Below are 57,671 nucleotides of genomic sequence, written 5' to 3'. Positions count from 1 at the left end.
CGTGATGTGGGCGGGCCGCAGAGGAGCCGCGAGCCACTAGCACAGCGTTCTGCCTGCTGTCCTGAGCGCAATGGTCCGTGCCTTTTAACGGGCAAAAAGAAGCCCCAACAGGTGGGGCAGAAAAAGAAGTCAGGCAGCGAAGGAGGGTGGAAAGCTGCCTGCCTGATCACTGTATCGACACGGTTTGCCAGAGCTTGAGCCGCATTGAGTCAATTACCTGGAAAAAACTCAAACTGCTCCGTGTCCTGGATAGGGCAAGGGCTCATTGCTCCATAAACTGCGCAGGTCGAATGGCAGGCGTCCGGCAAACTCGGCCACGACTTCAGCCGGTATCCTCTTGCACATCACTTCAAGGGACGCCTTGACGCCGCGCTCGACCGAAATGTCGAGGTTGCGAAAAACGGTTTCCTCAATGCGGCCCAAAAACTCGCTACGGCTTGTAGCCGGACTAGGTGCTGCCGGGCGCCAGTTCTCGAACATGGCCCCCTTCAATGGAATGGGTAGACACTTGGCCAGACGCGCGACCTGATCAGGATCAAGCTGCCGACGGACCGCTTGCAGCGTGCATTGCAAAGAGGTCATGGCAAGACGCCGGTTTCGAGTTCCCATGCGCTCATCGACGTCCGCGATCCACTGCAAGGCCTGCTTTACGGACTGGTCCAGCTCTTCAACGTTGATGTGCATCTTACGCTTCCCCTTCCCGAGTGCCGGGCACACCGGTGTCTTCCGGCCAAAGGCTACGCAGCGGCATGGGGAACAGGCTGGCGACCTTGGCGACTTCGTTGGGGTCTATACGCTCATACAGGACACGTAGCACCGACTTGGCCGCTCTGTGCGGATCCAGATCAATTGAGGGCGATACAAGGCTGCTGATCTTTTTCAGGAAGGCGTCCTGGGTTTCTTCCTGAGTGGGTGTGCCCGCCGGATGGAAGTTCTCATAAAAAATGCCGCGAATCATGAGGGGCAACTGGGCAGCCAGGTGAGCCGCGTTATCGATTCCGATACGGTCTCGTACCGAAAGCAGTACGGCGCGCAAGGCATGATAAGCCGTCTGTCGATCAGGAGCTCCCAGGTGCGTGGCGATATCGTCAAGCCACAGGTTCGTTTGCTGAATGGTTCGGTCCAACACCTCGACATTGGATGACATAGAGGTCCTCCTCGTGATTGCAGGATGAATTCGGTTGACCGTGCGTCTGTAACAATGTCGCAACGAAGCGGAGCCCCTGCCGATGACTGGTTTGGACGCCAGTGCGTTGGTCGCATGGCTGGAACATCCCCCTGCCGAGCCCTGTCTCTGATATAGGCATGACCGCACCCTACCGCCCATGGATAAAGGGCCTCACTGCATTCGCGAGGTAACAACCATGAGCGCACCGGCCAGAGAACGACTGCAACGCTTCCTGCGTCGATCATCCACCTCGGATCAATACACGATCGACATGCTCAGGCGCTATGCAGAACCGCTTCCGGACCTGGAAAGCCCTGATTTTGGCCCTCTCTTCGATCGCTACGCCGATGCACGGGTGGTGTTGATCGGCGAAGCCAGTCACGGCACATCCGATTTTTATCAGACCCGCGCCGCCATCACCCGCCACCTGATCGAGCACCATGGGTTTTCGATCGTGGCCGTCGAGGCGGACTGGCCGGACGCCGGCTACATAGATCGCTACGTGCGCGGGCGAACAGACGATGACTGGAAGGCAACGGGCTTCAAGCGCTTCCCCACCTGGATGTGGCGTAATACGGACGTAGAAGCCTTTACACAATGGCTACGCGGCTATAACGAGCAACGAGCCCCTGAGGACCGGGTAGAGTTTCGGGGTCTGGATGTCTACAGCCTGCGCAACTCCATCGCCGAGGTGCTGGATTACCTGGGCAAAACCGACCCGGAACTAGCGAAGCAGGCCCGGGAGCGCTATAGCTGTCTTTCCCGTTGGCAGGACGAGCCGGCTATCTATGGTCATCTGGTAGAGCGCGCCGGAAAGGACTCCTGCGAAGACGCAGTCGTCAACCAGCTGCACAACCTGCTCTCCACCCGGCTTGAAGAGCTTGCGCAGGATGAAGAAGACTTGTTCAACGCCAAGCAGAACGCTCGAGTGGTCCGGGCGGCAGAGCAATACTACCGGGCGATGTACCGCGGTTCGGTCGCCTCCTGGAACCTACGTGATCGACATATGTTCGATACCCTGCAAACCCTTCTGGAGCACCGTGGCCCGGAGGCAAAAGCCATTGTCTGGGCACACAACTCCCATGTGGGCAATGCCGATGCGACTGCCATGGGCTGGCGCGGTGAATTCAATATTGGTCAGCTGTGCCGCAGCGCCTACGAGCGGGAGGCCGTCCTGATTGGTATGGGCACTGACCGGGGAACCGTCGCGGCAGCAGACGACTGGGATGGCGAGATGTATATCAAGCAGGTTCGTCCTTCCCGTCACGACAGCTGGGAACATCGCTTCCTGAAGGCGGGTGTACCGGTGTCTCTTACTGATTGGCGGGACTTCCGGCGAGAGGATCTGCGTGAGGCCTTGGGTGAGCTAAATCTCAACCGCGCCATCGGCGTCATCTACCGACCTGAAACCGAGCGCATGAGCCACTACTTCGAAACGGTACTGGCCGATCAGTTCGATGCCTTCGTCTGGATTGAGGAAACCCAGGCCGTTACGCCGTTGGGCGATTCGGAAGCGGCAGGTTCGGCAGACGAGACCTACCCGTTCGGCCTGTAACATTCTTTGGCCAGGCGCGACGGCATTCTGCGCTTGGCCAACCTCATGCCGCTCAGCTGCGACGGGCAGCTGTTGCATTCACATAGGTGGCATAGAGTGACTGCCCACCAGTAATGAACAGGCGGTTGCCCTTAGGCCCACCAAATTCCACATTGGACACTGTTTCTGGCAGATGCAGGGTAGCCAGTGGCTGACCTTCAGGCGAAAAGACGCGAACACTGTTGTTAGCCGTATCTCCAGCCCAGCTGCACCAGAGATTGCCATCACTATCGCAGCGGAATCCATCGATTACACCGTTCTTTGCATCGATCAGGACACGCCCCCCATCGAGCTTGCCGCCCTCGCCCACGTTAAACGCCCGCAGATGGCAGGGCTTGCCCGGATCACCGCCGCCGGCCGTATCACTGACATACAGGCGCTTGCCATCGGGTGAGAACGCGATACCGTTCGGACGCTGGAAATCTCCTACGGCCACCTGGGCCTCGCCACTTTGTGGATCGATGCGATAGACATTGGTCGGCAGCTCAAAGTCTGCCTTATGGCCTTCGTATGCCCCCAGGATTCCATAGCCCGGATCGGTAAACCAGACGGCGCCATCAGCCGCAACGACCACATCATTCGGCGCGTTGAGCTTTTTGCCCTGGAACGCGTCCAGCAGTACCGTGATTGTGCCGTCATGCTCCAGGCGAGTTACCCGACGACTGTCGTGCTCACAGCTGATCAGCCGCCCTTCTCGGTCACGCGTATGGCCATTGGCATTATTGGACTGGGCGCTATACACCGTGACGCGACCGTCATCCTCATTCCAGCGCAGGATTCGCCCGGTAGGAATGTCACTGAAGAGAAGACAGTGCCAATCCGCCATCCATACGGGGCCTTCCGTCCAGCGACCGCCGCTCCAGAGGCGCTCTACCATCGCATTGCCCAGCCGCCCGGTAAATGCCTTGTCATGAATCTCCCAGGCAGGATCAGGCATGACGGTAGCCGGTGTCCCGTTCCAGTCACGGGTGAGGCCAAACGGATCGCCGGAGGGGGTATTGGTAGCTGCCAGCGCACTGCCAGCCGCCAGCGCTGCGGCCGAGGTGAGTGAAACAGTAAGAAATTCGCGACGCGCGAAAGCCATTCTGCATTCCTTATTGTGATTGTTAGAGGAAGTCGTCAAACGCCCACCCTAGAGAGGACGAAGCAAATAGTCTGACTAAAGAACTGTAGAACAGCGCGATATAAATGCCATCCTTTCAACAGCATTTCGCCAACCATCCCTCATTACAACTCAAGTTTCCCGCCTTCCAGTCGATGTATGACGAAGGGTGAGTAATGGGCGTAACTCAGCTAAACGATGCCCTACGCCCACTAAATACGTTTGATTACTCATGCTAGAGCGATGGTGTTCAGACCTCGCTCACCTTTATTTCAGGGACACACCATGGCCTGGTTTGCCAATGCAAGACTTGCAACAAAGTTGCTAATTGCCTTTCTTTTATGCGCACTGATCACCTTGGCGGTCGGCCTGTTGGGCAAACAGAGCATCGACTCGCTCTCCGATGATCTGGACAACGCGATCCACAACGATCTGGCCTCGGTACTGGCGGTCAATACGCTCTTCCGAAACGTCATTGCCCATAACCGCGATCTCTACAAAGTGCTGGCACTCAAGGCCACGAATGCGGAGCCCGCCGAAGTTCAAATAGCCCTGGACTCGCTGAAAGAAAACGGCGGGACGGTTGATAAAGCATTCGTGGATTATCGAGCGACCCCTCTGGATGGCGAGGAAAAGGCCGAAGGCGACAAATTTGCCGACGATTGGCCCGCCTATACTGCCAGCGTGGACAAAGTCATCTCGGCACTGAGTCGGGGGGAGCTTGAGACCGCTGTGAAGATAACCAACAGCGAGACCTATCCGGCTTATCGCAAGGCTGTTGGCGAGCTGAAGAACATTCTGGCCATCAACATCAAGCAGAGCGAAGAAAGTGCCGCCGATGCTATGCATACGCAGAAAAGCGCCAACCTGACGCTGCTCACGGGCATTATCATCGCCTTCTTCCTGGCCATTGGTCTGGGTCTTCTGATCACTCGCATGATTACTCGCCCGCTGCACTCGGCGGTGGATAGCGCCAAGCGCATTGCCCAAGGAGATCTGACCCAGCATATTCAGGCTCATACCCAGGATGAGACCGGTCAGCTACTGGTGGCACTGTCCAACATGCAGGGCAGCCTCAAGGACACCCTGCAGGAAATTGCCCATGCCTCCCATCAGCTGGCATCGGCAGCCGAAGAGCTCAGTGCAGTAACCGAGGAAAGTACCCAGGGACTGACTCGCCAGAATGACGAAATCCAGCAGGCCGCCACGGCAGTCAACGAGATGACCGCCGCGGTGGAAGAAGTGGCACGTAACGCCGTTTCGACGTCCGAAGTTTCCCAGGCCACCAGCCAGGACGCCATGACCGGCCGCAATCAGGTACAGGAAGCCGTAACGGCCATCAATGTCATGACATCGGAAATCACCGCCTCCACTGACAAGGTTGGCACATTGGCTGGTCAGGTGCGCGATATCGCTAAGGTGCTGGACGTGATCCGTGCCATCGCCGAGCAGACCAACCTATTGGCACTGAACGCCGCGATCGAGGCGGCCCGTGCCGGTGAGCAGGGTCGTGGTTTCGCCGTGGTAGCCGATGAAGTGCGTGCGCTGGCCCATCGCACACAGGCCTCCACCGGAGAGATTGAAAGCATGATCAGTACGGTACGCGCCGGGGCGGATCAGGCAGTAGAAGCCATGGTGAAGAGCCAGTCGCTGGCCACTAACACCCAAAGCCTGGCGATTGCTGCTGGCGATGCGCTGACCCGGATCACCGAAGGTGTATCGCAGATCAACGAGCGCAACCTGGTAATTGCCAGTGCGTCCGAAGAGCAGGCCCAGGTCGCCCGGGAGGTCGACCGTAATCTGGTCAACATCCAGGACCTGTCGGCCCAGACTGCCGCAGGGGCTAACCAGACCAGTGCCTCAAGCCAGGAACTGTCCCGCTTGGCGACCTCATTCAACACCATGGTGGCACGCTTCAAGCTGTAACGCGGTAATACTGGAAAGCCCGCTTCGGCGGGCTTTTTCATGCGCGGTACTTTTTAGCAGGCAAACAAAAACCCCGCCTAAGCGGGGTTTTCTGACCGGACTCAATGTCCTTATCGAGTTTGCCATCCTGGCTCGGTCATCATCCTTGACCTTCGTATGAGCGCGTCCTGCGCTGCTGTCCGATATGTGTAGATTACGCACAGGCCCGGCAGCGTCATAGCGCCAACTGTGGTAATGCTGTGTAAGCCTTTTGCTATATCGCTGTAGGACATGGCAACGGCTTTCGAGATATTCCCTGGCGATCGGTGGTCTGCTGTAAGGTATCCCTTGACGCTTCAGGAGTCCCCTTATGGCCATGAACACTACCTATGCTGCGCAGGAGCCCAGCCGCAATGAGGTCGATGCGCTCGAAGGTGCCACGCTCATCGAGTTCGGCGCGCCCTGGTGCGGCTTCTGTCGGGCCGCACAACCCTTGATTGAGCAGGCCTTCCAGGATCACCCAGCTATTCGTCATCTCAAGATCGAGGATGGCAGCGGCCGGCGACTAGGCCGCTCCTTCAAGGTCAAGCTCTGGCCTACGCTGATCTTCTTTCGAAACGGCCAGGAAATCTCTCGTCTGGTCCGTCCTGCCAGCACCGACGATATCCGGCAGGGCCTGGCGGGCATTGATCAGTGACTGGCAAGCAAGGCGAAAGCACCCTTCGCCTTGCCGCCCGGCTAATGAGCCCCTGGTACCACCGAGTCGATAAACTGCTGCCGGAAGGATGCTTTGGGATCGAGCCGAAGCTCATTCGCATTAATGACGCCTGCCAACCGCAACGTGACCCCGTCGTCCGGATCCTGTGGGTCATCCTGATCAGTCAGTTTGGCCGCCACACTGGCGATGCCTTCCTTCAGAGTGCCCAAGACGCCTTTTTCCTTTACGTCCTTTTCCAGCGAAACCATTTTGAGGTTTTCGTATTGGGGCTTCGTATAGGCCGTGAAGTTACCCTGTTGCGCCGAGACGTGTGTTCGTGAAGACAGCGTGCCCTGCTCTACATCGATATTGGCATAAGCCCGGAAAAAATCATTCAGCCGGCTGAGCGGCAAATCATCGATTGCGCTGTCCATCTCAAACGTCGGGTTGGGCGACAGACCATCCAGACGCAGGCGGGTCGTCATGCTGCCGGCCCCCATGGGATTACCCGTCATTTCTGATTCTGCCCAGAGCGGATCATCGACATTGTCTGCATTGGCCAGATTACGAGTAACCGACTCTATGTTACTGATGTAAAGCGTCACGGGCCGCTCTGGACGCTTGTCGATCAATTGAATTATTCCATCATGGATTTCCGACTGATTCGGCGGTAGCGGCGATAAGGCATCGACCTGTTGCAACCAGCTCGAATCGATTCCAGTCTGACTATGACTTTCGCTGTCTGCCAGTACAAAGGTCAGCACCGGGCGATACATGTGCATCAGTCCCACAGGTTTTGCATCGACAAACTTTCCCCATTGGGTCCAGCTATCGATGCGCTCAGCCTCGAAGAACGGCTCCGGCACTGCACCGTTGGACTTTTCGATCCGAACGTTCTTGAGCGTGTAGCCGCCTTTCAACAGGCTGACGTCCACGTCTTCGATGGTGGCTCGATACCCCGGTATTTCGTTGAGCGTCTGCTCTACGTAGCGGTGGATACCATAAGGTGCTGCCAGTCGCGCCAGGACAAGCACGGCGACTACAATAAGCAGCACAGGAAGCGTTTTATCAGACGTACGTTTCATGAAACCTCTAGCAGACAGTCATCATGCGGTAAGCACTAGACCCGCAGGAGTCGCCTGAAATTTGTCTGGCCAGACGACCGGCATGGCTCGAAAACGGGAAAAACGCCTTGATTCAACGTGTTTTATGACAAGCGAGACGCTAACTACTTCGCACCTGAAGCAGGTCAATGCAACTCTTGCATTGAAAAGAACCTAACAACATCACCTATCAGACGGCCACGGCGGCCGCTCTCCCTACTTCATGGAGAATTCGATGAAAGCTGTTCAGATTCACTCCTATGGCGATGCCAGTGTCCTTACCTATACTGACGTGGAAAAGCCGACCCTGAACCCCGACGATGTATTGATTCGTGTGGTGGCTTCCTCGGTCAATCCCGTCGACTGGAAAATCCGCCAGGGTTATCTGAAGGACATGCTGCCCTACGACCTGCCTGTGACCCTGGGCTGGGACGTTTCCGGCATCGTTGAAGAAGTCGGTGCGAGCGTTACTCGCTTCAAGAAAGGCGATGCGGTCTATTCCCGCCCGGACATCAAGCGCAATGGCACCTACGCCGAATACATCGCGGTGCGCGAAAGCGAAGTAGCCTGCAAACCCAAGACGCTGTCCCATGCCGATTCCGCCTCCCTGCCCCTGGCCGGTATCACGGCCTGGGAAGCCATCGTGCATGTGGGCCAGACCCAGCCGGGTCAGAAGGTACTGATTCATGCGGCCTCAGGCGGCGTCGGCACACTGGCTGTACAGCTGGCCAAATGGCGCGGCGCCCAGGTGATTGCCACCTGCTCCGAAAAGAACCGCAAGCTCGTCGAATCCCTGGGTGCTGATCAGGTCATCGACTACAAGAGCCAGAACTTCCAGGAGATCGTAAAAGACGCCGATCTGGTCTTCGATACCCTGGGTGGTGATGTGCAGGAAGCTTCTTTTAGCGTTCTCAAGCCCGGCGGCATCCTGGTCTCCATTGTCGCGCCGCCATCCGAGGAAAAGACCAAAGCCCATAACATACGCAGTGCGTTCATCTTTATCGAACCCAATGCCGAAATCCTGCAGGAGCTGGCTCGTCTGGCAGACAGCGGTCACTTGCGTCCGGTTGTCTCTGCTGAATTTGGCTTAAAAGATATCGCCAAAGCGCACGCAGCAAGCGAGTCGGGCCGTACAGTAGGCAAGATCGTCATTCACGTCGGTCAGCCCTGATCCCACTGCTGGACGCAGGCCACGCTGCGTCCAGTCCTTTCATGGTAGTTTCATACCGTTCCCTCCCCGACCCGTCTATTCTTTCCCCTCAGCATTGCTGAAACAGCTCGATCCCGTCTAAACCAAGGCATACAGGCATTTTGCCTTGATTAAACCTGGCACAACTTTTTCATAGACCCCAGCTCTCTTGGATGAGAACAACAAAAGGAGCGGATCAGGCACCAACACGGTTCCTTTTCTGTTTTGGCGGACTTGAACGAGTCCAGACAAGTGCACGGTAGAGACTCAAAAGGTCTGTACCCGGGCGCTTCGGATATGAGGAATACCCTCGCTATGTTCGATGTGACTGCGTCTTTGCAACAACGCTTCGACTTACTTCACAGTCGCGCTGACACCTGGTCCCTGCGTTATGTCAGCGAAACCACCCATGCCTTGAGCGTCACCCGAAATGTCATCGATCCGCCCTTCTTTCAGAGGGACGAAGGCGCAATGGTCTATGTTCGCCTGGATGGGATCGAGACCTATGCAGCAACCTCGGACCTCACCGTAGCGGGTCTTCAAAAAGCCCTCAAGCAGGCCGAGCAGTATGCCCAGGTACTGGCCCGGCATAGCCTGATCGACTTTACCGATATGCCGGTGGCCACGGCCAGGGCGGATTACCTTTCGCCCAACCTGGACAAGGCCTTTCCCGATACCCGCGAATGGCTCGACATCCTGGCGGCGGAGTCTGCTTCCGTTCCGGGCAACGAGCGCTTCGTGGATTGGTCCGCCCAGCTCAACATTGTCGAGACCGAGCAGATCTACCTGAACAACCACGGCGCCTGCGTACGGCAGGCCCAGCGGTTTCTCTTCCCCGACATGCACGTTACCGCCTATGACGGCACCGATACACAGACCCGTACCCTCGGCTTTGGCCGCTTGGGTCAGCAAGGCGGTCGGGAAGCGGTGGAGCGCATCGGGTTGATCGGCTGCGCACCGCGCCTGGCCGATGAGGCGCTGCAATTGCTGCTCGCGCCGAACACGCCCAATGAGACGCTTGATCTGTTGCTGATGCCCGATCAGATGATCCTCCAGATTCATGAGTCCATCGGTCATCCGCTGGAGCTGGATCGCATCCTGGGCGATGAGCGTAACTATGCGGGAACGAGCTTTGTCACACCCGACATGTTCGGAAGTTACCGGTACGGCTCCGAGCTGCTCAACGTAAGCTTCGATCCCGATATTCCCGAGGAGATTGCCAGCTACAGCCATGACGATGACGGCAGCCCGGCGCGTAAGGAGTTGTTGATTGAAGGCGGTATTCTCAAGCGACCCTTGGGGGGTGCACTTTCACAGCGACGCAGTGGCATGGCAGGCGTCGCAAACAGCCGGGCCTGCAGCTGGAACCGTCCTCCCATCGACCGGATGGCCAACCTGAACGTTGAAAATGGCGACCAGTCCCTTGCGCAGCTGATCGCCGGGATCGAGCGGGGTGTGCTCATGGCCAGCAACCGCTCCTGGTCCATTGACGACGCACGTAACAAATTCCAGTTTGGCTGCGAATGGGGGCAGATGATCGAGAATGGGCAGCTTACCCATGTTGTGAAGAATCCCAACTACCGCGGCGTTTCCGCTCAGTTCTGGCGTAGCCTGTCGGCAGTGGGCGATGCCTCGACGCGCGAAGTCATGGGTACCGCCCATTGTGGCAAGGGTGAGCCCAACCAGGCTATTCGGGTCGGCCATGCGAGTCCCGCCTGTGTGTTCAGCCACGTCGATGTATTCGGAGGAGAAGCCTGATGACTATAACCCCACTCGCCTCCACCGAAAAACCGGCCGATGTCTTCGCAGCACTGGTGGACTGGTTGCGTACCGCCGTATCAGCTGAAGAACACTTCACGCTCTGGTACAGCGCTGAAGCATCCGATTTTGTCCGCTTCAATCATGCCAAGGTCCGACAGGCCGGCCATGTTCAACAGGCCGAGGCAACGCTCAAGCTGATCCAGGGTGAGCGCCATGCCAGCTTCAAAGTGACGCTATCAGGTAACCCTGCGGCCGACCGCAGCGCCCTGCAGGATGCGCTGGTTTCATTGCGCAAACTCGTGGCGGCCCTGCCGGCAGATCCCTACCTGCTGATGGATACCAGCCCCTGGCGCAGTGAAAACATTCAGTCGGGTAATCTTGCCTCAGCAGGGGGAATCGCCGAGCAGGTCAGCACACTGGCGGGTGCTCAGGACCTTGTATGCTTTTATGCCGGCGGCCCTGTCTATCGCGGCTTTGCCAGCTCATGGGGTAGCCTGGGTTGGCACGAAGCCAGCAGCTGCACCTTTGACTGGAGCCTTTTCGAGCCGAAGGGCAATGCCGTCAAATCCATGTATGCCGGCACTTCCTGGGATCGCGAACAGGTAGCCGCACAGATGGACAGCGCCCAGCGTCAGCTTGCGCACTTCAACAAGCCAATCCGGCAGCTTTCGCCCGGTGAGTACCGTGCATACCTTGCTCCAGCGGCCTTGAACGAGGTGGTAGGCCTGCTGAATTGGGGCAGTTTTTCTGCTCGGCAACTGGCAACCAAGCGGAGTGCACTGCAAAAACTGCACAGTGAACACATGCTGCTCAGCCCATTGGTAAGCTGGACGGAGCAGGCATCTGGCTCATTGGCTCCTGCGTTCACCCCGGCCGGGTTCCAACGGCAGGACCAGCCGCTCGTCGAGGCTGGCAGGATGGTTGGCCAGCTCGTCAGCCCGCGCAGTGCACGTGAGTACGGTCTGACGCAGAACGGCGCCGGCAATGGCGAAAGCTCACAATCGCTGGTGATGAAAGCTGGGGATCTGGCTGATGACGCCATTCTGAAAACCCTGGATACCGGGCTGTATATCGGCAATCTCTGGTACCTGAATTATTCGGATATCACCGTGGCTCGTCTGACCGGCATGACGCGCTTTGCCTGTTTCTGGGTAGAAAATGGAGAGATCGTCGCGCCAGTCAGTACGATGCGCTTTGATGACAGCGTCTTCAATTTCCTGGGCTCCAGCCTGGAAGCCGTGACCCAACGGCGCGACCTGTGCGTCAGCGACAGCACCTACGGTCAGCGACATACCGACTCAACCCTGTTGCCCGGCGTTTTGACCAGCCGATTCACGCTCACGCTCTAGCTTATCCCCGCCTTGCCCGGTCGCCTCCTCCCATAGCAGGTAACCGGGCCGTTTTCGCTGTGATTGTTGCTGATCTTTCGACTTAGCCAGGACTATCCGATGTCTGACGATCCCGCTGAACCCCTGACGATTCCACCCGGCACGCCGCGGGCGTTTATCTGGCATTACAACCGGCTGTATCCTGGCTGGAATATAGCCATCGTTCTGCTGCAACTCTGTGCAGCGGCCTGTACCACACTGATTCCCTATGCCATCGGTGAAATCACCGGCGCTGTCAGCCAGGGACTTTGGAGCAGCACCGATGTACTGGAGGCCTGCCTGCCCTACCTTCTGCTGCTGGCCGGATTGGCATTAGGTGAAATGCTGTTCTCACGCACCATGAGTATCTGCATGATTATTGTGCGGCCGATGCAGAAACGCCGGGTCACCGGCGATCTTTTCGCCTATCTGCAACAGCACTCCCACCGCTATTTCAGCGAACGGTTTGCTGGCAGTCTGTCCCAGCGCATCAGTGAAGCCAGCGTGGGACTGCTCGAAATCAACTATATGGCCGTGGTGGAGCTTATGCCGATTGCGGTGACACTCATCGGCTCGCTGTTGTTGCTGGCTACGGCGTCCGTCTGGTTGAGCCTGAGCCTTTTGGCCTGGATGCTCATTTATGTCACGGCGTCCTATCAGATGGCCAGACGTGCCCAAGTGTTTGCCCATGCCCATGCGGAAGCACGCAGCACCACCTCCGGCAAAGTAGTCGACGCTGTCACCAACCTGAGCAGCGTTCGGCTTTTTGCCAGAAACCAGTATGAGCGGCAGTACCTGGACCGTTATCTGTCCCGGGAAAAGCAGGCGGCCCGTCGCTCGTTCTTCTTCATGGAACGGGTACGCTGGTTTCAGGATGCCATGGCTCTGGTGCTGCGGCTGGGCCTGATCACTCTGGCCTTGTATCTTTGGCACATAAAGCGAATCGATGTCGCTCAGTTCGTCATGGTCGCCAGCCTTGGCTTATTGATCGTGGCCAACGCCAAATACCTGAGTTATCAGTTCCTGCACTTTTTTGAGTCGAGCGGCAATATTCAGAACAGTGTCGATACCTTAATAAAACCCCATGAATACCCGGACCGAGAAACGGCACAGGACATAAAAATCGAACGCGGCGATATTGAGCTTGAAAATGTGACGTTTGGATATTCGGCCACCCGCCCCATACTCCAAAACTTCTCACTCAAAATACCGGCCGGACAACGCGTGGGGATAGTAGGGTATTCCGGCTCAGGAAAGTCCACATTATTAAATTTGTTACTTCGCCTATATGAACCGCAAGAGGGCAATATTCGAATTGACGGCATTGAAATACGCGACATGACATATGAGTCGCTTTACCGACAAGTAGGTCTCATTCCCCAGGAGCCTGGTTTATTTCATCGCACGTTGAGTGAAAACATCGGATATGGAAAAGAAAAAGCCAAACAGGATGATATTGAAATAGCGGCACGCCGTGCACATGCCCATGATTTCATTAAACACATGGAGCAGGGTTATGAAGCATTGGTAGGTGAGCGTGGCGTTAAACTCTCCGGCGGCCAACGGCAACGTATCGCCATTGCCCGGGTACTGATAAAAAACGCTCCGATTCTCATTATGGATGAAGCGACATCCAGTCTTGATTCGGAGACGGAGCGCCTTATTCAAAACAGCCTTGATGAAATCATGGGCAATAAGACCGTTCTGGTCGTTGCACATCGTCTATCCACCATTGCCCACTTGGATCGAATCCTGGTGATGGATAAGGGGCGAATTATCGAAGACGGCGCCACCATGAGCTCCTGGCCAGGAAAGGTGCCTACGCCAACCTTTGGGCCCATCAGGCAAATGGTAGCTTTGGTGTGGAAATCACAGCGACCGAGGATGAAGTCGCCTCGGTAAAGTAACACGTCCTGCAGGCTTTCCTTCCGCTTAACCGTGCCTTAGCTAAGGCACGGTTCGTTTATAACCTCATCACTATTTATTTTAATTAGTTATCAAACGATGCGGAATACTCGCAATTTGATGAACAAAATTTAATGACCAACCAGTCATATCAAGGACACTTATCATCAACTTATAAAATATTTAATGAGTTATTAAATAGCTTCAGTTTAGTCTCACCCTGCCTGCTCTAAAAAAGAGATGACCGCACACAAACAGTGCAGTTACACAACAAAAAATGTATCTGAGTTGACCCCAAAAAGTCGCTTGACCGTATAAATGCTCCAATTTTGCGACCATTCAGCAGCCATTCAGAAATTTGATACATTTTCGTTACATTGGCACATGCCTTGCTCAGTAAAAGATGTTGATGATTCTCACCAACCTGCTGGGAATTTAAATGAAAACAACGCCGTACTTATCGGATTACCTCCATGTGCTGAACGCACTTTTGGTAAATAAGGGCCAGAAGCTCTATTTGACTGATGCAGCCAAAACTACAACGTAAGCAACGTCCTAACTAATTACGACGCGCTGTTACTTGGAGCGGGCCTTTATTGGCTCGATGGCTTCGTGTTGTCGATTTAATGCAGAGGACGTTTGATGGGTAATGCTGTTACTAAAGTTGAAGCCGGAGGGCTTCATACTAATAAGGTGAATCAAACTCAGGTATTAGGTATACCGTTCAAACCGAACCGCTCTTCGTTACGTACTGTATCGCGCCGAGACTTATCACTGCTGGCAGGTTTATCCCTTCTGCTACATGGCGGCATCTGGTGGTATGTCAATAACGCGCCGGCTGAACAGCTGGAAACACCGCCTAAGATCCCCGAGATGGTCGTGGAGTTTTCCAGCCCTACGCCGCCTGCGCCGGAGCCGCCCCCTCCTCCGCCACCACCTCCACCGCCGCCGGAACCCGAGCCGCCCAAGGTCGAGGAGCCTGCGCCGCCACCGGTTGACGAGAATGCCGTCAAGCCACCGCCCAAGCCCGAGAAGCCAAAGCCCAAGCCGGTTGAAAAACCCAAGCCCAAGCCTAAGCCCGTGCAAAAGCCTACACCGCCTGCGCCACCCGCGCCGCCGCAGCCAACCCCTGCGCCACCGGCTCCCAAAGCGCCGCCTGTACCGCCCGCCCCACCGGCGCCGGTCAAGGAAACCGCTGCGGTTTCAGGCCTCGCCAGTCTGGGTAATCCGCCGCCTGAATACCCCTCGCTGGCATTGCGCCGGGGCTGGGAAGGCAGCGTCACCCTGCGCATCCGCGTCCTGCCCAATGGGCGTGCTGGTAGCGTGGATGTGACCAGGTCTAGCGGCAAGAAGCAGCTGGATGATGCAGCGGTAGAAGCGGTACGCGGCTGGAAATTCATACCGGCCAAGCGCGGCGACACGCCTATCGAAGGCTTCGCCACACAGACCATTGATTTCAAGCTGCCTCAATAACGGCCGCTTGTACCGACAAGACAATTTACGAGGGTAACGATATGAACAGCTCACTGACTTCCTTGATTGTTCCCGGCGTACTTTGGGCGCTGATTCTGTTTTCCGTAGTGACTTGGGCGATCCTGCTCATCAAGGGTATTCAGTTCACCAAGCAGAAAGGCGAAAACAAGCGCTTCCAGAAAGCCTTCTGGGCAGCGCCGGATCTGCTCACCGCCGCCGAGCACTCCTCGCAATACCCCGGCGCGCTGGCTCGTATCGCCAACAGCGGGTTTGCCGCACTGGTCACCACCGAGTCCCCCAAGAATACCCAGCAGCTGGCCCAGACCATCAACCGATCGGATCGCCTTGAACGCAACCTGCGCCAGCAGATCCAGAAGGAGCGGCGTGCATTGGAAAGTGGCCTGGCGATTCTGGCCAGTATCGGCAGTACCTCGCCCTTCATCGGTCTGTTCGGCACCGTATGGGGCATCATGGAAGCCCTGCAGAGCATCGGCGCTTCCGGCTCTGCCAGCCTTGAAACCGTGGCAGGCCCTATCGGTCATGCCCTGATCGCGACCGGTGTGGGGATTGCCGTCGCGGTTCCTGCGGTGCTGGTCTACAACTTCTTCCTGCGTCGCCTGAAGCTGGCCGCCGCCCTGATGGAAGACTTCGCCCACGACTTCGACAGCCTGGCCCAGCGCAGCGCCTTTGTGGTGACCCGCCAGCCGATATCCCACACCGCCGCTGACATGAGGGAGGCTAGCTAATGTCCTTTTCAACCCAAGACAGCGATGAAGTACTGAGCGAGATGAACGTCACGCCCCTGGTGGATGTGATGCTGGTACTGCTCGTGGTGTTCATCGTGACGGCGCCGCTGATGACCAATGCCATCAAGGTCAACCTGCCCAAGACCGACGCCGTCGCTCCGGCCGAGCAGAAGGACCCGGTGATCGTCAGTGTAGACAAGGACGGCAAGTTCTATCTGGACAAGTCCGAGCTGCAACCCGAACTCCTGGAGACCAGCCTCAAGGATGTGAAAGCCAAGGACCCGGAAGTACGCGTCCGGCTGCAAGCCGATGAAGGCGTGAATTATGGGCAGGTCGCCAAGGCCATGGCATCCATCGAACGTTCGGGCATCACCCGCATCGCGGTCATGACCTCCCGCTAGATCCCCTGCTGTACAGCCGTCCCGCTTGCGCTTGCGTAAGCGGGTTGGGGAACGGCTGCTTCAAAAAAGAGAAATCGCCCGGGAAGGCACAACCCACCGGCGCGCAGGCGGCCCATAAAGCCACACAAACAACGCCTCACCTTTGGGGATGAAAGAGTGATGATGAGAGATATAGCCAAACCGTTTGCTCCCACTCCGCTCGTCGCGGCCGTACATCGGTATCGATTCATACCGTTGTGCCTGGCCCTTGGCGTAGCACCGTTGGTCCATGCGCAGCAGGCGACGGAAGAGGAAGCGCCACCGTCTACCGCTGCAGCCGTAGCCGCTTCGCCCGAAGCAGCAGTATCGACAACCCAGTTACAGCGCATTGAGGTGACTGGCTCCGCCATCCGCCGGGTTGACGCAGAAACCGCCGTGCCTGTAACCATCCTGCGGACGGAGCAGCTGCAAAAGGAAGGTGTACGGACTACCGAGGAACTGATAAGCCGTATCGTGGCAAGTCAATCCAATTACAACGCCAGTAGAGCCGTGGGTGAAAGTACGGGTGGTGCCTCATTTGCTGACATGCGCGGCATTGGTGCCAACAAGACGCTGGTTCTGCTAAATGGCCGCCGCCTGGCAAACAATGCTATCGATGGCAGCGCTGTTGACCTCAACACTATTCCTTTCGCCGCATTGGATCGCGTCGAGATCCTGCGAGATGGCGCTTCTGCCCTGTACGGTACGGATGCTATTGGAGGCGTCATCAATTTCATCACCAAGACCAGTGTCACAGATGGGCAAGTCAGCGCGGGGTATGACTATCCGACCCATTCAGGTGGCGGGGAAAGTCGCAACTTCAATGGCAGCTGGGGCTTCGGGGACTTGGAGAACGATCGCTTCAATGTCTTCGGTGTGCTCAACTATGACAAGCAGCACCACCTTTCGGCGATTGATCGCTCCTTTACCAAAGACTATCAACCCGAACGCGGTTTGAACGGTACCTCGGGCCGGGCTTTTCCGGCCACTTACAACCAAAATGGGTTTAGCGAAAACCCGGCGGCAGCGTCAGGCTGCAGCGGCCCTAACCTGATCAATGCCAACGGGAACTGTCGCTATAGCACGCGTAGCTATATCGATGCGCTGCCTGAAACAGAAAAGACCTCTATCTTTTCCAAGGCTACAGGCAAGCTTAGTGACGATCATAACGTCAGCCTCGATTATTTCTGGGCTCGCAATAACAACACAACAATCATCGGCCCAAGCCTGGTTACAGGTCTTGAGATCAATCCAGGCACAGCGTTTTACCCAGGAAATGGCATTACCCCAGCCCCTACCTCTTTTGCAATCGACCCGACTCAGCCTGTTGGCGTGGACTTTCGTCAGGAGGCGGCAGGGGCTCGTGTTCAGTATGACCAGAACACCAGCCAGCGCCTTCAGCTTACGTTTGATGGCAATGTCGCAGGATGGGATTACAACTTAGGAGCTTCCTACAACGAGAACAAGGTCGTTAGCAGTTTGCACAGCGGTTATACGGATGACACGCAGATTACCGAAGGGATTGCCAACGGCACGCTAAACCCCTTCGGCGAACAGACCCAGGAAGGTTTAAACCTGTTGAGTTCAAGCAATCTGAGCGGTGATTACCAGACCGCAGTAGGTCGAGTTAAAGCAGTGGACGGGCGTGCAAGCCGTGAGATTGGTGATTGGTTTGGCGCAGGCCCCTCTGCGCTAGCCATTGGCGGTGAGTTCCGTAAAGAAGAGTTTTCAACATCCATTGAAGAGTGGGCAGGCAACCTCAGTAGCCTTGGCGTAGACCCTGCTGGCTCTGTTTCTGCCGACAGACATGTTAGTGCCGAATATGCCGAGCTTAACGTGCCTGTACTCGACTCGCTGGAGCTTACTGCCGCGGTACGTCACGATAAGTACAGCGATGTAGGCGGCACAACCAACCCCAAATACTCTTTCCGCTTCCAGCCCATAAAGGAACTAGTAGTTCGCGGGGCGTACAGCGAGGGCTTCCGAGCGCCTTCACTGTATGAACTGTATAACCCGAACTTTATCACCTGGACCGCAGGCGATTACAACGACCCGTCACTTTGCCCGGGTGGTAACGCCGCTGCAGGCGGCTTAGCCAGCCGAGACTGCTCGCAGCAATTCCGCAATCGAAGCGGCGGCAATCAGGACCTAGCACCGGAAACCGCACGTAACGTCACGCTCGGTTTTGTCTATCAACCCGTGCGTAATTTGTCCGTCGGGCTGGATTTCTGGTGGATCGATATTTCCGGCCAGATCGAGGAGTTTCCGGAAGCCTCTGTCTTTGATAATCCTGAAACCTACTCTGATCGTATTGTGCGAGCAGCCGATGGTTCAATCGACTATATCGTCACAGGTCTGGCCAACCTGGGGAAAGTCAAAACCAATGGTGTCGACGTAACCCTGGATTATCGCTTCCCCACATCGCCATACGGCCAGTTTGGCCTGACGCTGCAAGGCACGGTGGTCAACCGCTACGACTACCAGGAGCAAAAGGGTGGTGCCTACATCGATAACGTAGGCAATTATGCCTCCGGCGGTGATGGCCGAGTCGTAGCTCGTTGGAAACATGCGCTGACCGCCAGCTGGGCCAAAGGGCCCTATAGCGCATCGCTCACTAACCGGTTCCAGTCCCGCTACCGCGACTACGACACCGAGGGCCATGAGCGTGTGGCCTCCTACTCCGTGTGGGACTTGAGCGCGAGCTATACCTGGAACAAAACGCTGGATCTGGACGTAGGCGTCAAAAACCTTTTTGACCGTGATCCGCCGTTCTCGAACCAAGCCGATACCTTCCAGAGCGGCTACGACCCCCGCTACACCGACCCGCTGGGCCGCACGCTGTTCACCCGTGCGACCTATCACTTCTAACCCCTTTTGCCTACGCCCGGCCTTTCGGCTGGGTAAGACCGGTATCACTGTTGAATTGAATAACAGCGCCTGTACAGCCGCTACAGACGCACTGATCAGATCGGGTGTTCGTCGAGCCCTCTGAGGCCTCGCCGATATCAGCTACCTTAAAAGGAATTGATCATGTTGAAGTCCGCTCCACGCTTTTCTGAACAGCCGCTTGCCTGCGCCATCAACCGTCCGCTTCCTGCCATTCTGTTAGCCCTGGGCGGCCTTGCATCCACTGTTTATGCACAGACACCGGAAGCCACGGATGAAAGCAATGTCACCGAAGCACGCGCGGAAACACGCCTCAACAACGTGACGGTCACCGGCTCGAATATCCGTGGCTCGGACAGTGCCAAGGCGGACCCGGTGCAGGTCATCAGTGCCGAAGAGATACGCGAGTCCGGCAGGGCGACCGTAGCCGACTTCCTCAAGGACCTCGCCGCCAATGGCGGGCAGAGCTACAACGAGAGTTTCAGCAACAGTTTTGCACCTGGTGCAGCCGGTATTGCGCTGCGCAATCTGAGCCAAAAATACACCCTGGTCCTGGTAAACGGCCAGCGTCTGCCCAATTACGCCTTTGCACAAAACCTGTCGGACGTTTTTGCCGACATCAACACCATTCCAATGTCAGCTGTGGATCGCATTGAAGTCCTCAAGGATGGTGCATCTTCCGTTTACGGGTCCGATGCGGTCGCCGGCGTCGTCAACATCATTCTCAAGCAGAAGGACGAAGGCATTACATTTGGCGCCGATCGCGGCTGGAGCGATGATGGCGGCGGCGATCAAAAGAGTGGTTATCTCACGGGCGGTATCGGCAATCTGGACGAGGACCGCTTCAATATCTCGTTTGGTCTGGATGCCTATCAGCGTGACATGGTCATGGCCAGCGACCGGGATTATCTGGCCAGCGGCAACTACACCAAGCCTGGCTTTGCCGGATACACCGGCTGGGGAACAACTAACGTCTGGCGGCCTTCGGGGCAAGAGCCGTACTCCACGACATGCCCGGCAGGCTCGCAACTGATGCCCTACTCCAGCTTCGGGCTACCCTACTCCAGCAACGTCTGTGGCTATAACATCCAGCCCTGGATGACGGTTATTCCCAAAACTGAGCGTTACAACAGCTATGCTCGCGGCACGTTCCGCTTCAGCGATAACCTCGAAGGATACGGTGAGGTGCTCTACAGCCAGACCCATACGTGGCAGAGCTATGCGCCAGCCGCCTTCTCAAGCAGCAGCTACCACTATAACGCAGCTGGCGAGGTCGAGCGCGTTCCCAATATTCTGCCTGCCGGTAACCCCTACAACCCGTTCGGAGCTGATACGCCGTTCAGCACCTCCTTCCTGCAGCCCGGTGGCCGCACATCCAAGATCGACGAGGATTCCTACCGCGTCATGACCGGCTTCAGGGGAACGATTGCCGATACGGCCTGGGACTGGAACGCCAACCTGTCATACGCGGGAAACCGCGTTGAGAACAACAGCAAAACGCTGGGCTACTCAGCCTTGCAGGATGCGCTCAATAATGGGACGTACAACTTCAACAATCCCGAGCTTACCCCCGATGCGGCGCGTGGGCTGCTGATCAATAGCACCCGCATCGGCCATACGAAGACCAAGGCTGCCAACTTTACGTTTTCCAACTCCGATCTGTATGAGTTGCCGAGCGGCCCTATCGGGCTGGCATTAGGCGGCGAAATCCGTTCAGAGTCGATGAATACACCGGCCGCTGATGAAATCCTTTCGGGAGAGGTCATGAACTCGGGGCTGAATTCATTTTCGGGTAATCGCGTCGTCAAGGCGCTTTTCGCCGAGTCCACCATCCCGGTACTCGACAGCCTGGAGCTGAATGCCTCGGGCCGTGCGGACTGGTACAGCGATTTTGGCAAGGCCTTCTCACCTAAGTTTGGCTTTCGCTGGCAGCCAGAAGATCGTGTCACGTTCCGAGGCTCCTGGAGCCGTGGTTTCCGCGCGCCGACCATACCGGAAAACGCCGACAGCGCCTCTGTTTCCTATATCACCGCAACGGACCCTTATGATCCGCTTCGCCCAGGCCAGAACTTCAACATAAACCGCTTTCAGGAGTCGAACCCGGAGCTCAAGCCTGAGCGCACCAAGAACATCAGCCTGGGCGTTGTATTTGCACCCACACCGCTCACCACCATCGGACTTGATTACTACCACATCGACATCGAGAACTATATTGATGCCGTCTCGGCGAACTATGTAATCGAGAATCAGGACAGCTATCCCGGCCAAGTCATTCGTGATGAGGATGGCCACCTAACTCGCGTGATCACACGGTACGAGAACCTGGGTCACCTGAAGACTTCCGGCTATGAGCTGACCTTGGCGCAGCGCCTGCCTACTGATGGCTTTGGCGACTTCATATTGACCAGCGACTGGACCTATTTGAAGGATTATCGCTATCCGGAGTATCCAGGCGCTTCCTTGATCAACGTGGCAGGTGGCAATTACTGGGCAGCCATGCCGCGCTGGAAAGCCAATACCGGGCTGACCTGGAACTACAGTGACTGGAGCACACGCTTGAGCTGGCTCTACACGGGCAGCTATCACCAGTCCTACCTGGACTCCCTGGCCACTGAGGGCAAGGACAAGATCAGCAGCTATAGCCAGTTCGATGCATCGGTCAGCTATAGGGGGTTCAAGAACCTTACATTACGGGCTTCCCTGGAAAACATTGCCAACAAGAAGCCACCGTATGACCCTGCTCTGGGCAGTAACTACTACTACGACATCTCCCAGTACGACCCCATGGGCCGTTATCTGCGCGTAGGCTTTGATTACAAGTTTATGTGAGAGGTCGAACCCGGCAGCGTCAGTTGCCGGGTTCGAGTGTTGCGGGCATCTAGTGATTCAGGTCTGGACAGACTGAACCGAGCGTCAACGCGTATCGTTCATAAGGAGTGAAGCGGTGTTTTCAACAGGGTCGATTCACACGTACAGCCGCTTAATGGTACTGCTTGTTTCCTGCCTCGTTTCATCGGCGTTATTGGCCACGCCACACAGTTACATGACGGTCTATGGCGATCCGCCCAAGTATCCCGAAGGCTTTGAGCATTTCGACTATGTGAATCCCGACGCGCCTAAAGGAGGTTCGCTCAGGCGCTCGGCCAAATCGATCGACCGTTTCAACTTCCTGCTGCCCTATCTAGACAAGGGCACTGGCGTCGACCAGATCAATGCCTGGGTCTACGAGCCGCTGGCCTATCGCTCGCTGGACGAGCCCTATACGGTGTATGGCCTGATTGCCGAACAGATGGAGCGCGACCCGGACAACCGTTGGGTACGCTTCTTTCTCAACCCCAAGGCACGCTTTCATGACGGTATGCCCGTTCTGGCTGAGGATGTTCGCTTCACTTTCGAGACCTTGATGACCAAGGCGAGCCTGAGCTTTCGGCAGCTATACGGTGATGTAAAAGACGTCACCGTCGAAAATGATCGGCAGATCCTGTTTACCTTCAAGACGAACGAAAACCGCAGTCTGGCGCTGGATCTAGCGTCCATGCACATCCTGCCAGCGCACTGGTGGAAAGACCGGGACTTTGCCAACGGTAACGGCTTTGAGCCGCCGCTGGGGAGCGGACCTTACAAGGTCTCGCACGTCGATCCGGGCCGTACCGTCGCATTCGAGCGCGTCAAGGACTGGTGGGCAAAGGATCTGCCGGTGACGCGAGGGCTGTACAATTTCGACATGCTCACCGTCGACTTCTTTGCCGACACCGATGTCGCCCGCGAGCTCCTGCTGGCCGGCGCGTACGACTACAACCGCGAGTACTCCGCCACAGGCTATACCATCCGCTACGACAGCCCCGCCCTGCGCGATGGGCGCTTGCAGCGAGACATCCTGGCGACAGGAAAGCCCGTCCGCGCTCAAGGCTTTGTCTTCAACCTGGACAACCCCTTCTTTCAGGATCGCCGCGTCCGAGAGGCCATTGCCATGCTCTGGGATTTTGAGTGGACCAACAAGCAGCTCATGCGCAGCTTCTATAAACGCCAGCAGAGCTACTTTCCCAAGACCGAAATCGCTGCCACACAGCTACCGGACGCACAGGAGCTGAGTATTCTTGAACCTTTCCGGGGCCAGATCCCGGATGAGGTATTCACCCAGGTGTTCCAGGCGCCCAAAACCGATGGCTCGGGCTTTATCCGAGACAAGCAACTCGAAGCACTGCACCTGCTTGAGGAGGCCGGTTGGCATCCCAAGGGTGACCAGCTCGTCAACGCCAATGGCGATCCCCTGATCTTTACCTTTCTCAGCGGGCAATCCGGTTTTGATCGAATGGTGCTGCCCTTCAAGCGGACGCTGGCCCAGATAGGCATCGGGTTGAATATTCGTAATGTGGACACAGCGCAGTACATCAACCGCACCAACAGCCGTGACTACGACATGATCGTGACCGGCTTTCCCCGGGGTGGCGATCCCAGCGCATCGCCAGGGCGAGAACTCTTTGATTATTACGGCTCCGACAGTGCCAACCGGGTGGGTAGCTCCAACGCCATGAACCTGAAGAATCCAGTCGTCGATCGGCTTATCGAAGGCGTGGCCAATGCCAGAAGCCGGGATGAGATGGTGCATTACGCCCGCGCGCTCGATCGGGTTCTGCAATGGGGTTATTACATGATTCCGCATTACTACTCGGACGGCGAGCCCAGCGTATTCCGCAACCGTTTCGGCCGGCCTCGTATCGCGCCCGCCTATGAAGAGGGGCTCGATACCTGGTGGGAAGTCAGCCCAACCCCGCTCACCCACGAGCAGATGGCCGCACGGCTACGGGAGAAACCCTGATGGCAGCCTATATTCTCAGACGCCTGCTGTTCATTGTGCCTACGCTTCTGGTCATCCTGATCGTCAACTTTGTCATTATCCAGGCGGCCCCTGGCGGCCCGGTGGATCAGGCCATTGCTCGCCTGCAAGGCATGGGCAACCAGGGCGGTATCGCAGGAGGCAGCCATGATGGGGCGGCCGGAGCCTCATCCGGCTCACGGGGTAGCAGAGGCTTGGACCCTGAGCTGATCAAGGAAATCGAGCGGCAGTACGGCTTCGACAAGCCACCGCTTGAGCGCCTTTGGCTGATGATCAGGAACTACGCGCACCTGGATTTTGGTAACAGCTTTTTCCGTGGTGCCAAGGTAACGAACCTGATTCTGGAAAAGCTGCCGGTCTCCCTTTCACTTGGCTTCTGGGCCACACTGATCACTTACCTGATCTCGATTCCGCTCGGGATACGCAAGGCGATCCGCCATGGCAGCGCATTCGATATCTGGACCAGCACCGCCATCATCGTGGGTTATGCCTTGCCGGCCTTTCTGTTCGCCATGTTCCTGATCGTGGTGTTTGCCGGTGGGAGTTATTTCAGTCTGTTTCCCGCCGTAGGGCTTACCTCGGAGAACTTTGACCAGCTCAGCCTCGCGGGCAAGGTAGTGGACTATTTCTGGCATCTAGTGCTGCCTGTTTCGGCGCTGGTCATCGGCGGGTTCGCTACCCTGACCATTTTGACCAAGAACAGCTTTCTGAACGAAATCAGCCGCCAGTATGTTGTCACGGCGCGGGCTAAAGGGCTTACTGAGCGCGGCGTGCTGTACAAGCATGTATTTCGCAATGCCATGCTGCTGGTCATTGCCGGTATTCCCCAGGCACTGATCGAGGTGTTCTTTGCCGGCTCCCTGCTGATCGAGGTGATCTTTTCGCTCGACGGACTGGGTCGCATGAGCTACGAGGCGGCGCTCTACCGTGACTATCCGCTGGTGTTCGGCTCGCTGTTCATCTTCACGCTGTTTGGCCTGCTGATCAAACTGGCCGGGGACATCTCCTACACCCTGGTCGATCCCCGCATCGACTTTTCGGCGAGGAACGCCTGATGCTGACACTATCTCCCTTGAGCCAACGCCGCTTTGCCCGCTTCAGGGCCAACCGTCGCGGCTGGTGGTCGCTCTGGATATTCTGCGCATTGCTGGTGACTTGCCTGTGTGGCGAACTCATTGCCAACGACAAACCCTTGGTGGTGGGCTACCACGGCTCGCTATATTTCCCGATATTCAAGCGTTATACCGAAACCGAGTTTGGTGGCCAGTTACCGTTCCAACCAGACTACCGCAGCGAATACGTACAGAAACTGATAGGGGACCAGGGCGGCTGGATGGTCTTTCCTCCCATTCCGTTCAGTGACGATACGGTAAACTATGACCTCTCCGTCCCGGCGCCCAGTGCGCCGTCGGAAACAAACTGGCTGGGCACCGACAGTCAGGCCCGTGATGTGCTGGCACGAGTAATTTTCGGCGCACGCATCTCCATCCTGTTTGCCTTGGCACTAACGGCTGTCAGCGCTGTGATCGGGATCACCGCAGGCGCCTTGCAGGGCTATCACGGGGGCTGGGTAGACCTGCTGGGGCAGCGCTTTATCGAAATCTGGTCAGGCCTGCCGGTCCTGTATCTGCTGATCATCCTGTCCGGCTTCGTGGAACCCAACTTCTGGTGGCTGCTGGGCATCATGGCGCTCTTTTCCTGGCTGGCGCTGGTAGACGTGGTTCGGGCCGAATTCCTGCGCGGGCGCAGTCTGGAGTACGTTAAAGCGGCACGGGCGCTGGGGCTGTCTGATCGCAAGGTCATGTGGCGGCATATCCTGCCTAACGCGATGACCTCCACGCTTACGTACGTTCCCTTCATCATTACCGGGGCCATTACAACGCTGACCGCCTTGGACTTCCTGGGCTTTGGCCTGCCGATCGGCACCGCGTCGCTAGGGGAGCTGGCCAACGAAGGCAAGCAGAACCTGCAAGCACCCTGGCTGGCGATGACCGCTTTTTTCGCCCTCGCCCTGATCTTGAGCCTGCTGGTTTTTATTGGCGAAGCCTTCCGTGATGCATTCGACCCGAGGGCCGTGTGATGACCGAGAATCTGATTGAAATCCGCGATCTGAGAGTGGCCTTTTCCGGCCAGGAAGTCGTACACGGTATCGACCTGGATATTCGCCGTGGCGAATGCTTGGCGTTGGTGGGCGAATCCGGCTCGGGCAAATCCGTTACGGCCCACTCGATCCTGCGCCTGCTGCCTGCGTCCATCACCACAACCTCCGGCAGCATCTGCTACAACGGTGAAAACCTCGTGACCGCAGACGAAAAGCGTCTGCGCATCCTGCGCGGCAACCGTATCGCCATGATCTTTCAGGAACCCATGACATCCCTCAATCCGCTGCATACTGTGGAGCGGCAGATCAGCGAAGTATTGGCGTTGCACAAGGGCTTGGGCGGCAAGCACGCGCGTGCACGAGTGATCGAATTATTGGAACTGGTCGGCATACGCGAACCGCTCAAGCGGCTCAAGGCCTACCCGCATCAGCTCTCGGGTGGCCAGCGCCAGCGGGTGATGATCGCCATGGCGCTGGCCAACGAGCCGGAATTACTGATCGCCGACGAGCCCACCACAGCCCTGGACGTGACCGTGCAGCAGAAGATCCTCGAACTCCTGAAGGACCTCCAGGCGCGCCTTGGCATGTCGTTGCTGCTTATCAGCCATGACCTGAATCTAGTCCGGCGAATTGCCCAGCGCGTCTGTGTGATGCGCAATGGCGTAGTGGTCGAGCAGAACAACTGTCAGGCCCTTTTTTCTGCACCGCAGCATACTTACACCCGCACGCTGATCGATGCCGAACCCGACGGCGGGCCGGTAGCAACAACCAGCGATGCCTCGCTGATACAGGCGCAGGATGTACGCGTCTGGTTTCCGCTGCCCAAACCGTTGTTCAGCCGCCAGCGCCACTATGTCAAGGCGGTGGATGGTGTGAGCTTCGAGCTGAAGAAAGGCCGTACCCTGGGCATCGTGGGCGAATCCGGCTCAGGCAAGTCCACCTTGGGCCAGGCAATCATGCGACTGGTGCAGGCCCAGGGCGCCATCCGCTTTCAGGGGCAGGCGATCGAAACCTTTAACGCCAGGCAGATGCGTCCGCTTCGTCGCCACATGCAGATTGTGTTTCAGGACCCGTTCGGCAGCCTGAGCCCACGGATGTCCGTCGAGCAGATCATCCGTGAGGGTTTGGATATCCACGAGATCGGCACACCCAAAGAGCGGGAATCGGCGATCATTCGGGTCTTACAGGAAGTAGGTCTCGATCCTGAAACACGGCACCGCTATCCTCATGAGTTTTCGGGCGGCCAACGCCAGCGTATCGCCATCGCGAGGGCGCTTGTGCTGCAACCCGAGCTGATATTGCTCGACGAGCCTACGTCTGCTCTGGATCGTACCGTTCAAAAGCAGGTTGTCGACCTGTTGCGTAACCTGCAAGCGATTCATGGGCTAACGTATCTGTTCATCAGCCATGATCTGGCCGTGGTTCGAGCATTGGCCCATGATCTGATTGTCACCAAGGATGGCAAGGTCGTAGAACACGGCGAGGCTTGCCGGATCTTTCAGGCGCCACAACACCCGTATACTCAGGAATTACTGGCGGCGTCGGTCGCACCATTGGAACGCTCAGGCGAGATCGTTGACCGACAACGGGCCTGAATCAAGGAGGACTCATGACCATTACCCTACGCGCTATCCGCGAGAGCGATGCCGAGGCTTTGGCATCGATTCTGAACCAGCCGGGCACGCGCCGGGGTACGCTGCGCCTACCCTACCGACCCACTCAGAGCATGAGCGACTGGATCAAGCAGTACCCCGCTGAAGACGTTCGGGTACTGGCCGAACAGCAAGGCAACGTGTTGGGCTTTGCAACGCTCAACCGTATGAAAGGCCGGCGGATTCATGTGGCGGAGCTGGTCATTGCGGTTGGGGATGACCACACTGGTAAAGGCGTGGGAACCCAGCTGATGGCGGCACTGATCGATGCCGCCGACAACTGGATGAACCTCAAGCGTGTTGAGCTGACGGTATACACGGATAACGCGCCGGCTATCGCCCTGTATGAAAAATTCGGCTTTGTTCACGAGGGCACTCAGATCGCCTATGCCTATCGTGACGGTGCCTACGTGGATGTCTATTGCATGGCCCGGGTGAGCGCATGAAGGATGTGGTAAAGGGCGCGCTGCTGGCGCTGGCCGTGTTGCTCCAAGGTTGTGAACCCACCGAAAAGGCAGCCGAAACGCAAACGCCAGCCGTCCCGAAGGTGGACATCGCAACGGTTACGCCCTCGACGGAGCCGCTGACCACGCGTCTCACCGGCCGGATGGAGGCCTATCGTACGGCAGAAGTCCGTGCCCGCGTGGAAGGTATCGTGGAGGCTCGCACCTACCAGGAGGGCCAGGAGGTCAAAGCCGGTACGTTGCTGTTTCGTATCGACCCGGCTCCGCTCAAGGCCGAGTTGGCTGCGGCAGAAGCCGAGCTGGCCCAGGCACGGGCGGCTGCCGATGCCGCTGAAGACATTGCCAAACGCTCCAGGCAGCTGATGGCCGATGAGTCCATCAGCGCCCAGCAGTACCGCAAGGATTTCTTTACCGAGAAGCAGGCACGGGCTACCGAGAAGGCAGCCGAAGCCAAGGTACAAAGCGCCCGCCTGAAGCTCGCCTATGCCAACGTGACCTCGCCGATTGCCGGCCGCGCACGCCGGGCCGAGGTCACGGAGGGTGCACTGGTCGGTCAGGATGAAGGCACCAAGCTAACTACAGTCGAACAGATCGACCCGATTTATGTGAATTTTGCCCAGCCCATGGCTGATTCCCTGGCGCTCCGGCAGAGCCTTCAGCAGGCCGACAAGCGCGAGAAGCCCATCCTGCGCCTGCGACTGAGCAATGGCTCGACCTACCCTTTGAACGGCACCCTGCTCTTCTCCGATTGGGCAGTGGATGAGAAGACCGACACCGTAGCCATGCGCGCCATCTTCGACAACCCGGACCACCTGTTGCTACCAGGCATGTATGTACAGGTTGAATTGCAGCAACCCAGCGAGAAGCAGGCTGTTCTCATTCCCCAGCAGGCCCTGACGCGTACCCGTGAAGGCGCCTATACCATGGTTGTCGATGAGACCAACCACGCCCACAGCCGCCCGATTTCCGCCGATACGCTCGAAGGCAACCAGTGGCGCGTCACGGACGGCCTGAACGCCGGCGAGCGGGTCATTCTCAGTGGCAGCGCCCTGAAGGACGGCCAAGCCGTAGAACCCAAGCAAGCCGCCCTGACGACCCAGCCCGTCGCCTCAAAAGAGTAAGCGCAGACCATGTCCTCGTTTTTCATTGCGCGCCCGGTATTCGCCTGGGTCGTCGCCATCATGATTTTTCTAGGCGGAGGCCTTACGGCGCTGCGTCTGGCGGTGGAGCAATATCCAAACGTCTCGCCTCCGCGGGTAGGCATACAGGCCTACTACCCTGGGGCTTCAGCCGAGGTTATCGAGCGCACTGTGACATCGGTGATCGAGCGCGAGCTGAGTGGTATTGAGGGATTGCTGTACTTCGCCTCCGACAGTACCGCCACGGGAGAGGTGGAGATTGGCCTGTCCTTTGAGCCGGGCACCAATCCGCAGATCGCCTCCATTGAAGTGCAGAACCGCATCAAGCGCGTCGAGGAGCGCCTGCCGGAAAGCGTGCGGCGCCAGGGCATCGAAGTGGACAAGAGTGGTGACAACGACCTGCTGTTCGTCACGCTTCTGGCAGATAACCCGAACATCACACATATCCAGATGGGCGACTACGCCACCACCGTGGTACGCCCTGCCTTGCTGCGCGTGCCCGGCGTAGGCAAGGTAGAGGTCTATAGTCCCGAATACGCCATGCGGATCTGGCCGGACGTCCACAAGCTCACCGCCATGGGCGTGACCACTTCAGATATGGTCAGCGCTATTAACCGCTATAACGAGCGCATTACCCTTGGCTCCATTGGCACGCCCCCAGTGCCTGCCAATACCACACTGACGGCCCCGCTGACGGTTGAGGAAATCCTCGATACACCGCAGTCCTTTGGCGCGGTTCCGCTGCGGGTCAACCCGGACGGGTCGGCCCTGCGCATTCAAGATGTGGCCCGTGTCGAGCTGGGCGGCAATTATTACACCTACCCCTCCTACGTGAACGGCAGGCCTTGTGGCGCCATTTCCATCAAGCTTGCTCCCGGCGCCAACGCGCTCAGCACGGCGCAGGCGGTCAAGGCCACACTGGCGGAGCTGTCCCAGCAGTTCCCACCGGGCATGCACTACCAGACGGCGTTCGATACGACGACCTACGTGCATATGTCCATCGTGAAGGTGGCCTATACGCTGATCGAGGCGATGGTGCTGGTCTTTCTGGTCATGCTGGTGTTTCTGCAAAACCTGCGCGCCACGCTGATCCCGTCCATCGTGGTACCGATAGCCCTGGCCGGCACCTGTGGCGCCATGTTGGCACTGGGTTTCTCCATCAACGTGCTGACCCTGTTCGGAATGGTCCTGGCTATCGGGATTCTGGTGGATGATGCCATCGTAGTAGTGGAAAACGTCGAACGCATCATGCGCGAGGAAGGACTGGCGCCCCGCGAGGCAACGCTCAAGGCCATGCAGCAGATCAGCGGCGCCATTGTGGCAATTACGCTGGTACTGACTGCCGTGTTCATCCCGATGGCGTTTTTCGAGGGCGCTACGGGCTCGATCTACCGGCAGTTCTCCGTGGCGCTGGCCGTGCCGATGGCCTTCTCGGCATTTCTGGCGCTCACGCTGACGCCCGCCCTGTGCGCCACGCTGCTCAAGCCGGCAACACCACACGCTGTCCGCCTGGGCAAGGTAGGACGCTGGGCGGCTTCCCTATCGGCAGGCTATCAACGCAGCCTGGGCGGTGTCCTGAATCGACCGGTGCGCTTCGTGCTGCTGTATCTCGTTCTGCTGGCCGTGCTGGCGCTTCTGTTCAGCCGCCTGCCCGGTTCCTTTGTGCCGAACGAAGACAAAGGCAGTTTTGCCACCGTCGTGCTGCTTCCCACCGGCTCGACCCAGGAAATGACGCATCAGGTGGTAGAGGAGGTACAGGCCTATCTGCGCAGCGACCCTTCGGTCGGCCAGCTCTTCACCCTGCAGGGCTTCAGTTATTTCGGCGGCGGAGAGAACGCTGCCATGATCTGGCCCACGCTCAAGGACTGGTCCGAACGCAAGGCGCCCGATCAGCACGTCGATGCCATCATCGCACGACTGAACGAGCACTTTGCCAATGGCGTCGCGTCGATCCCCAACGTCACTATCCAGGCCTTGAACACCCCGCCGCTGCCCTCCATGGGACGCACCGCCGGTATCGACATGCGTCTTCAGGACCGCGCAGGGCTTGGGCACGAAGCCTTGCTGGCTGCCAAGGACAAGCTCCTGACACTGGCACGGCAGAATCCTGTATTCGCTACCGCCACCTACTCGGGGCAGGACGACACGCCGCAGCTCAAGGTTTCCATTGATCGCTTGAAAGCCCAGAGCATGGGCGTCTCGGTGGATGAGATCAACTCGACCATGGCCACCCTTTACGGCTCGCTCTATGTAGGGGACTTCATCCATGACAATCAGGTCCGCCGAGTCGTCATCCAGGCCGAGGGCAAGGACCGGCAACAACCTGACAGCCTGCTCCAGGCTCGCGTTCGTAATGCCGACGGCGAGATGGTGCCGCTAAGCACCTTCGTGACGCTCAAATGGACGGTGGGCACGATGGCTATTGAGCACTTCAACGGCTTCCCCTCGCTGTCCATCAACGCCACACCGGCGGCGGGCTACAGCACCACCCAGGCGATGGACGCCATGGCACGTCTGGTCGGCGAGCTACCCACCGGAGTCGGCTACGAATGGGCTGGGCAGTCCTACCAGGAGCGGCTGTCCGGCGATCAGACACCCCTGCTGTTCGGCCTGTCCATTCTGGTGATCTTTCTGTGCCTGGCAGCGCTCTACGAGAGTTGGTCGGTACCTTTTGCAGTCATCCTGGCGATTCCGCTGGGCATCATCGGTGCGGTCATGGCCACTACGCTGCGCGGACTGCCGGACGACCTGTACTTCAAGGTCGGCCTCATCACCATCATGGGCCTCACTGCCAAGAACGCCATCCTCATCATTGAGGTGGCCCGCGAACTCCAGCATGAGGGCACTCCCTTGCGTCAGGCCATTCTGGACGCCGCCCGGATGCGCCTGCGCCCTATCGTCATGACGTCCCTAGCCTTCATGTTCGGCGTGCTGCCCCTCATGTTTTCCCAGGGCCCGGGCTCGGCCAGCCAGCACGCCATTGGCACCAGCGTTTTCGGCGGCATGCTCTCGGCCACGCTGCTGACCCTGTTTTTCGTCCCGCTCCTGTATGCACTGGTCATGCGCTTCAAACGGCGCGCGGCCTCTGCTGCGTCTTCCTCCCCTACGGACAGGACGGCCCATGAGCTTACGCCTTGATGCGCTGCTTTCGCACCCTTCAGACCCTGATTTCCAGCGGACGGCAGACCGGTTGATCTGGCTTTTAAAGAATGAGCCGCCCGGCTGCTAACCGGTTTGCTCGGCCAGGATCAGTCGCATGCCAATGACATCCACATCCGAGCGCAGCTCCACTGGTTTGAAGCCGAGCTTGTGGTACAGCGACTGTGCCACGGCATTGTCCCAGTAGACGCGCAACGTAACCATGGAAGCGCCTGTGTCCGCCACAGCCTGCCGAATCAGTTGCTCGCACAACTGCTTGCCATAACCGTGGCCCCGCCAGTCAGGCGAGACGATGATGCGGCACAAATGGACGGTATCGGGCGAGACGGTTCGGTATTGCCCAAAGGCAAGCGGCCGATTGGCGCCTTCTACCAATGAAAAGCTCTTGCCGGGCACCTCCAGCAGTTCCGGCAACTCAACGGCAGTAAACGGATACCTGAGCAGGGGCCCTGCCCAGCGCGCGCAGGCGTCAGCCGTAGGCACCCAGGCAACCAGTGCCTCGTAATCACTGGGAATCGGTGCGCTTAGTGTGGCAGTCATGGTGCAAACCTCCTCTTAGGCCTGCCGGGCCATCAACAGCTTTACGTCCACTGGACTGGGCTGCTCAATACGATAGTGGTCCCGCGGTTGGGAGCAGGAGCCTTGCTAACCATACCGCCTGGCTGTGCCAGCGTACCTGCCCGGTGCTTAGGCTGGAAGGCGATATGACCGTGGAGGCACGCGTAAGGTGTGTTGTGGCTGAACTCAAGCGACTGGCCCTTCTACCCCACCTATAAAAAAGCCCGCACAGGGCGGGCTTTTTGTCTGTCAGTGATCAGGCGGCGACAGAAGCGGCCTCTTTCAGCGAGGCCATATCGATCACGAAACGGTACTTCACGTCCCCCTTGAGCATGCGCTCATAGGCTTCGTTGATGTCCTGCATCTTGATCATTTCGATGTCGGAGACGATGTTGTGCTTGGCACAGAAATCCAGCATTTCCTGGGTCTCGGCAATTCCGCCAATCAACGATCCGGCAATCTGGCGACGCTTGAAGATCAGGTTGAACACGTCGGGAGACGGATGCGGCTCACCGGGCGCGCCCACCAGCGTCATGGTGCCGTCACGCTTGAGCAAGGAAATGAACGCGTCCAGGTTGTGCGAGGCGGCCACGCAGTTAAGGATGAAATCAAAGCTGTTCAGGTGTGCATTCATCTCGTCCTGATTTTTCGACACTACCACTTCGTCAGCACCCAGTCTCAACGCGTCGTCTTTCTTCTCGGGCGAGGTTGTAAACAGTACGACATGGGCCCCCATTGCATGGGCAATCTTGACCGCCATGTGACCCAGGCCGCCCAGACCAACGACACCGACCTTTTTGCCCGGACCGACCTTCCAGTGACTGAGCGGAGAGTAAGTAGTAATACCGGCACACAGGAGCGGTGCAACGGCAGCCAGATTTTCGGTATGAGTGATCTTCAGAACAAACTTTTCGCTGACGACGATATTGTCAGAGTAACCGCCATAGGTATTCTCGCCGCCAAAGACCGGCCCGTTATAGGTACCAACGAAACCGTTCTCGCAATATTGCTCCAGCCCTTCATTGCAGGAAGAGCATTGCTGACAGCTGTCGACCATGCACCCTACGCCAGCCAGATCGCCTACCTTGAAACGGGTCACATGATCACCAACCGCTACGATACGACCAACGATTTCATGTCCCGGTACTGACGGGTATAGCGTGTTCTTCCATTCATTGCGCGCAGTGTGCAGGTCCGAATGGCAGACGCCGCAGTACAAAATATCGATCTGTACATCGTGTGGGCCTACATCACGCCGGTCGAAGTTGTACGGTACCAGTGGATCCTGAGGGGAATGAGCGGCATAGCCCTGAGACTTGATCATGCTTATCGTCCTCTTGCAGAAGGCCGTAACGGCCAGAAAAAGGCAGGAAACAGTGGACTCGTTTCCACCGGCAAAGTTACCGTGCCCCTATCGGGTCCTGGCGCGCCTTGATGCAAACGCCACCACCCCCTTTAGCAAGAAGGACATGACCGCATGACAACCCCTATCATTTTCGACACCGATCCGGGCATTGATGACGCCCAGGCCATTGCCATCATCATGGCTGATCCGGGCATCGAAGTGGTTGGCCTGACCACCACCTTCGGCAATGTCTCGATCGAGACGGCCACGCGTAATGCCTTATCGCTTGTCGAGCTGGCGGGTCAGGACATTCCCGTGGCCCAGGGCATGGGTACTCCGCTGGAAAAAACGCCTCACCCTGTTCCCGCCCATGTGCATGGCGATGACGGCCTGGGCAATCTGAACCTGCCCGCCCCGACGCGTCAGGCGGTGTCCCAAAGTGCGGCCGAGTTCATTGTCGAGGAAACGCGCAAGCGCCCCGGCGAAATCACCCTGGTGGCTGTCGGCCCGCTGGGTAATCTGGCTAAGGCCCTGGAGCTTGATCCGGACGTTATCCACCGCGTAAAGCAGGTGATCGTCATGGGCGGCTCGATCCGTGAGGGCGGCAACGTTACGCCACTGGCGGAAGCCAACATGTTTTCCGACCCGCATGCAGCCGCCCGCGTCATGACGGCTGGCTGGCCGCTCACGCTGGTAGGCCTGGACGTTACCCACCGCACCTGCCTCGATCCGGTGCGCATGCAGCGCATCACCGAAGCGCACCGCACCCTGGGTCCACTCTTGGCCCATAGTTACGCCTTCTATGCCAAGTTCTACAAATCGGCCCTGGGCATAGACGGCTGTACACCCCATGACAGCTGCGCCGTAGCATTCCTGCGTCATCCGGAGTGGTTCCAGACCGTACGCGGCCACCTGAACGTGATAACCGAGGGGCTTGCCGAAGGCCAGACCGTATTTGCACCCGAAGGCCGCCAGTTCGTAGGAGACCGGTGGAACCAGTCACCTCTTGTCGACGTGTGCATGGGCATCGATGGCGAAGCAGTCGTGCACTGGATGGAAGAGGTCCTGACAGCCAACACCTAAGCCCGGTCATGGCGCTACGGCTCATTTCGTAGCGCCCGCACGATGGGTGGCGCACAGCGATACCCATCGCCTCTACCGCCACAGTTTTTTTCTGCTCAAGCATTGCCGTAGTTCTCAGTTTTCAGGCTCAACCACTGCAGACAGCCGCTTGCGTGGCCCTCGCTGGAACTAACGCAAAGCGGCTGTCTTCCAAGCGACATCATTATGAGAAGGGGGAGTACACCATGCGCCAATGGTTAGCCATCCTGTTTACAGCCTTGGCCCTGGCAGGACTCGGCGGGTGTGATGACCAGCCTGAGGACCACCGCAAGGAGGCTGCTGAACACGCGCAAAAGGCCAAGGAGCATGAAGCCGCCGGTAATCAGCAGGCAGCCGATGCCGAGCGTGCCGCCGCGGCAGAAGCTGATCATGCCGCGCGCCTTGAGGAAGCTGAAAAAGACCCTCAGAAAGAAGGTAATGCCGAATCACCGCGTTAAGCCTTCCAGGCTGACTCACGTAATAACCTGTCTTAAAACCGACCGTGACAGCACCCACACGGTCGGTTTGCACAAATAGACAAAAAATTTCGGATAAACCTTCCATATCCTCCGGAACCCTTTGTTTTCAGGGGGATAACGACAATTTAAAAGCCGAAAAACACGCCTGGATACAATCTCCTGATGGCTCAGTGCCGCTTGTTCATAATTCTGTAACATATTTGTCGCTTTAATTTCACGTACACAAACTAGCTTCTGCCTCACTTAACAGCCAGACATGCCTAGGAGGCATCGTGTACGCCACTCGCACTTTCCGTCTTGCCGCTCTTCTGTCTGCTCTCTGCCTGAGCACGGTCGCTCATGCAACAGACGTTACAGGCGCCGGTTCCAGCTTCGTCTATCCGGTACTGTCGAAGTGGTCTCAGGCTTACAGCCAGAAAACCCAAAACCGTATCAACTACCAGTCCATTGGTTCGGGCGGCGGTATTGCCCAGATCAAGGCGGGCACGGTTGATTTCGGTGCCTCCGACGCCCCGCTGAGCACTGACGATCTGCAAAAGTCAGGTCTGGGTCAGTTCCCCAGCGTGATCGGCGGTATCGTACCGGTCGTTAACGTGGAAGGCATTGCGCCCGGCCAGTTGAAGCTGGACGGCGAAACCTTGGCCAAGATTTTCATGGGTACCATCAAGACCTGGAACGACCCGGCCATCGCCGCGCTGAACCCGGACCTGAAGCTGCCTTCGGCCAACATCACCGTCGTACACCGCTCCGACGGCTCGGGCACCTCCTACAACTTTACCAACTACCTGGCTAAGGTTAGCCCTGAGTGGAAGGAAAAGGTCAACTTCGGCACCACAATCAACTGGCCGACCGGTGTAGGTGGCAAGGGTAACGAAGGGGTTTCTGCCTACATCAAGCAGATCAAGAACTCCATTGGTTACGTGGAATACGCCTATGCCCTGCAAAACAAGATGTCCCATGCTCAGCTGAAAAACGCGGCAGGCACCTTTGTTGAGCCGAACGCGAAGAGCTTCCAGGCCGCTGCTGATACTGCAGACTGGGGCGCCTCCAAGGACTTCAACCTGCTGATGACCAACGCGCCAGGTGCTGACGCGTGGCCAATCACTGCCACGACGTGGGTGATCATGTACAAGGAACCGAAGAACGCCGAGCGTAGCAAGGTCGCCTTCGATTTCTTCAAGTGGTCCCTGGAAAACGGCCAGAAGGATGCCGCTGCACTGGACTACGTTCCGCTGCCGGACTCCCTGGTCAAGAAGATCGAGGCGTATTGGGCATCTGACTTCAAGAGCTGATTCCCCACTGCCCCTCCCCGTGCACCCTGCCTCGATCGTCGAGGCGGGGTGCACTGCTGAAGGATCCTGAAAAATGCCCGCTATACCCTATACGACCGCCACCCGGGAACAACGAGAGCAGCGTGCCAGACGCGATACGCGCCATGACCGCTGGTTCCGTATTACCCTGCTGACCGCTGCACTGCTTGTCCTGTTCGTCATGCTTGGCGCAGCGGTATCCACACTCTGGGGTGGTCGCCTGGCCTTTACCACCTTTGGCTGGTCCTTCTTGACCAGCAGCGAGTGGGACGTGGTCAACGGACGCTTCGGCGCCCTGGTGCCTATCTACGGCACACTGGTTACCTCTCTGATTGCGCTGATTCTGGCCGTACCGGTCAGCTTTGGCATCGCGCTGTTTCTGAGCGAGATCGCACCACCGTGGCTGCGTACGCCGGTTGCGTCCGCAGTCGAACTGCTTGCCGGCATCCCCTCGATCATCTACGGGATGTGGGGCCTGTTCGTATTCGGCCCGTTCATGGCGGAGTATCTGGCGCCCTGGATCAATGACTATCTAGGCGCTATCCCGGTTATCGGCGGCCTGTTCCAGGGTCCGGCGCTGGGTATCGGTATGCTGAGCGCCGGCATTATTCTGGCGATCATGATTCTGCCCTTCATCACATCGGTGATGTATGAAGTCTTCCGTACCGTTCCACAACAGCTGAAAGAATCGGCCTATGCATTGGGCTCGACGACATGGGAAGTCTGCTGGGATATCGTTCTTCCCTACACTCGCTCAGCAGTCGTCGGCGGTATCTTCCTGGGCCTGGGACGGGCGCTTGGAGAAACCATGGCCGTGACCTTTGTATTGGGTAACGCCCACCAGCTGTCCCTGTCGCTGATGATGCCCAGCAGCTCCATTGCTTCGGTCATCGCTAACGAGTTCAACGAGGCCTACACGGATCTGCACCGCTCCTCGCTGATCGCCCTGGGCTTTTTGCTGTTCGTCGTCACGTTCATCGTGCTGATGCTGGCCCGTCTCATGTTGGCGCGTATGTCGCGTCGGGCAGGTAATTGATGGCCGTCAACGAAAACCTCTATCGCGCCCGCAAGATCAAGAACGCCATCGCCATGACGCTCAGCAGCGCGGCGGCGATCATCGGCCTTGGCTGGCTGGTCTGGATTCTGGCCACTACCCTGATCAAGGGTGGTAGTGCGCTGAGCCTGACGCTCTTTACCGAGATGACGCCACCGCCCGGCGCCGAAGGGGGCTTGGCCAACGCCTTGTATGGCAGCGTGCTGATCAGCCTGCTTGCCCTGGCTATTGGTGCGCCCATCGGCATTCTGGCCGGACTATGGCTGGCCGAGTTCGCTCGTACCTCCAGGCTGGGCACGGTGATTCGTTTCGTGAACGATATCCTGTTGTCCGCCCCGTCCATCGTGATCGGTCTGTTCGTCTACACCGCCGTCGTGATCCCGATGAACCAGTTCACCAACGGCTCGATCAGCTTTTCGGGCTTTGCCGGTGGACTTGCGCTGGCCATGCTGGTGATTCCAGTGGTGACCCGGACCACGGACGAAATGCTTCAGCTGCAGCCTGCCTCCCTGCGTGAGGCGGCCCTGGCGTTGGGTATTCCGCAGTGGAAAGTCACCATTGAAATCCTGCTACGCGCAGCCAAAGCTGGTGTGGTAACAGGCGTTCTACTATCCATGGCGCGTATCACCGGTGAAACAGCGCCGCTGTTGTTTACCGCCTTTGGCAACCAGTTCTGGAACTCCGACCTGCTCAAGCCGATGGCCAGTGTGCCGGTCACCATCTTCCAGTTCGCCATGAGCCCGTTCGAAAGCTGGCAGGCCCTGGCATGGGCAGGTGCGCTGTTGCTAACTATCTTTGTCCTGGTCCTGAGCCTTCTATCCCGTTTCGTTTTCTCCCGTAATAAAGGTGCCCAATGAGCAATCTTCAGACGCATATGCCAGAAATCTGCGCGCGCAACGTTGGGTTCCAGTACAAGAACCATATCGCGCTGAAATCCATCAACCTGGATATCCCGGCCAACAAGATCACCGCGATCATTGGCCCATCCGGCTGCGGCAAGTCCACGCTTCTGCGTATCTTCAACCGCATCTATGCCGAATACCCCAATCAGAAGGCTACCGGCGAGATCCTGCTTGATGGCGAGAACATCCTCGATCCCAAGTATTCGCTGAGCCGCCTGCGCAGCACCGTGGGCATGGTATTCCAAAAGCCGGTGCCCTTCCCGATGTCGATCTTCGACAACGTGGCCTATGGCATTCGCCATCACGAGAAACTGTCCCGCGTTGAAATGAACGATCGCGTGGAACAGGCCCTTCGCGGCGCGGCATTGTGGGATGAGGTGAAGGACAAGCTCCAGCAGAGCGCGTTGGGTCTTTCCGGCGGTCAGCAGCAGCGCCTGTGTATCGCCCGGACCATTGCCCTGCGTCCCCGCGTACTGCTACTGGACGAACCCACGTCAGCGCTCGACCCGATCTCCACCATGAAGATTGAACAGCTGATCACGGACCTGAAAGAGCAGTTCACTGTTGTGATCGTGACCCACAACATGCAACAGGCCGCCCGCTGCTCGGATATCACTGCGTTCATGTACCTGGGTGAATTGATCGAAGTGGGGTCGACAGACCTGATCTTTACCAAGCCTAAGCAAAAGCAGACCGAAGACTACATCACCGGACGGTTCGGTTGATGTAGCGCAACAGCACGCCACGCCTCGCTTATGGGTGTCTCTCAAGGACCTTGAGCGAGGCGTGGTGCTTCTACCCCCTTTACGTTGTACCGCCCTCCCTGCACTATCTCTTGCTCCCCATTACGAGAAGAGATGATTCACATGCTCTCACCTGAGCAATTCTTAAGCTTTCTGGCCTTGGCTCTTTTGATCACCGCCTCACCGGGTCCAGACAATTTGATGGTTCTAGGTATTGGCGTCTCCAAAGGGCGCCTGCGCGGCATGGTATTTGGCTTTGGCTGCGCACTCGGCTGTCTGGCGCATACCGCCTTGGCCGCGCTGGGCGTCAGTGCACTGATTGCCGCCTCGGCCACGGCCTTCACTGCCCTCAAGATTGCCGGCGGGCTCTACCTGATATGGCTTGGTATCCAGGCGCTGCGTAGTACCGGGCAGACGCGTATCAACAATGATGTTCAGATTGATGAGTCGCTGAGCAAGCTGTTCTTCAAAGGTCTGTTCGCCAATGCGATCAATCCAAAAGTCGTGCTGTTCTTCCTGTCCTTTTTGCCGCAGTTCGTGATCGCCGAACAGGGTCATGCCAGTCTGCAAATCCTGCAGCTGGGCGTACTGTTCACACTTCAGGCGGCGGTGCTGTTTGGTCTGTTGGGGTACTTCTCGGGCGCAGCCGGGCAATGGCTGCAGCGAAAGCCCCGTATTGGGCTATGGCTCGATCGAGTCGCAGGCGGCATTTTCGTCGCGCTGGGCGTGCGTCTGATCGTTTCACGCTGATAGGCAGGCGGGGCAAGCGGGCCCCGCCATGCGATGTTTACTGCCCGCCCAGCGCGAAGTTGGGCAACTCGCCTACAGGTCTGGCGAAGCGGAAAGGAATGGACACCAGCGCATCCCCCTCGCCCTGCTGAACCACGAAATGCAGGTGCGGCCCGGTACTGCGTCCGGTATTGCCTGACTGCGCCAGGGGTGTGCCTGTCGTAACCTTCTGCCCTTCCCTTACGACAACCGAGCCACGCTTGAGATGCAGATAGGCACTCTGAGTACCATCATCATGCTGGATACGAACAAAGTTGCCTGACGGACTCGGTCCATGCCCGAACTGGCGATTCTGGATCTCGATGACAGTACCGCTACGCGCCGCTACGACGGGCGTGCCTTCAGGCATGGCGACATCCACGGCATAACGGCCTTTGGGCGTATGGTGGCTGAAGTCACCGTTCGCGCCCTGGCTGATAAAGAACGGACCGCCCTGCCAGGGCAAGGAATAGGCGTAGCCGGCTGTAATACTGGCCAAACTGTTGGGGTTGCCCAGCCCGCCGCCACTGCCTGGTGCGAAATGAGGAGAAAAGCTGAACGCCTGGTCATAGTGCATCGGGAAGCCCTGCTGACGTTTCTGTAGCGTGGCCACGCGAAGCTGACTATTGGCTGGGACCGTCTGGCGAATCACGCCATTACCAACCCCGCCTACATTGACAGTACGGCTCAAGCGCACCGTCACCGTTACGGGTACGTCCATATCATTGCGGACTTCCAGCGCTTTGCCTGCTTTGGTGTTCAATGTCAGGAGACGAACACCGCCCTTACGCTTGGCACGAGGCTTTTCCGTGAGGCTCGTTTGATCAGCCTTGCTGATCAGGGAGGTTTCCTTGCTTTGCTCTGCCATGGCCCACGTGGGCGAGGCCAGCAGCCATGAAGTCAATAAAGCTGAACACAAATAGCGCATGCTGTGATCCGTCACTCGGTAAGGTCTGTGCCCACGCTTGATTGGGCGGGCGAAGGGTCGCCGATTGCATGGCGGGATCGGCCTATGATCCAGAGCGAGGAGGTTGAGTTCCAGCGCACACTTTCAAAGTGAGAGGCAAATCAAACTTCCTGATAGCGACCTGACATCAGGCCTTACCATCTATCGGCTCTATGGTGCCCAGCCCAGCTCAGGTAGACCATTCATCGGTCAGTAAGCAGGTAGCCGATCTCTTCATTTCGGATTGATCTTTAAGGTTTGTTACTTATGACCAAATGCTCATAGCAATGACCTGACCAAGCATTTTGACTTTCTATACTGAAAACAGGCCGCACCTCTTGCAGCGGCCTGCTGCGGAGGACCTACAACGTTTCGCCGATTGCGTCCTTCGGCGAAAGTGAGGTGTGTCATGATCAATCACGTTTGGGGCCTTCTGGCCCATCCTGATCGTGAATGGAAGCAGATCGATAACGAGAGGGAGTCGGTTTCCCATGCGTATGCGCATCACATCCTCTGGTTGGCTGCGATTCCAGCAGTCTGCGCCTTTATTGGCACGACCCAACTGGGCTGGAGCTTTGGCGGTAATCATCTTCTTCGCCTGTCACCCTGGACAGCCTTCACGATAGGGGTAATGTCCTATGCCTTGATGCTGGGTGCCGTTTACGTGATGGGCAGTGTGATTCACTGGCTGGCACGGCGCTATCCTGACCGGCCCAGCAAGGAACGCTGCGTAGTCTTTGCAGGTTACATCGCCACACCTATGTTTTTAAGCGGCCTTGTTGCGCTTTACCCGCTGGTCTGGCTGTGTGCGTTGGCCGGGATTGTCGGGCTCTGCTACACCGCCTACCTGCTCTATGTAGGTATCCCGAACTTTCTGAATATCGATCGCCGTGAAGGCTTCATCATGTCGGGCTCGACACTGGCCATTGGCGTGCTCGTGCTTGAACTGCTGATGGCGATGACCGTATTGCTTTGGGGTTACGGCCTACAGTTCGGCTGATACAGTGACGCCGCTCCTGCGGTCGGAGCGGCGTGCTCCACGCCCAGCATGAGGGACCGCCAACGCGTTGCAGGAACCTTTAGGCGTCTGACGCTAGCCAGACGCTATAAACCCTGTACCTGATCACCTGTCTTGACGCCTTGCCGCCTGAACCACCCCTTGTTCATTTCCAGCGCCTGCGTGACCTCGGACGGCGCACAGTGCAAGTCCTCGCTTAACGGCTCCATATCCTGAATATCGACGATACGGCCTCGCGCATCGAGAAAGGCAATCGAGAGCGGCAGTATCGTATCGTGCATCCAGAAGCACACTTTCTTGGGTTCATCGAACACAAACAATATGCCATGCATTTCTGGCAACTGATGCCGATGCATGAGCCCCTGCTCACGCTTACTAGCGGTATCGGCAACCTCGACCGTGACCGTATGAATGCCCACCTGCACCGATTTACGCTCGAACGCCTGAGCATATTCAACCGAGGCGATGAGGACTCCCAGAATAACCGATAGGTCTCGCCGCCGCAGCGCTGAAGCCCGGCGCGTCCAAAAGCACAGCGATAAATACGGCATGATTCCAGAAGCCCTGATGTGATCAACGGAAGGATAAGGCATGAAACCCAATCGAGCCGCTTAAAGTCCATTCAAGAGTAGCTAAGGCATCGACGTCAGGTCAGCGACAGACCCTATCATGACAATAGCCAGGAATGCCGTTCTGCCTTTCTCCGACGGGTTTGTATTTCATATGGGAAGCGAGCATGGTCCTGGGCAAAAGCGATTTCGAACGTGAACAGGCGATTAAGGTTGAAGGCGACGGCCAAAGCGCAGGCGTACCGGCGTCCGGCGAACTGGAAGGCAATGCCTATAACCCCTTGGGCAATCCCGGCGAAAACCATTGGCAGGCAGGTTACGTTACCCACACAGGCCTTGATGAACGTAACAATATCTTTTTTGCCGCGGTGCAGATGACCCGCATGCCGATGGTCGTCTGCGATCCCAATCAGCCTGATACGCCCATCGTATTCGCCAACAAGGCGTTTATGGACCTGACGCAATATACTGAAAAAGACATCCTGGGTCGCAATTGTCGCCTCCTTCAAGGCGAGCAGACCGACCAGACTACAGTTGCCGAAATCCGCACTGCCTTGAGTGAACATCGCGCAGTGGCTGTAGACATTCTCAACTACAAAGCTGACGGAACGCCTTTCTGGAATGCGCTGTTCATGGGGCCGGTGTCGGATCAGAACGGCAAGTTGCTCTACTGGTTTGCCTCGCAGATGGATATCACCCAGCGGCGGCTCACCGAAAACTCGTTTCGGCAGGCACAGAAGATGGAGGCTATCGGGCAACTCACCGCGGGGCTGGCCCATGACTTCAATAATCTTCTACAAGTCATTACGGGCAACCTCGAACTGGCGGGTCAGTACGCACATACCCATCCGATCCTCTCTCAGGCCATTGAGAACGCACAACAAGCGGCCGAACGGGGCGGCAAGCTGACGCAACAGCTGCTGGCCTTTGCTCGCAAACAACGGCTCGAACCCAAACGCCTTAACCTGAACGCCCTGATCGTCGATTTCAGCGAAATGCTGGTGCGGGCGTTGGGCGAGCGAATCGATCTGCGCCTGGACCTCAAACCAGGCCTGCCTTATTGCACGATCGACCCAACGCATATGGAGATGGCCCTACTCAATGTGCTCATCAACGCACGCGACGCCATGCCCAAGGGCGGCAAGGTGACGATTGGAACAGCCACGATAACCAACCGTGAGCGCATTGATGTGCACCACCTGCCTCCGGGTGGGTATGTGGTGATTTGTGTCATCGATGAAGGCGAAGGCATGTCCCCCGAAGTGATTCGCCGTGCCACAGAGCCTTTCTTTACGACCAAGGCGCCAGGCACCGGATTGGGGCTGGCCATGGTTCACGGTTTCGTTCAGCAATCCAATGGACGCCTGGAAATCGAAAGCGAACAGGGCAAGGGGACGGCCGTACGCATGATTTTCCCGATTACGCAGGAGCAGGCTTTTTCTTCGCACCAGCAGCCGTTTCGCGCCTCAACACAGCCTTCAGAGTCGGGCACCATTCTGCTTGTAGAGGACAGTGAAGATGTACGTCGGGTAACTGAGGATTACTTGAGTTCGCTGGGTTATACGGTGCTCTCGGCCCAGAGCGGCGAGGAAGCACTTCAGCTGCTCGACCGCCATGGAAAGGTCGATCTATTATTTACGGATGTGATCATGCCGGGAGGCATGAATGGCCTGGTACTTGTAGAACGTGTCAGGCAGCGGCTGCCTAACCTCCCTGTCCTGCTTGCCACGGGATACATGGATGAGCTGGCCAACCAGAACGTTAGAGACGCTTCGATGAACGTTCTGAGTAAACCCTATCGCCGTAACGAGCTGGTGGACCATATCCATGCGGTGTTCAAGCGTGACAAGCCTTCTTCCACGCCTTGATGCCTTGTGTTCAGTCTGAGGAATACATGCAACACATTCTGGTAGTAGATGACGACACGCAAATCGCCATGTTGTTTGAAGGATTTCTGGAGGCCAGCGGTTATCGCGTAACCGTCGCGAACAATGCCCTGGCAGCGCTTGAAGCCGATGCCCGAGACGCCGCTGATGCGGTGGTCACAGACCTGTCCATGCCCGGCATGAATGGTCGGGAGCTGATCGATCAGTTGCGGGCGCGGCGGCCACACCTGCCCGCTATGATCGTGTCAGGCTATCCCTGCAACAATGATCTGGATAGGGCCAACCGGATCGTAGTACTTATGAAGCCGGTCAGGCTGATGCAGCTTGCCGAACGGCTCAGGGATATTCTGGCCGATGCGCAGACGGCTCATAACCTGACCGCTTAGAGTACAGACCGGAATCACCACCTGATGGGCCCTGTCCAGACGATCTCGTCTAGGCGACCCCGTCTAGGCGACCCCATCTGCCGATACCCTGTTTAGGCTACACCTTCGATGACGCACATCGGGGTGCCGGCGCAGGGCTCTTTCATGACCTGTACCCGGACGCCAAACACCTCTTTCACCAAAGCAGGGTTGATAACCTCGTGAGGTGAGCCGAGCGCTTGCAGGGCACCCTGTTTCATCACAGCCAAGTGATCAGCATAGCGACAGGCCTGATTCAGGTCGTGCAGTACGGTAATTACGGTCTTGCCCTCCCCTGCAAGCGACTGCATCAGTTCGAGCAGCTCGACCTGATGGCAGATATCCAGATAGGTTGTGGGTTCGTCCAGCAGAACCACGGATGCATCCTGCGCCAATACCATGGCCAACCAGGCGCGCTGACGTTGGCCACCGGAAAGGTCCGCCAGCAGCCGACCACGCAGCTCGCCAAGCCCCATGCGTTCAAGCGCTGCTTCCACATGGGGTTTGTCCATCTGGCGCAGACGTCCCCAAAGGCCGTTATGCGGGCTACGCCCGTAGCCCACCAGCTGTTCGACCGTCACCCCCTCCGGCACAGGCAACACTTGCGGCAGAAAGGCAACCTGCCGAGCGATCTCCTTCGCAGACAGAGAGGCATATGCCCTACCGCCCAACCTTATTTCGCCCTGCGTGGGTGTCAGCACTCGGGCAAAGGCCTTGAGCAAGGTCGACTTGCCGCAGCCGTTGGGGCCGATCAAGGCTGTCACCTGGCCGGCAGGTGCCTTGAAGTGAAGCGTGTCGACAATGGCCTTGCTGCCATATCCCAGTGTCAATGCGACTGCTTCGAGCATGGAGTCACCCCTTGAGCCGCGTGAGCAGCCATAGAAAATACGGCGCGCCAATGATGGCCGTGAGAATACCGGCTGGAATCTCAACCGGTGGAATCAGTCCTCGCCCCAAGGTATCGGCCAGTACCAGCAGAATGGCGCCTACAATGGCGCTTGCTGGCAGTAGCCACTGATGACGGCCACCGATCAGGCGGCGCGCAAGATGCGGTGCGACCAGACCGATAAAGCTGACCGGTCCGATGATCGCCACGCCCAGACTTGTCAGGATCACGGCCAGTACCAGCACGGCGAGTCGTGCAGGGCCCAGGCGAACCCCCAGTCCCGAAGCGGCTTCATCGCCCAACCCAATCAGATTGAGAGGTTTGGCCAGCATAAGCGCCAAGGGCAGCCCTGCCAGCAGCGGTACGGCCAGTCCAACATGGTGCCAGGTGCGGCTCCACAGGCTACCGGTCAGGGCTAGCAGGGCGGTATTGATGTTGAGTGGGTGAGACAGGATCAGAAACTCGATCACGCTGCCAAGGGTGAGTGAGATCGCCACACCCGATAACGCAAAACGTACCCCGGAAAAGGATCGCCCGGCACTGTAGAGTGCCAGGGCACCTGCGCCAAGCGCACCTCCAAGGCAGGCTACCCCGGGTAGCCAGACAAGCGAAAGCGCAGGGAAATAGATCAGCGCGATGGTCAATGCCAGCCCTGCACCCTGGGTTACCCCCAGAATCTCGGGTGAAGCGAGCGGGTTGCGAATCACGCCCTGCACCAACGCGCCTGCCAGGGCAAAGCTTCCTCCGGCCAGCACAGCGATCAATGTTCGCGGCAGACGATGCCGCCAGACAAGAAAGTCCTGCGCGTCATGGGCGATAACGTGCTGGATCGCCTCGACAGGGCTCAACCATTGCGTGCCGATGCACAGACTCGCCAGGCAGACGACGAGCAATACGGCAATAAGCGCGATCAGGCTAGCGGCAGGACGGCTCATCGGGAGCGCCTCGCCAGCCATAGGAAAAACGGCGCCCCCACTAGAGCCGTCACTACACCAGCCGGCGTTTCAGCCGGAAACGCCACTGCGCGAGCCAGGATATCGGAGGCCAGAACGATGACCGCGCCAAGAGCGGCACTGGCGGGCACCAGCACACGGTAGTCGTGCCCCAGCCAGTAGCGCGCCATGTTGGGCGCGACCAGGCCGACAAAGCCGATCGGCCCGATAGCACAGACGCTCGCGCCTACCAGCAACAGGCTGACCGCAAAGACCAGCAGCCGCAGCCCGGCAAGCCGAACACCCAGCGAGCGGGCCGCGTCATCGCCCAGGTTGATGAGATTGAGCCGGGGCGCGCAGGCCAGCGCCAGGACGCTGCCGATCAGCACGGCAGGCCACAGCAGTCCAACCTGGCTGTAAGTGACGTTGGCAAAGGAGCCTGCCAGCCAGTTCAGGACATTCTGCGCCTGATCTTCGACCAGAATGATGGTCAGCCGTGTCAATGCCGCACACAGCGCCGCGACAATCACACCGGCCAGTACCAGACGGCCCTGGGTATCCCCCACCGACCACGCCTTGCCCAGGCTGAACACGATCCCCCAGGCAAACGCACCGCCCAGCAAGGTCATGATCATGGCGCCGCCCGGCAATGGCAGCGCCACCAATTCGGTTGAAAAGAGCGCCAGCCCCAGCGCCGCTCCCGCCGTGACACCAAACAGAGAAGGCGATGCTAGCTCATTCCGAGTAATACCCTGCATGAGTGCGCCCGCCATGGCCAATGCAGCCCCTACCAGGGCAGCCGCCATTGCTCGGGGCACACGCAGCTGCGCGACAACAAAGGCAATCTGCGTACCGCCCTGGCCGCCGGAGAACAGCCCGTGGAAGGCATCCTGCCGGGTAATGACAAAGGGCGAGTAGACCGATAACGACAACCAGAACAGCCCAAGGCCTACCGCACTCATCGCCCCGAAAGCAAAGCACAGCGCCAGGGTACGGCTCACTCCTGGTCCTTGCCGGTCAGGATCTTCAGCGCATCCTCGGCAATCTGCTCGGACGCCATGATGCCGCGGTTGCGTGCCCAGACGTTACCGTCCACATCGGCCACATGCCCGGCCTGTACCGCACCGAGGGCCTGCCACAGCGGCTGTTTGCTCCAGGCATCCACCAGACTCGGGTGGCGATAATGCCCGACCAGCAGCCAGCCGGGGTTAAGCGCCAGGAGCTGCTCGAGGCTTACGAACTCAGTCGGTGCTGCGCCAGCACGCACGCTTGGTACCGTCAGGCCAATGGTCTTAAGCACGCTGCCAGCATACGAGTCAGGACCGTGTACGGAAAAGCTGTCTTCCCGGGCCACACCAAACAGGGCCTGGGTGTTGGCAGGAATATTCGCCGCAATGTCCTTGAGGTGCTGGCGATTGGCCGAGATACGATCCTGCATGTCCACGGAACGGTCCAGCGCCTTGCCGATCAATTCAGCTGAGGTAAGGCTGCTTTCGTAATTCTCTCCGCGAGACGGCAGCAGCAGCGTAGGGGCAATGCTGGAGAGGTCGTCATAGAGACCGGCATGACGGCTCTCGTCTGCAATGATGAGGTCCGGCTTCAGCCGGGCAATGACCTCGATATTGGGTTGCGAGCGCAAACCGACAGACGTCCACTCACCAATGGCTTCCCGAGCGCGAGGCAGGACGCGGCTGGCATCGCCGTCATCGGCAACACCCACCGGCGAGACATGAATCGAAGCCAGCGCATCGACAAAGGAAAACTCCAGCGCTACGACACGCTTGGGTGCTTCTGGCAAAGTAAGGGTGTGCTCGCCATCATTGAGCGTGATCGGATTGGCTTGAACCGCTTGGGCGAAAACAACCGCCAGGGAAAACAGACAGAGAGACAGAAATGAGCGCTTTAACATGAGTGACCTGATAGCCCACGGGGCCATTAACGGTAAGGCAAAAAAGCGGGCACTATTCCATATTGGCTCCGCGGGATCAAAACTCTTCACCTTAGCAAGTAAGAGTCATTACCATTTTCCGACCTTGCGGTGACGAATGAAACCCTGGCCGTCTTATGCTGCGTACTTTGCATCCAGGCTTTGAACTTGCGCGTTGTTTCAAGCCTCCTTGTTTACAGGTACATATTCAAATCGAAGATGAGGTCTGCATGAGCATCGAGTCATTGAACAGTGAAGAGCATGTACTGGGAGCCGTTCTGGACGGTGACCGTGAACATCCGCTTTTCGAAGCCTATGTGGCCTATTGCGATGAACGCACCGAGGCCATGCTGGCCTGCGTCAGCTTTCGGCAATGGCTGTCGGAACGTACCCATATCGAGCACGTTGCGGCTGAGCTGGCGGAGCGTGCCCGTCAGGCCGGTATCCGGAAATCGGCTCTGGATGAACTGGTTCGCGATGCGTCAGGGGCCAACCAGCCCGATGTCATCAGCATTCGTACGGACGAGGCGCCGGAGGATGAGGAAGGTGAGATGGAATCGCTGGATACGTTAGAAGCTGAAGATGCGCCACATGGGCTGGAAAGCCAGATCATTTTTCTGATGACCCACTTTGGCATCTCCAAGGTGGAAATCGAAAAGGAGCTGGGACTGCCGCTTGAATAAAAAAGCGGCTACGTCGCTCATGAGTCGACGTAGCCGCCAAACCAGGCCTCAACGGCCTTTTGGGGAAATTACTTGACGCTGTCAGTCATGACGCTGGCCTGCGTGGGATTGCTTTTGCTATCCCCTTCCGGCTCGCCGGTGTCATAGAGGGTCACGTCCAGATCCTGGCCCGGTGCCGGACGGCCTTCCAATGGCGGCAGTGCCTTGGCCTTTTCGATATCAACACCCACACCGTCGGCCAGACGCTGACCGTAATCCGGATCGCAATGCCAGAAATGCCAGATCATCCGCAGCTGGATGTTTTCCGGGCACTGCTTCAGATCGCCTGTGATGTTGTTGATCAGGTCCTCACGCTCCCAGTCCTCGAAGGTGCGATAGCGGTCCCCGGCCTGCTTGTAATCCGCCGCGGTCTTGGTGGTCTGATAACGTCCCAGATGCCCTTCGACCCACTGGTGGTAGTCCTTCTTGGGCTTGGGTGCTTCACGCAGACCGCCCTGGGTGCTGGGCTCGTAGTTCACATGAGGGTTTTCTCCACCATTATCCACGTTGTAGGCCATGAAGCCGTCGCGCTGGTTGGTGGCTACCGTGGTTTTCGCCGCATTGATCGGGAGTTGCAGGTAGTTGGCGCCTACGCGATAACGTTGGGTATCTGAATACGACAGCGTCCGGCCCTGCAGCATCTTGTCGTCGGAGAAGTCGATACCGTCTACCAGCACGCCAGTACCAAAGGCAGACTGCTCGGTCTCGGCAAAGACATTGGACGGATTGCGATTCAGGACGATTCGGCCTACCGGCAGCAGCGGAAACTTGTCTTCCGGCCAGCGCTTGGTGTCATCCAGTGGGTCAAAGTCCAGGTTCAGGTGCTCATCCTCGGACATGACCTGAACGCACATTTCCCACTCGGGAAATTCACCGCGCTCAATGGCGTCGTACAGGTCGCGGGTGGCATGCCCTACGTCATTTTTCTGGATTTCAGCAGCCTGCTCGCTGGTCAGGTTCTTCACACCCTGCTTGGGTTCGAAGGAGAACTTGCACAGTACCGCTTCACCCTTGTCATTCACCAGTTTGTAGGTGTTTACGCTGGAGCCCTGCATGTTGCGATAGGTAGCCGGGCGACCCCAGGGGCTCTTGACCCAAGTCACCATGTGCAACGCTTCAGGATGATGCTGCACAAAGTCATAGAAGCGCCAGGGCTCTTGACGGTTGCTGATAGGGTCCGGCTTGAACGCGTGGATCATGTCCGGAAACTTGATCGCATCACGGATAAAGAAGACCTTGAGGTTGTTACCGACCAGGTCCCAGTTACCGTCTTCAGTATAGAACTTGATGGCAAAGCCACGGGGGTCCTGAGCTGTCTCGGGCGATTCCTTGCCACCGATCACGGTGGAGAAGCGCAGGAAGATAGGCGTCTGAACGCCGGTCTTGGTGAGCACCTTGGCTCGGGTGTATTTGCTGGCAGGCTCGTCGCCGATCTTGCCATAGGGTTCGAAATAACCATGCGCCGCCGTACCACGGGCATGCACGACGCGCTCCGGGATGCGCTCGCGGTCGAAATGGGTAATCTTTTCGATGAACTGATAGTTTTCCAGCGTAGCCGGGCCGCGCTCGCCTACGCTGCGCAGGCTCTGGTTGTTACTGACAGGGTGCCCCTGACGGGTTGTGAGTGTTTTCTGTTCGTCAGCCATAGCGATTTCCAAGCCTAAATTCACGGTTGTTGGAGTTATTTAGGTCTGGAAAGCTACGGGGAGTTCGGCCAAGCGAAGCGCCATTAGGCGGACATAGCATGACAATCAGGTGTCAGGCAGCATGGCAAAGTGCCGATGAGAACGGTCTGGCAAACCGCCCTGCCAAAAGCGCATGAATAGCTGGAGCCCTTGCCCAGCCTGCCTTCGGGCATGGTTTGAGCGCTTGGAAACAGGGGTTATTCGAAGTTGGCTTTCGCCTTTATTCAAGCGACTTCATTGATAACGTTAAACCCATCCATTAGTTCTTCTTATCGGTCGAGTGTATCGGTTTGTAAAGAAGAGGTAAGGTCAGCCGCTACCTATAGATGCCGGTAGGGCGACTCGCTAGCATTCCGGCCCTGCCTTTTTGTTTTCGCCAGGTATCTATGGACCGCCAGCCTTTTCCTGCATCGCCCGTTGCCGATGAGCCCAGCCGCTGGACGGCCAGGGTCTTACTGGTCGATGACGACGCCCCCATGCGCGAGCTGATCGGTGATTATCTGGCGCGCTTCAATCTGTATGTCGACGGCGTAGCCAGTGGCGCTGAGATGCGGCAGAAGCTGGGCGGCAATAGCTACGACATCATCATTCTGGATCTGATGTTGCCTGGTGAAGATGGATTGTCTCTGTGCCGGTGGCTGCGTCAGGACAGCAGTATTCCCATCCTGATGCTGACGGCCCAATCGGAACCCATGGACCGGATCATCGGCCTTGAGCTGGGTGCCGATGACTACATGGCCAAACCCTTCGAACCACGGGAGCTGGTCGCCCGTCTTCAATCCGTACTGCGTAGAACTCAGGATACGCGAGGCGTACGCCGGAATGTTGCACGCACGCATATCCGCTTCGATGGTTGGAAGCTCGATGGAGTGCGGCACCAGCTGCACTCACCGGACGGCATGGTCGTTCCGTTATCCAACGCCGAGGTGCGAATGCTCTGGGTATTTATCGATCACCCGCGTCAGGTGCTCAGCCGCGACAAGCTACTGGATGCCACTCGTGGACGCGCCATCGAGGCGTTCGATCGGAGTATCGACCTGCAAGTCTCACGGTTAAGGCAAAAGCTGGGAGACGACCCCCGCTCACCAACGCTTATCAAGACAGTGCGCGGCGAAGGCTACCTGTTCGACGCCCAGAAAATCGGAAACTGACCCGTGCGCCGTCTGGACACCTTATTTGCGCGTCTGTTCGGCGTACTGGTCATTGCCATCGTACTGGGCCACCTGCTGGCCTTCGCCTGGTTCCATTATATGGGAAGGCAGCCCGGCCCACCCCTGCTGCCGCCAGGCGCTGAGTCTCGTCTACCACCATCCGCGATCACAGCATTCAGTGGTCCTCGCCCTCCGCCGCCTTTTACCAATCCATCGCTCCCGCCTCCTGCCGGACCGCCGGTTTCGGCACTAGGTCAGCTTGGCTGGATGTTGGGCGGACCGTTCCCCTTCCAGTTAGGCACTCTGCTGGTTGCTGCCTGGATCAGCGCCCGTCTGCTGACCCGCCCTATCAGCCGTCTCACCGCGGCAGCGCAGGACCTGAGCGATAACCTGGACAGCCCTCCCATACCGGAAACGGGCCCTCACGAAACCCGTGAAGCGGCACGGGTGATGAACCAGATGCGCGAACGCATCGTAGCGCAGATCCAGCAACGCGGACGGATGCTGGCGGCGGTTTCCCATGATCTGCGTACACCACTGGCCCGCGTGAAGCTCAGGCTGGAAGACATCGATGATCCTCAACTGCGCAGCCGTGTAACGCAGGATGTGGACGACATGATCAACTTGCTCAACGCAACACTGGAGTACCTGCGCGAGCAACGCAGTGAAGAGCCCTGGGTGCTGTTCGATATTCAGGCTCTGGCTGAATCACTGACGGAAAACGCCCTGGATGACGGAGCCGATGTATCGCTGAGTGGCCAGTGCAAGCCTGTTCGGACCCAGGCCATGGCCCTGCGCTCATGCCTGACCAACCTGCTCGATAATGCGCTACGCTACGGAGGTAGCGCCGAAATCGTATTGAAGGAGCATCCTGACTCCATAGAAATACAGGTGCGCGATCACGGTCCCGGCATTTCTGCCCAATACCGCGAGGCAGTATTCGAGCCGTTTTTCCGCCTGGAAGGCTCCCGTAACCGTAACTCCGGCGGCGTGGGGCTGGGCCTTGCTATTGCGCGGGAGTCCATTCAAAACCAAGGCGGCACGTTGCGCCTGGAAGAAACCCCAGGTGGCGGTCTGACCGCCCTTATCATGCTGCCGATACGCTCAGCATGATGCCTTCAACCGCTGTGTATCTCGCCAGATACACAGTCACGATACCCACGACATACTCATGCGCGAAGCTTGAACCTGAGAACTCCCCTTAGCCCTTTCTCAGCCAGGTAGCCCGTCATGATCAGTGGAATAGGTAGCAGTCATTCCAGCTATTTCAGCAGTTACACTGCTAACAAGAACAGTACCACCGTACCCGCCAGCACCACGAGTGATGATGAAAACCCACTCAAGAATCTGTTCAAGGCCCTGGATGCCGACGGTGATGGTTCGATCAGCCAGAGCGAGCTGACCGCAGCCGCCTCCAGCAGCGGAGAGAGTGACGACAGCACGGCAATTGATGTCGACCAGCTGCTCAGCCTGATGGATCAGGACAGCAGCGATAGCATCAGCCAACGTGAATTTGCCAGTGCATTCGCACCACCACCGCCTCCCCTGCCGGTAGCTGATGCAGACAGCGACGATCTGGCCGACGAGCTGATCGTCAGCCTGGATGCTGATGCCAGCGGTACACTCAGTACCCTCGAACTGGCCGCTCTGGACGACACTAACAGCACGTCGCTGATGTCCGCACTGGACGAAGACGAGAACGGAGAAGTCAGTCAGGATGAATTGAGCCGTGCATTGCAGGCCTCAATGATGGCGCACACGGACAATGACGACAGCAGCACGTCTGGTACGGTCAGTGCAGCCAGCACCTCATCAACAGCCGCCAATGATGCCGTTAACCTGCTGGCACAAACGGTGATCCGCAAGTACCAGAACGTTAGCAACTATTCATTGGATGCGTCCAAGGCGTCCCGGATCAGCGTATCGGTCTGAGTGGACACGAGGCCATTCTCCGAATGGCCTTTCTCTACGGGATCACTATCCGTTCACAGGCTTGCCGATCAGGTATTCCGTCAGCGTTCGGGCGCAGGCATCCATACCGTCATGCAGGACCACCTCATAGCCATGGGTATTTTCAGTTGGGATGGCGATACACCCTGCCTTACCTTTCGAGCCGGAACTGAGTATGGCACTGGCATCGGAAGCAAAATCCGGCATGAGCGCCGGTTGCGGATTGAGTCCGCAACGCTCGGCAGCCTGCAACAGATCGTCCGTTACGGATTTCGAGTAAAACCCTTTTTCATCACCGGTCAGCACAATCGGGTCGGCGCTAAGCTGCGTATCGTATTCCTCGGCGATAGGCCCCACCTCGACGGCAATGACAATTTCACCGGGTAGCGTTCGGGCTGCATATTGAGCACCGCCATTGGTTTCCTCCTCCTTGGTCGTAAAGACAAACACGGCATCGCGCTTGAGGAGGGAACGGCGCGCAGCCGTCAACGCAGCAGCCTTGAGCGTCGCCACGATAGGCGCACGGTCATCCAGAAAATGGGCTGCGATAGCGTCATTAACATTAAAGGACTGGCGCCAATGTTGACTCAGTACAACTCGTGTACCAGCCCGTATGCCTGCTTCGCCCAGCTCATCCTTCGAGCGCCGGGTAAGCACATGCACATCCTTCCACTGCACATTGCCGCTGAGCACATCGGCTCCTTGAGGCGATTCGGGCGTGGCGTGCATGGTTCCGAATGACAGTACACCTGGCAGCAGGGCATGCTCACCCATGATATCGACCGGGCACATGCCAAAGTTCACCGGAAAGGCCCCGCCCAGTGCGACGACGCTCAACGTACCGTCAGGGTTGACGCGTTTGACGACCATGGCGATTTCATCCTGGTGCGCCATGATCACGACGCTGCGCTGTGCAGCCTCTTCCCGGGAAATCTCCTCGGTGGCCCGCACGACCCCGATTACGTTATCGGCCGCGTCGACCCATACCTCATCACAGCTGCGCTTGAGCTCACGCAGGCAGATGCGCCTGACTTCATCCTCCTGCCCGCCCGGGCCTCGAGCCAGAAGCAGCTCTTCCAGCAGTTTCAGATCCTCAGCGTTCGCCATGCCTTACCTTCCTGCTCCGGGCGACCTGCCGGGCAGGCCGCCAACCTTCAATCGCGCCCTATTGCCTTACTTGCCGCTGTTGGCGTCCTGGTTGTCCTGGCCGGTGGCGTCGTCCTGGGGCGAGTGCATCTGGATGGATGCCTTCTCGGAGCTGGATTCGCTGGATTTGTCATCGGAGCTGCCAAAGCAGCCACTGAGCAGCACGGCACATAGGGTGAGTCCGACCATGCCTATTCTGGAAACCATCTTTCTACCTCCACGTCGATTTCCGGACCCGTCAATACCAGGGTCCGTACAAGAAAGTCGACCGTCGATCGTTCTGGATGGTTCGAATTGAGGTGAGGGAAACCGGATACAGGCAGTGCCTCTTTCGTGACACAGGTCAACCCCATCGGTCAGTCTTTCACACTTTTTTGACAATTGGATGATTTCAAATCGCTACCCTGCCGTTTCATTCATTGAAAGGGAGCCTTTACGTGCCCAAGACGTATCCGCTCATCTCCAAAATGAACCATTACCGGTACGGGGTATGGTCGACCAGATCGGGAAATGGCATATTGCCATACCACGATTTATTTGATGATTGAGAAGTACATCATGTCTCTAGCACCCAGTACCGATCAGGTAATCAGTACCCCTCGCCGTGCCCGTCGTACCAAGCACTACGAATCCCAGTACGACTTTCACAATCGCTTGCTCACCCGGTGTGAAGACCGGATCGAAGAACTTGGCATGCTCGACAATATAAGTCGGGATGAAAAGATGACTCACCTGCAGAACATCGAACTGCTGGCCAATACCGTCTTGGCCCAGACTGAAGAAGAGGACCTGATCAAGCGCGCTCAGGCTGCACTTCAGTACAGTCGCGAGCAGATGCTCGAAGCGTGATCCGCCAGCGCCCAGGGATGGGCTCAGGCATCGTGCCTGTCACGTAGCCGGTAACCCACCCCAGGCTCGGTGATGATGTACTGCGGAGCAGCAGGGTCGTCGCCCAGTTTCTGCCGCAAGTGCCCTACCACGACACGCAGATAGTGGGTGTCCTCGACATGGGACGGGCCCCAGATTTCCCTGAGCAGATGTTGCTGGGTCACCACGCGCCCCAGATGACGAGCAAGGTGTTCAAGCACTGCATATTCCTTGCGCGTCAGGGCGATGTCACTGTCCTGCACCGTGACGCGGCGAAAGGCAAAATCTACCTTGAGCGCTCCTAGGCTCAGGGCTGACTCTGTCTGCGGCTGGGCCACACCCTGCCTTAACAATACCCGTACCCGGGCCAGAAACTCCTGAATGCCGAAGGGCTTGGTGACGTAGTCATTCGCCCCTGCATCCAGTGCACGGACCTTTTCCTGCTCATCCGCCCGAACCGACAGAATAAGTACCGGTACGGACGACCATTCACGAATTTCCCTGAGGATGGTCTGCCCATCTTCATCCGGCAGACCCAGATCCAGCACGACCAGATCAGGCCGCTCCAGTGCCGTCTTGGCCAATCCTTCTGCACCGGTGGCAGCCTCGATGACCCGATAGGTTTGGGCCGTCAGGCTGATGCGCAGGAATTTGC

The 57,671-nt window shown here is 57.8% G+C and carries 51 protein-coding genes and 1 pseudogene (2 of these 52 cut by a window edge); 36 read left to right on the top strand and 16 right to left on the bottom strand.

The window, feature by feature from the left end:
* Positions 1-40, top strand: the final stretch of a protein-coding gene (locus tag PLU01S_RS03415) for a molybdate ABC transporter permease subunit (RefSeq protein ID WP_173869037.1). Its footprint begins 746 nt before the window's first position; the window shows 40 of its 786 coding nt (coding positions 747-786); the start codon falls outside the window, past its left edge; its stop codon occupies positions 38-40.
* Between the two features lie 188 nt (positions 41-228).
* On the opposite strand, the gene PLU01S_RS03410 is transcribed toward PLU01S_RS03415, so the two are convergent.
* Together PLU01S_RS03410 and PLU01S_RS03405 are read right to left on the bottom strand one after the other, a co-directional pair.
* Positions 229-684: a DUF2267 domain-containing protein gene (locus tag PLU01S_RS03410; protein ID WP_010795753.1), complete on the bottom strand. Its 456-nt coding sequence runs from the start codon at positions 682-684 to the stop codon at positions 229-231.
* 1 nt (position 685) lies between these two features.
* Entirely contained in the window at positions 686-1,147 is a 462-nt protein-coding gene (locus tag PLU01S_RS03405) for a DUF2267 domain-containing protein (RefSeq protein ID WP_074822112.1), read from the bottom strand.
* Positions 1,148-1,364: 217 nt separating this feature from the next.
* Between PLU01S_RS03405 and PLU01S_RS03400 the strand changes: the two genes are divergently transcribed.
* Positions 1,365-2,723, top strand: coding sequence for an erythromycin esterase family protein (locus tag PLU01S_RS03400; protein WP_074822109.1), 1,359 nt, complete (start codon positions 1,365-1,367; stop codon positions 2,721-2,723).
* 52 nt (positions 2,724-2,775) lie between these two features.
* Here the strand turns inward: PLU01S_RS03400 and PLU01S_RS03395 are convergent, their stop codons facing one another.
* Positions 2,776-3,846 (bottom strand): SMP-30/gluconolactonase/LRE family protein, encoded by a 1,071-nt coding sequence (locus tag PLU01S_RS03395; RefSeq protein WP_074822106.1) that lies wholly within the window; start codon positions 3,844-3,846, stop codon positions 2,776-2,778.
* 261 nt (positions 3,847-4,107) lie between these two features.
* Here PLU01S_RS03395 and PLU01S_RS26535 point away from each other — a divergent pair.
* From PLU01S_RS26535 to PLU01S_RS03385, 3 genes and pseudogenes are all read left to right on the top strand, one after another.
* A pseudogene (locus PLU01S_RS26535) lies at positions 4,108-4,932 on the top strand (MCP four helix bundle domain-containing protein); the annotation flags it as partial.
* The gene (locus PLU01S_RS26530; RefSeq protein ID WP_409438611.1) at positions 4,927-5,790 is read left to right on the top strand and encodes a methyl-accepting chemotaxis protein; all 864 of its coding nucleotides are present in this window, start codon (positions 4,927-4,929) and stop codon (positions 5,788-5,790) included. The pseudogene PLU01S_RS26535 and the gene PLU01S_RS26530, both read left to right, overlap by 6 nt.
* 349 nt (positions 5,791-6,139) lie before the next feature.
* Positions 6,140-6,466 carry a thioredoxin family protein gene (locus PLU01S_RS03385; RefSeq protein ID WP_019366033.1) on the top strand — a complete coding sequence of 109 codons (327 nt, stop codon included), beginning with the start codon at positions 6,140-6,142 and terminating at the stop codon, positions 6,464-6,466.
* 41 nt (positions 6,467-6,507) lie between these two features.
* Here the strand turns inward: PLU01S_RS03385 and PLU01S_RS03380 are convergent, their stop codons facing one another.
* Positions 6,508-7,551, bottom strand: coding sequence for a DUF748 domain-containing protein (locus tag PLU01S_RS03380; RefSeq protein WP_074822103.1), 1,044 nt, complete (start codon positions 7,549-7,551; stop codon positions 6,508-6,510).
* A gap of 253 nt (positions 7,552-7,804) precedes the next feature.
* On the opposite strand from PLU01S_RS03380, the gene PLU01S_RS03375 reads away from it, so the two are divergent.
* From PLU01S_RS03375 to PLU01S_RS03300, 16 genes are all read left to right on the top strand, one after another.
* Entirely contained in the window at positions 7,805-8,740 is a 936-nt protein-coding gene (locus tag PLU01S_RS03375) for an NADP-dependent oxidoreductase (protein ID WP_010795760.1), read from the top strand.
* Between the two features lie 333 nt (positions 8,741-9,073).
* The gene (locus PLU01S_RS03370; protein WP_074822099.1) at positions 9,074-10,516 is read left to right on the top strand and encodes a TldD/PmbA family protein; all 1,443 of its coding nucleotides are present in this window, start codon (positions 9,074-9,076) and stop codon (positions 10,514-10,516) included.
* Positions 10,516-11,868: a TldD/PmbA family protein gene (locus PLU01S_RS03365; RefSeq protein ID WP_074822098.1), complete on the top strand. Its 1,353-nt coding sequence runs from the start codon at positions 10,516-10,518 to the stop codon at positions 11,866-11,868. Before PLU01S_RS03370 ends, PLU01S_RS03365 begins: the two co-directional genes overlap by 1 nt.
* 99 nt (positions 11,869-11,967) lie before the next feature.
* Positions 11,968-13,788: an ABC transporter ATP-binding protein gene (locus PLU01S_RS03360; RefSeq protein WP_312196037.1), complete on the top strand. Its 1,821-nt coding sequence runs from the start codon at positions 11,968-11,970 to the stop codon at positions 13,786-13,788.
* Between the two features lie 696 nt (positions 13,789-14,484).
* A complete protein-coding gene (locus PLU01S_RS03355) occupies positions 14,485-15,264 on the top strand; it encodes an energy transducer TonB (RefSeq protein ID WP_074822627.1) in 780 nt (259 codons plus the stop codon).
* A 41-nt stretch (positions 15,265-15,305) separates the two neighbouring features.
* Positions 15,306-16,010, top strand: coding sequence for a MotA/TolQ/ExbB proton channel family protein (locus PLU01S_RS03350; protein ID WP_074822094.1), 705 nt, complete (start codon positions 15,306-15,308; stop codon positions 16,008-16,010).
* Positions 16,010-16,411, top strand: coding sequence for an ExbD/TolR family protein (locus PLU01S_RS03345; RefSeq protein WP_010795766.1), 402 nt, complete (start codon positions 16,010-16,012; stop codon positions 16,409-16,411). The genes PLU01S_RS03350 and PLU01S_RS03345 overlap by 1 nt, the downstream gene beginning before the upstream one ends.
* Before the next feature lie 159 nt (positions 16,412-16,570).
* Positions 16,571-19,297, top strand: a complete 2,727-nt coding sequence (locus PLU01S_RS03340) for a TonB-dependent receptor (protein ID WP_074822091.1) — start codon at positions 16,571-16,573, stop codon at positions 19,295-19,297.
* A gap of 162 nt (positions 19,298-19,459) precedes the next feature.
* Positions 19,460-22,144: a TonB-dependent receptor gene (locus PLU01S_RS03335; protein WP_074822088.1), complete on the top strand. Its 2,685-nt coding sequence runs from the start codon at positions 19,460-19,462 to the stop codon at positions 22,142-22,144.
* A gap of 154 nt (positions 22,145-22,298) precedes the next feature.
* Entirely contained in the window at positions 22,299-24,134 is a 1,836-nt protein-coding gene (locus tag PLU01S_RS03330) for an extracellular solute-binding protein (protein ID WP_074822624.1), read from the top strand.
* Positions 24,134-25,207 carry a microcin C ABC transporter permease YejB gene (locus PLU01S_RS03325; RefSeq protein WP_074822086.1) on the top strand — a complete coding sequence of 358 codons (1,074 nt, stop codon included), beginning with the start codon at positions 24,134-24,136 and terminating at the stop codon, positions 25,205-25,207. The genes PLU01S_RS03330 and PLU01S_RS03325 overlap by 1 nt, the downstream gene beginning before the upstream one ends.
* Positions 25,207-26,232: an ABC transporter permease gene (locus tag PLU01S_RS03320; protein WP_074822085.1), complete on the top strand. Its 1,026-nt coding sequence runs from the start codon at positions 25,207-25,209 to the stop codon at positions 26,230-26,232. Before PLU01S_RS03325 ends, PLU01S_RS03320 begins: the two co-directional genes overlap by 1 nt.
* Entirely contained in the window at positions 26,232-27,848 is a 1,617-nt protein-coding gene (locus PLU01S_RS03315; protein ID WP_074822082.1) for an ABC transporter ATP-binding protein, read from the top strand. The genes PLU01S_RS03320 and PLU01S_RS03315 overlap by 1 nt, the downstream gene beginning before the upstream one ends.
* Positions 27,849-27,862: 14 nt before the next feature.
* Positions 27,863-28,351, top strand: a complete 489-nt coding sequence (locus tag PLU01S_RS03310) for a GNAT family N-acetyltransferase (protein ID WP_074822079.1) — start codon at positions 27,863-27,865, stop codon at positions 28,349-28,351.
* Entirely contained in the window at positions 28,348-29,490 is a 1,143-nt protein-coding gene (locus PLU01S_RS03305) for an efflux RND transporter periplasmic adaptor subunit (protein ID WP_074822076.1), read from the top strand. Before PLU01S_RS03310 ends, PLU01S_RS03305 begins: the two co-directional genes overlap by 4 nt.
* A gap of 9 nt (positions 29,491-29,499) precedes the next feature.
* Entirely contained in the window at positions 29,500-32,646 is a 3,147-nt protein-coding gene (locus tag PLU01S_RS03300) for a multidrug efflux RND transporter permease subunit (protein ID WP_074822074.1), read from the top strand.
* Positions 32,647-32,733: 87 nt separating this feature from the next.
* Here PLU01S_RS03300 and PLU01S_RS03295 read toward each other — a convergent pair whose 3' ends face one another.
* Together PLU01S_RS03295 and PLU01S_RS03285 are read right to left on the bottom strand one after the other, a co-directional pair.
* A complete protein-coding gene (locus PLU01S_RS03295; RefSeq protein WP_074822071.1) occupies positions 32,734-33,207 on the bottom strand; it encodes a GNAT family N-acetyltransferase in 474 nt (157 codons plus the stop codon).
* A gap of 274 nt (positions 33,208-33,481) precedes the next feature.
* A complete protein-coding gene (locus PLU01S_RS03285) occupies positions 33,482-34,549 on the bottom strand; it encodes an NAD(P)-dependent alcohol dehydrogenase (RefSeq protein ID WP_074822068.1) in 1,068 nt (355 codons plus the stop codon).
* Positions 34,550-34,702: 153 nt separating this feature from the next.
* Here PLU01S_RS03285 and PLU01S_RS03280 point away from each other — a divergent pair, with 153 nt between their 5' ends.
* From PLU01S_RS03280 to PLU01S_RS03250, 7 genes are all read left to right on the top strand, one after another.
* On the top strand, positions 34,703-35,653 hold the full coding sequence (locus PLU01S_RS03280; RefSeq protein WP_074822066.1) for a nucleoside hydrolase: 951 nt from the start codon (positions 34,703-34,705) through the stop codon (positions 35,651-35,653).
* 224 nt (positions 35,654-35,877) lie between these two features.
* Positions 35,878-36,129, top strand: a complete 252-nt coding sequence (locus PLU01S_RS03275; protein WP_019366389.1) for a hypothetical protein — start codon at positions 35,878-35,880, stop codon at positions 36,127-36,129.
* 293 nt (positions 36,130-36,422) lie between these two features.
* Positions 36,423-37,442, top strand: coding sequence for a phosphate ABC transporter substrate-binding protein PstS (gene pstS, locus PLU01S_RS03270; RefSeq protein WP_019366388.1), 1,020 nt, complete (start codon positions 36,423-36,425; stop codon positions 37,440-37,442).
* A gap of 73 nt (positions 37,443-37,515) precedes the next feature.
* A complete protein-coding gene (gene pstC, locus PLU01S_RS03265; RefSeq protein ID WP_074822064.1) occupies positions 37,516-38,496 on the top strand; it encodes a phosphate ABC transporter permease subunit PstC in 981 nt (326 codons plus the stop codon).
* Positions 38,496-39,371, top strand: coding sequence for a phosphate ABC transporter permease PstA (pstA, locus tag PLU01S_RS03260; RefSeq protein WP_010795787.1), 876 nt, complete (start codon positions 38,496-38,498; stop codon positions 39,369-39,371). The genes pstC and pstA overlap by 1 nt, the downstream gene beginning before the upstream one ends.
* Positions 39,368-40,141 carry a phosphate ABC transporter ATP-binding protein PstB gene (gene pstB, locus PLU01S_RS03255; protein ID WP_010795788.1) on the top strand — a complete coding sequence of 258 codons (774 nt, stop codon included), beginning with the start codon at positions 39,368-39,370 and terminating at the stop codon, positions 40,139-40,141. The genes pstA and pstB overlap by 4 nt, the downstream gene beginning before the upstream one ends.
* A gap of 132 nt (positions 40,142-40,273) precedes the next feature.
* The gene (locus PLU01S_RS03250; RefSeq protein WP_010795789.1) at positions 40,274-40,909 is read left to right on the top strand and encodes a LysE family translocator; all 636 of its coding nucleotides are present in this window, start codon (positions 40,274-40,276) and stop codon (positions 40,907-40,909) included.
* Positions 40,910-40,946: 37 nt separating this feature from the next.
* On the opposite strand, the gene PLU01S_RS03245 is transcribed toward PLU01S_RS03250, so the two are convergent.
* Positions 40,947-41,855, bottom strand: coding sequence for a M23 family metallopeptidase (locus tag PLU01S_RS03245; RefSeq protein ID WP_010795790.1), 909 nt, complete (start codon positions 41,853-41,855; stop codon positions 40,947-40,949).
* Between the two features lie 427 nt (positions 41,856-42,282).
* On the opposite strand from PLU01S_RS03245, the gene PLU01S_RS03240 reads away from it, so the two are divergent.
* Positions 42,283-42,873 carry a Yip1 family protein gene (locus PLU01S_RS03240; protein ID WP_074822062.1) on the top strand — a complete coding sequence of 197 codons (591 nt, stop codon included), beginning with the start codon at positions 42,283-42,285 and terminating at the stop codon, positions 42,871-42,873.
* A 104-nt stretch (positions 42,874-42,977) separates the two neighbouring features.
* Here PLU01S_RS03240 and PLU01S_RS03235 read toward each other — a convergent pair whose 3' ends face one another.
* Positions 42,978-43,442, bottom strand: a complete 465-nt coding sequence (locus tag PLU01S_RS03235; RefSeq protein WP_083397826.1) for a DUF192 domain-containing protein — start codon at positions 43,440-43,442, stop codon at positions 42,978-42,980.
* A 185-nt stretch (positions 43,443-43,627) separates the two neighbouring features.
* On the opposite strand from PLU01S_RS03235, the gene PLU01S_RS03230 reads away from it, so the two are divergent.
* Together PLU01S_RS03230 and PLU01S_RS03225 are read left to right on the top strand one after the other, a co-directional pair.
* Complete coding sequence (locus PLU01S_RS03230) at positions 43,628-45,328, top strand: histidine kinase famiy protein (protein ID WP_074822059.1); 1,701 nt, start codon at positions 43,628-43,630, stop codon at positions 45,326-45,328.
* A 26-nt stretch (positions 45,329-45,354) separates the two neighbouring features.
* The gene (locus PLU01S_RS03225) at positions 45,355-45,732 is read left to right on the top strand and encodes a response regulator (protein ID WP_074822056.1); all 378 of its coding nucleotides are present in this window, start codon (positions 45,355-45,357) and stop codon (positions 45,730-45,732) included.
* 92 nt (positions 45,733-45,824) lie between these two features.
* On the opposite strand, the gene fecE is transcribed toward PLU01S_RS03225, so the two are convergent.
* Genes fecE through PLU01S_RS03205 form a run of 4 tightly spaced genes read right to left on the bottom strand, consistent with a single transcriptional unit; the run spans position 45,825 to position 49,477 of the window.
* A complete protein-coding gene (fecE, locus tag PLU01S_RS03220; RefSeq protein WP_074822053.1) occupies positions 45,825-46,598 on the bottom strand; it encodes a Fe(3+) dicitrate ABC transporter ATP-binding protein FecE in 774 nt (257 codons plus the stop codon).
* Between the two features lie 4 nt (positions 46,599-46,602).
* Complete coding sequence (locus PLU01S_RS03215; protein WP_074822050.1) at positions 46,603-47,571, bottom strand: iron chelate uptake ABC transporter family permease subunit; 969 nt, start codon at positions 47,569-47,571, stop codon at positions 46,603-46,605.
* Positions 47,568-48,530, bottom strand: coding sequence for an iron-dicitrate ABC transporter permease FecC (fecC, locus tag PLU01S_RS03210; RefSeq protein ID WP_074822620.1), 963 nt, complete (start codon positions 48,528-48,530; stop codon positions 47,568-47,570). The genes PLU01S_RS03215 and fecC overlap by 4 nt, the downstream gene beginning before the upstream one ends.
* A 35-nt stretch (positions 48,531-48,565) precedes the next feature.
* The gene (locus PLU01S_RS03205) at positions 48,566-49,477 is read right to left on the bottom strand and encodes a Fe(3+) dicitrate ABC transporter substrate-binding protein (RefSeq protein WP_074822618.1); all 912 of its coding nucleotides are present in this window, start codon (positions 49,475-49,477) and stop codon (positions 48,566-48,568) included.
* Positions 49,478-49,725: 248 nt separating this feature from the next.
* On the opposite strand from PLU01S_RS03205, the gene PLU01S_RS03200 reads away from it, so the two are divergent.
* Positions 49,726-50,178, top strand: a complete 453-nt coding sequence (locus PLU01S_RS03200) for a hypothetical protein (protein ID WP_139208679.1) — start codon at positions 49,726-49,728, stop codon at positions 50,176-50,178.
* 68 nt (positions 50,179-50,246) lie between these two features.
* Here PLU01S_RS03200 and PLU01S_RS03195 read toward each other — a convergent pair whose 3' ends face one another.
* Entirely contained in the window at positions 50,247-51,863 is a 1,617-nt protein-coding gene (locus PLU01S_RS03195) for a catalase (RefSeq protein ID WP_010795800.1), read from the bottom strand.
* Positions 51,864-52,288: 425 nt separating this feature from the next.
* Between PLU01S_RS03195 and PLU01S_RS03190 the strand changes: the two genes are divergently transcribed.
* The 3 genes from PLU01S_RS03190 to xopAW all read left to right on the top strand — a co-directional run bounded on the left by PLU01S_RS03190 (position 52,289) and on the right by xopAW (position 54,985).
* A complete protein-coding gene (locus PLU01S_RS03190; RefSeq protein WP_073450417.1) occupies positions 52,289-53,053 on the top strand; it encodes a response regulator in 765 nt (254 codons plus the stop codon).
* A gap of 3 nt (positions 53,054-53,056) precedes the next feature.
* Positions 53,057-54,166, top strand: a complete 1,110-nt coding sequence (locus PLU01S_RS03185; protein ID WP_074822046.1) for a sensor histidine kinase — start codon at positions 53,057-53,059, stop codon at positions 54,164-54,166.
* 117 nt (positions 54,167-54,283) lie between these two features.
* Positions 54,284-54,985, top strand: a complete 702-nt coding sequence (gene xopAW / locus PLU01S_RS03180; protein WP_074822043.1) for an EF-hand domain-containing protein — start codon at positions 54,284-54,286, stop codon at positions 54,983-54,985.
* A 45-nt stretch (positions 54,986-55,030) separates the two neighbouring features.
* Here xopAW and PLU01S_RS03175 read toward each other — a convergent pair whose 3' ends face one another.
* Together PLU01S_RS03175 and PLU01S_RS03170 are read right to left on the bottom strand one after the other, a co-directional pair.
* Complete coding sequence (locus tag PLU01S_RS03175; RefSeq protein WP_074822040.1) at positions 55,031-56,110, bottom strand: zinc-binding metallopeptidase family protein; 1,080 nt, start codon at positions 56,108-56,110, stop codon at positions 55,031-55,033.
* A gap of 66 nt (positions 56,111-56,176) precedes the next feature.
* Entirely contained in the window at positions 56,177-56,356 is a 180-nt protein-coding gene (locus PLU01S_RS03170; RefSeq protein ID WP_074822038.1) for a hypothetical protein, read from the bottom strand.
* Between the two features lie 351 nt (positions 56,357-56,707).
* Here PLU01S_RS03170 and PLU01S_RS03165 point away from each other — a divergent pair, with 351 nt between their 5' ends.
* Positions 56,708-56,998: a hypothetical protein gene (locus tag PLU01S_RS03165; protein ID WP_010795806.1), complete on the top strand. Its 291-nt coding sequence runs from the start codon at positions 56,708-56,710 to the stop codon at positions 56,996-56,998.
* A gap of 23 nt (positions 56,999-57,021) precedes the next feature.
* Here the strand turns inward: PLU01S_RS03165 and PLU01S_RS03160 are convergent, their stop codons facing one another.
* On the bottom strand, positions 57,022-57,671 hold the 3' portion of the coding sequence (locus PLU01S_RS03160; protein ID WP_010795807.1) for a response regulator. It continues 52 nt past the right edge of the window; the window shows 650 of its 702 coding nt (coding positions 53-702); its start codon lies beyond the right edge, outside the window; its stop codon occupies positions 57,022-57,024.

The organism is Pseudomonas luteola NBRC 103146 (genome assembly GCF_002091675.1).
GTDB classification, from domain to species: Bacteria; Pseudomonadota; Gammaproteobacteria; order Pseudomonadales; family Pseudomonadaceae; genus Chryseomonas; species Chryseomonas luteola.
Note: the sequence above shows the minus strand (reverse complement) of the source record. Positions and strands in the feature narration are given on the sequence as shown.

What these genes read in the sequence shown, in the direction of transcription:
- PLU01S_RS03195 (WP_010795800.1), bottom strand. Translation starts at nt 51,863, where the DNA reads ATGGCTGACGAACAGAAAACACTCACAACCCGTCAGGGGCACCCTGTC.
- PLU01S_RS03205 (WP_074822618.1), bottom strand. Translation starts at nt 49,477, where the DNA reads ATGTTAAAGCGCTCATTTCTGTCTCTCTGTCTGTTTTCCCTGGCGGTT.
- xopAW (WP_074822043.1), top strand. Translation starts at nt 54,284, where the DNA reads ATGATCAGTGGAATAGGTAGCAGTCATTCCAGCTATTTCAGCAGTTAC.
- PLU01S_RS03295 (WP_074822071.1), bottom strand. Translation starts at nt 33,207, where the DNA reads ATGACTGCCACACTAAGCGCACCGATTCCCAGTGATTACGAGGCACTG.
- PLU01S_RS03350 (WP_074822094.1), top strand. Translation starts at nt 15,306, where the DNA reads ATGAACAGCTCACTGACTTCCTTGATTGTTCCCGGCGTACTTTGGGCG.
- PLU01S_RS03395 (WP_074822106.1), bottom strand. Translation starts at nt 3,846, where the DNA reads ATGGCTTTCGCGCGTCGCGAATTTCTTACTGTTTCACTCACCTCGGCC.
- PLU01S_RS03170 (WP_074822038.1), bottom strand. Translation starts at nt 56,356, where the DNA reads ATGGTTTCCAGAATAGGCATGGTCGGACTCACCCTATGTGCCGTGCTG.
- PLU01S_RS03375 (WP_010795760.1), top strand. Translation starts at nt 7,805, where the DNA reads ATGAAAGCTGTTCAGATTCACTCCTATGGCGATGCCAGTGTCCTTACC.
- PLU01S_RS03405 (WP_074822112.1), bottom strand. Translation starts at nt 1,147, where the DNA reads ATGTCATCCAATGTCGAGGTGTTGGACCGAACCATTCAGCAAACGAAC.
- PLU01S_RS03320 (WP_074822085.1), top strand. Translation starts at nt 25,207, where the DNA reads ATGCTGACACTATCTCCCTTGAGCCAACGCCGCTTTGCCCGCTTCAGG.
- PLU01S_RS03275 (WP_019366389.1), top strand. Translation starts at nt 35,878, where the DNA reads ATGCGCCAATGGTTAGCCATCCTGTTTACAGCCTTGGCCCTGGCAGGA.
- PLU01S_RS03335 (WP_074822088.1), top strand. Translation starts at nt 19,460, where the DNA reads ATGTTGAAGTCCGCTCCACGCTTTTCTGAACAGCCGCTTGCCTGCGCC.
- PLU01S_RS03315 (WP_074822082.1), top strand. Translation starts at nt 26,232, where the DNA reads ATGACCGAGAATCTGATTGAAATCCGCGATCTGAGAGTGGCCTTTTCC.
- PLU01S_RS03190 (WP_073450417.1), top strand. Translation starts at nt 52,289, where the DNA reads ATGGACCGCCAGCCTTTTCCTGCATCGCCCGTTGCCGATGAGCCCAGC.
- PLU01S_RS03230 (WP_074822059.1), top strand. Translation starts at nt 43,628, where the DNA reads ATGGTCCTGGGCAAAAGCGATTTCGAACGTGAACAGGCGATTAAGGTT.
- PLU01S_RS26530 (WP_409438611.1), top strand. Translation starts at nt 4,927, where the DNA reads ATGCAGGGCAGCCTCAAGGACACCCTGCAGGAAATTGCCCATGCCTCC.
- PLU01S_RS03370 (WP_074822099.1), top strand. Translation starts at nt 9,074, where the DNA reads ATGTTCGATGTGACTGCGTCTTTGCAACAACGCTTCGACTTACTTCAC.
- PLU01S_RS03345 (WP_010795766.1), top strand. Translation starts at nt 16,010, where the DNA reads ATGTCCTTTTCAACCCAAGACAGCGATGAAGTACTGAGCGAGATGAAC.
- PLU01S_RS03250 (WP_010795789.1), top strand. Translation starts at nt 40,274, where the DNA reads ATGATTCACATGCTCTCACCTGAGCAATTCTTAAGCTTTCTGGCCTTG.
- PLU01S_RS03240 (WP_074822062.1), top strand. Translation starts at nt 42,283, where the DNA reads ATGATCAATCACGTTTGGGGCCTTCTGGCCCATCCTGATCGTGAATGG.
- PLU01S_RS03365 (WP_074822098.1), top strand. Translation starts at nt 10,516, where the DNA reads ATGACTATAACCCCACTCGCCTCCACCGAAAAACCGGCCGATGTCTTC.
- PLU01S_RS03200 (WP_139208679.1), top strand. Translation starts at nt 49,726, where the DNA reads ATGAGCATCGAGTCATTGAACAGTGAAGAGCATGTACTGGGAGCCGTT.
- PLU01S_RS03340 (WP_074822091.1), top strand. Translation starts at nt 16,571, where the DNA reads ATGATGAGAGATATAGCCAAACCGTTTGCTCCCACTCCGCTCGTCGCG.
- PLU01S_RS03280 (WP_074822066.1), top strand. Translation starts at nt 34,703, where the DNA reads ATGACAACCCCTATCATTTTCGACACCGATCCGGGCATTGATGACGCC.
- PLU01S_RS03285 (WP_074822068.1), bottom strand. Translation starts at nt 34,549, where the DNA reads ATGATCAAGTCTCAGGGCTATGCCGCTCATTCCCCTCAGGATCCACTG.
- PLU01S_RS03410 (WP_010795753.1), bottom strand. Translation starts at nt 684, where the DNA reads ATGCACATCAACGTTGAAGAGCTGGACCAGTCCGTAAAGCAGGCCTTG.
- PLU01S_RS03330 (WP_074822624.1), top strand. Translation starts at nt 22,299, where the DNA reads ATGGTACTGCTTGTTTCCTGCCTCGTTTCATCGGCGTTATTGGCCACG.
- pstB (WP_010795788.1), top strand. Translation starts at nt 39,368, where the DNA reads ATGAGCAATCTTCAGACGCATATGCCAGAAATCTGCGCGCGCAACGTT.
- PLU01S_RS03300 (WP_074822074.1), top strand. Translation starts at nt 29,500, where the DNA reads ATGTCCTCGTTTTTCATTGCGCGCCCGGTATTCGCCTGGGTCGTCGCC.
- PLU01S_RS03245 (WP_010795790.1), bottom strand. Translation starts at nt 41,855, where the DNA reads ATGCGCTATTTGTGTTCAGCTTTATTGACTTCATGGCTGCTGGCCTCG.
- PLU01S_RS03400 (WP_074822109.1), top strand. Translation starts at nt 1,365, where the DNA reads ATGAGCGCACCGGCCAGAGAACGACTGCAACGCTTCCTGCGTCGATCA.
- PLU01S_RS03360 (WP_312196037.1), top strand. Translation starts at nt 11,968, where the DNA reads ATGTCTGACGATCCCGCTGAACCCCTGACGATTCCACCCGGCACGCCG.
- PLU01S_RS03380 (WP_074822103.1), bottom strand. Translation starts at nt 7,551, where the DNA reads ATGAAACGTACGTCTGATAAAACGCTTCCTGTGCTGCTTATTGTAGTC.
- PLU01S_RS03215 (WP_074822050.1), bottom strand. Translation starts at nt 47,571, where the DNA reads ATGAGCCGTCCTGCCGCTAGCCTGATCGCGCTTATTGCCGTATTGCTC.
- PLU01S_RS03305 (WP_074822076.1), top strand. Translation starts at nt 28,348, where the DNA reads ATGAAGGATGTGGTAAAGGGCGCGCTGCTGGCGCTGGCCGTGTTGCTC.
- pstC (WP_074822064.1), top strand. Translation starts at nt 37,516, where the DNA reads ATGCCCGCTATACCCTATACGACCGCCACCCGGGAACAACGAGAGCAG.
- PLU01S_RS03325 (WP_074822086.1), top strand. Translation starts at nt 24,134, where the DNA reads ATGGCAGCCTATATTCTCAGACGCCTGCTGTTCATTGTGCCTACGCTT.
- fecE (WP_074822053.1), bottom strand. Translation starts at nt 46,598, where the DNA reads ATGCTCGAAGCAGTCGCATTGACACTGGGATATGGCAGCAAGGCCATT.
- pstA (WP_010795787.1), top strand. Translation starts at nt 38,496, where the DNA reads ATGGCCGTCAACGAAAACCTCTATCGCGCCCGCAAGATCAAGAACGCC.
- fecC (WP_074822620.1), bottom strand. Translation starts at nt 48,530, where the DNA reads ATGAGTGCGGTAGGCCTTGGGCTGTTCTGGTTGTCGTTATCGGTCTAC.
- PLU01S_RS03310 (WP_074822079.1), top strand. Translation starts at nt 27,863, where the DNA reads ATGACCATTACCCTACGCGCTATCCGCGAGAGCGATGCCGAGGCTTTG.
- PLU01S_RS03235 (WP_083397826.1), bottom strand. Translation starts at nt 43,442, where the DNA reads ATGCCGTATTTATCGCTGTGCTTTTGGACGCGCCGGGCTTCAGCGCTG.
- PLU01S_RS03165 (WP_010795806.1), top strand. Translation starts at nt 56,708, where the DNA reads ATGTCTCTAGCACCCAGTACCGATCAGGTAATCAGTACCCCTCGCCGT.
- PLU01S_RS03385 (WP_019366033.1), top strand. Translation starts at nt 6,140, where the DNA reads ATGGCCATGAACACTACCTATGCTGCGCAGGAGCCCAGCCGCAATGAG.
- PLU01S_RS03225 (WP_074822056.1), top strand. Translation starts at nt 45,355, where the DNA reads ATGCAACACATTCTGGTAGTAGATGACGACACGCAAATCGCCATGTTG.
- PLU01S_RS03175 (WP_074822040.1), bottom strand. Translation starts at nt 56,110, where the DNA reads ATGGCGAACGCTGAGGATCTGAAACTGCTGGAAGAGCTGCTTCTGGCT.